Source organism: Chryseobacterium sp. T20, from assembly GCF_047345655.1.
Classification (GTDB): Bacteria; Bacteroidota; Bacteroidia; order Flavobacteriales; family Weeksellaceae; genus Chryseobacterium.
This window is the reverse complement of record NZ_JBLFDU010000020.1, coordinates 1-57,671: the sequence shown is the minus strand read 5'-3', so window position 1 is coordinate 57,671 and position 57,671 is coordinate 1. Positions and strand designations below refer to the sequence as shown.

Sequence of the window (57,671 nt, the reverse complement as noted above, 5' to 3'; positions counted from 1 at the left end):
TGCATATGATACTCCGGATCCTCATCAGTTTTCTGCATTTTTTTCATTTTGTTAACCTGCTGTAGCGCTTCGTTGGTAGCGATTCTGTACAACCAGGTATACAACTGGCTATCATTTTTGAACTGATGAAAATTCTGATATGCTTTAATAAAAGTTTCCTGCAAAGTATCCTGTGCAAGATCTCCGTCCACAATAATTCTTCTTATGTGCCAGTACAATCTGCTTTGATAGGCGTCCATCAAGGCACGAACCCCTTTATCCTGGGTCCGTGGATTCTGCATCAACGAAATAATTTCCGCGTCCTTAATCTTCATAAGATGCCTTCATTGTTTTGGATTACAAAAATAGCTGAAAGTTAAATTAAAAATTCAATTTTCAATGTAAATATTAAAAATAATATGAGACACTTACGCAATAAACGTGCCTATATTGAAGTACAGGATTTCTGAAGTGTTCTTCCTTTCCAGGCTCAGCTTAAAATCTTATATTTGTTATATGCAAATTGTAATCATCGGTTCCGGGAATGTAGCCTATCATATGGCAAAAGCTTTCACTTTGAAAAGTATTCCTCTGGCCCAGATTTTTGGGAGGAACGAAAAAGAATTAGGTAAAATTTCTGAAGAATTAAATATTCCTTACTCTACAGATCATCTGGAAGAAGCAGATCTTTATATTCTTTGTGTAAGTGATCATTCTGTAGAAGAAGTCTCAAAAATTATTACAAAAAAAGACTGCTTGGTGGCCCATACCTCAGGATCTCTTCCAAAAGAAGTGCTGGCTGGTGAGTATAGAAAATCCAGCTTCTACCCTTTACAGACTTTTTCAAAATCCAAAGAACTTGAATATGAAAAAATTCCGTTTTTTATAGAGGCGGAAAATGAAAAAGATCAAAAAATATTATTTGATCTTGCTTCAAAGATTTCGGAAAGAGTGATGGAAAGTAATCATGAAAAAAGAAAATATATTCACCTGACGGCTGTTTTTGCCTGCAATTTTGTGAATCACCTTTTTTCAAGAGCTAAAGAAATTTCAGATTCCCAGGATATTCCGTTTGATTATTTCTTACCTCTCATTGATGAAACGGTTCAGAAAATTCATGAAATTGAACCCAAAATGGCACAAACCGGTCCGGCAGTAAGAAATGATGTAAGGATTTTACAACTGCATGAACAGTTATTAAAAGACGAAAGTCTTGAAATTTATAAAACAATGAATCATTCTATTCAGAAAATGTATGAGTTATAAAGAGAAATTAAAAGATATTAAAGCATTTGTATTTGATGTTGACGGAGTTTTCACTGACGGAAGTGTTTATCTTCTTCCCGGAGGAAATATGTGCAGGGTAATGAATGTTCTGGACGGATATGCGGTAGTAAAAGCTTTAAAAAACAATTATTTAATCGGTGTTATTACCGGAGGAAATGATGAAATGGTAAAGCACAGAATCAATTATCTTGGTATTCAGGATTACTATCCGAAGTCTCACAATAAAATAGATGATTTCGAAGACTTTAAGAAGAAATATAATCTTAAAAATGAAGAAATTCTGACGATGGGTGATGATCTTCCGGATATTCACATTATGGAAAGTTCAGCCATTGCAGCATGTCCTGAAAATGCAGTTCCCGAAGTAAAAGGAATTTCCGATTATATTTCCCCTAAAAAAGGAGGAACGGGTGCAGTACGTGATGTGATTGAACAGGTAATGAAAGTTCAGGGGAACTGGCATGACGATAATACTCAATCTGTATAAGTATCTGTATGAAATTACTTTTAGCATCACAATCCCCAAGGAGAAAAGAACTTCTTTCCAGCCTTGGTTTTGAATTTGAAGTCGTAAAAATAGACTGCGAAGAAATTATTCCGGAAAATATCAAAATAGAAGCAGCAGCAGCTTATCTTTCTGATTTAAAAGCTTCAGCCTTTAGAAACCTGGAAGCGGGTGAAGTACTCCTGACTGCTGATACGGTAGTCGCTATCGATAATCAGATCCTGGGAAAACCTAAAGATGAACAAGACGCCTTTGCCATGCTTCAAAGTCTTTCGGGAAGGACTCATCAGGTCTATACGGGAATTACCATCAAAACAGCCAATAAGTCTTTCACAGAAACAGATGTAGCGGATGTTACTCTCGACAAACTTTCAGAGGAAGAAATAAACTATTATATTCAGAATTATAAGCCTTTTGATAAAGCCGGCAGTTATGGTGTTCAGGAATGGCTGGGAATGGCAAAAATCACAAGCCTTACAGGAAGTTATTATACCATTATGGGACTTCCTACCCATCTTGTTTATAAAATTCTGAAAGAATCTTGTCTTATTTAAAAGATTATCAGGTTCAAAACACTCATTAAAGAAGAAATAAAATACTTCCTGAAGAAATATAAATATTATTCATTATAAAATTTTATTATTTTTACAAAATCATCAAACTGCTGATAATAAAAAGCAGATTAGCGAGTTATATTGAATAATGAAAAAGAATATATTATTCCTTTTAGTCATATGCCTTGTTGCTTCATGTGCTACCAAAACGAAAAAGCCGGAGCAGCGTTCAAGAGTATTGAAAGGATTTTCCACATATTATAACACATTATTTAATGCAAAAGATGCATTAAACAGTGAGTTTACTACCAGAGACAAAGGGCATAAGGATAACTTTTATGCTCCCTATATTCCTATTCTGACTTACGAAGAACAACCTTTGGGAAGTGATCTTGGACAGACTGAGGCTTTTGCTGAGAATTCTATGAAGATGGCTGAAGTAGCCAACAGACCTTCAGGAAGAGGTAATTCAGGAGTTCCGAATATCCCTGGAGGGCCTCCGGGAGGCGGACCTTCAAGACCAGACGGAGAACAGACTAAAGGAGCTACTACGCTGGAAATTGCAGAAGCAAAAGCTTTAAAAGCTATAAATAAGTATTCCGTAACCAGAAATGGTGAAGAGAAAAATAAACAGATTTTTGATGCCTACATGATCCTTGCCCAGGCAAGAATTTATCGGGGTAAATCTCTTGAGGCACTTGATGCTCTGAATTATGTTTTCACCCGTATGAAAGATGACAAAAGGATTCCACTCGCGAGAATCTATCAGGGTCTTGCTTATGATCAAATCAAAGATTATCACAGGGCACATGAAACTTTTGCCAAACTGAAAAGTGAAGATATCAGTAAAAGCTATGCAAAACTTCTGAGTATTTACTATTCTGAATCTTTGCTTGATGCCGGTAAGAAAGAAGAAGCTGCCAAAGAACTTGATAATGCTTTTGAACTGAACAGCAACAGAAAACTGAAGAGCAGAATCGCTTATCTGAGAGGTCAGGTTCTTGAAAATCTTAACCAGAATGATAAAGCAAGAGAAAGCTATGCTTCAGCGTATAAATATGCCAGTGATTTCGAATTTGAAGTAAAATCTCAGGTTGCTATTGCAAAAACTTTTAACGGTAAAGGGGACTATGCCGGAGCAAAAAATTATCTGGAAGGAATCAGTAAAAAGGGAATGTATGGCTCCAGAAAAAATGAATTTTACTATGCTTTGGGATTAATGGCTAATAAAGCAGGTAAAAAGGATGAAGCTCAGCAATTCTTCAGAAAATCCCTTTTTGAAAAGGTTTCTGATCCTCAGATCCGTGGATTGGCTTATTATGAAATAGGAAAAAGTTACCTTGATAAGAATGATTATATCGGAGCTGGAAGTTATTATGATTCTGCTCTTGCTGTAATGACTTATGAACCTTCAAAAATTCTGTTAAAGGATCAATCCGAATACATCAAAAAGATTTCCAAAAACTATTATCTTATTAAAAAGAATGACAGTATTCTTTCTCTGGCAAAAATGAATGATGGTCAGAAAACAGATTATTTCACAAAATATATTGCCAAACTAAAGATTAAAGAAGAGAAAGAGGAACAGGAAAGAAGACGTGCAGAAAGAAGTAAAGGTTTTGATACCGGAGATTATAGTGCCAACTCTATCTTTGCCAACAGTTCCAATTCTTTTGAAGACTTTGGCGTAACCACAAAAGGATTTTACTTCAGCAATTCAGGAACGGTAAGCAAAGGGACCTCTTCATTTAAGCAAATCTGGGGAGACCGTGCTCTTGCTGATAACTGGCGTTCTTCTAAGAAAATGGCCTCTATTGAAGATATGAAAAATGAAGCGTTAGGAGTAACCTCTGCGCCTAATCCAAGACGTTTTGAGCCTGCGTACTATATTGAACAGATTCCTACGGATCAGGGAAAATTATCTCAGTTAAAAAAGGACAGAGATACCGCTTCATTAGGGCTGGGAATTATGTATCAGAATTATTTTACCAATACTCCACTGGCTACGAAAACGCTTTATGACCTTGTAGATGTAAAACCGGAAGAAAAGGTAATGCTGCAGGCACTGTATGAGATTTTTGCTATGAATTATGAGAAAAATCCGCAGGCTTCTGAAAGAGCAAAACAAATTCTCTTAGCTGATTACCCTTATACTTCTTACGCTGAATTTGCCAGAAATCCTAAGAACAAGTCATTTGTAAAATCAACCGAAGAAGTTGAAAACGAATACAAAAAGGCATATGCCCTATTTGAATCAGAAAAATTTGTGGAAAGTAAAGATATTATAGATCAGACGATTCAGAAGTTTCCGAAAGATGCACTGGTTCCTAAACTGTATTTATTAAATGCTTTCAATGCAGGAAAATCAAGTGGAAAAGAAGTTATGATTCTACAGCTGGAACAGATTGCCCTGAATTATTCTAAAACACCTGAAGGGGTAAGAGCTAAAGAAATGCTGAATTATCTGAAAAGTGACCTCAGCTTCCAGGCAACGGACAATAAAGGAAATAATATTCCTCAACAACCATCAGGAGCGCCTGTACAACCTAACACCCAAAATACGGGAGTTCCACAAATGAACAGTGGAAAAGTACAGAAGCTGGATACTATAAATACAGTTCAACAGGCAATTCCGGGTCAACCACAAAATCCTAAAAAACCTAATGAGACAAAATCAGGATCGAAGATCCCGCCAAGACCTCAATAAAATAAAAAAGCGAAGATTTATTCTTCGCTTTTCTTTTTCTTTACTCCATGGAAATCTTTGAGATAAAAAGGCTCAAAATAAGCCATATCTTCAAATTCCTTGTTTTGTATTTTCTCCAGAGTCTTTCTGATGAGATATTGTGCAGAAGGATAAACATCTTCTTTAAAAACAGCATCAGGGAGATTCAGAATCTCTTTTGTTTTTTTAGCACCATCCCCTACAAACAGAACTTTTTTATCTTTAAATTCTTCAAAAGAAGTTTCATCTAAAATTTTCGCTTCGGTCTTGGACAACTCCTCCCCTGTTTTACCGTCATAGACGGCCGTATAAACCTCCATTCTCCTTGCATCGATCAAAGGTATTATAAAATCGTAGTTATCGCCTAAAAAAGGCTCTATCATGCTTTCAAGAGAATTCACAGCTATCAGAGGAACTCTGAGTCCATAACAAAACCCTTTTGCTGAGGCAGCTCCGATTCTTAAGCCGGTATAAGAACCGGGACCTTTTCCTAAAGAAACGGCTTCAATATCTTTAAGCGAAATTCCCGCTCCTTCCAATGCCCATTCTACATAGGTGTGAAGACTTTCGGATTGTTTATAGTTTTCGGAAACTTCTTCGCAAAGGCATAATAGCTTCTCATTGTCTGATATGGCTACTGAACAGTTCTTGGATGATGTTTCCAGATATAGAATTTTCATTTTTTTGTTTTAAGCTAAACAGCAATATTGCAAAAGCAAAATCACATTTAATATTCTGCAAATTTACTCCATTATTTTGGACTATTTTCTATAAATCGTTCTTGGTTCAGCCTGAGCACTTGGATAGATGGTCATATCTGAAATGGTAACGTGTTTCGGTGCGTTCACACAGTAAGCAATAGCATCAGCAATATCTTCCGCCTTCAAAGGTTCATAACCTGCATATACAGTTGAAGCCTTCTCACTGTCACCTTTGAATCTTATCAAAGAGAAATCTGTTTCTACAGCACCCGGCTGGATGTTGGTCACTTTGATTCCAAATTCCGTAAGTTCCAGTCTCATTCCTTCTGAAATAACGTCTACTGCTTTCTTCGTTGCACAGTACACTACTCCATTCGCATAAGTTTGTCTTGCTGCTACAGAACTGATGTTTACTATATGACCTAAATTTTTAGTTTTCATAGTTGGGGTGATCATTTTGGAAACATAGAGTAATCCCTTTACATTTCCGTCAATCATAGAATCCCAGTCATCGGTCTTACCAGCAGAGAGAGGATCTAACCCATGAGCATTCCCTGCGTTATTAATCAGAACATCAATCTCTTTCCAATTTTCAGGAAGGGAATTAATAGCTGTTTCAACTTCTTCAAGATTCCTTACATCAAACATTAAACTAAATACTTCGGTAAATTCAGAAAGTTCTGTTTTTACAGCTTCCAGCACCTCACTTCTCCTTCCACAAATAATAATTCTGTTTCCTTGTTTTGCAAGAAGCTCTGCGGTGGCTTTACCTATACCGGAAGTAGCTCCGGTGATCAATATTGTCTTCATAAAATTAGTTGTTACATGTCTGAATGCACTCCTCTATCAATGTCATGATTCTGTTACATTCAAACATTGTTGTATTGATTTATTAATTTGCATCAAAGGCCTGAAAAGCATCTTTGATATGGTCTATGATTAAGTCTTTATTATCATCGGGAAGAACGGAGATAATATCAAATCTGACTTCCTGATCTTTATTAAATTCTTCCATATAATGATCGGCTGCAGAGACAATAGATTTTATCTTTGTCTTGGTTACCGCCTCCTGAGGAAGCATAAAAGCATCGGTAGATCTTGCTTTTACTTCCACGATAATAATCAGGTTATCTTTTTCAGCAATGATATCAATTTCATTTTGTTTAAAACGAAAGTTTCTGGCCTTAATTTTATAGCCATTTTTCTGAAGATAATCAGCAGCTAGATTCTCTGCTATTTTTCCAAAATCATTATGATGAGCCATAGTATGTATTTAAGAGTTTGGAGATAGGAGAGTAGTACTACTTTAAAAATCTATTTTTACTTTAGCATCCACTTGCATTTTCACGTTGGCACCGATTAAAAGTGGTCTGTTTTCCTTAATGTGTCCATTCGGGAAGGCAAACACTACCGGGAAGTCATACTTTGAAATTCTGTCAGAAATAAGCTTATAAACGAACTCATCAAAACTTTCTTCATAACTTTCATTCTCCTTTTCATCTCCCATATTAGTCATTCCTCCCACAATAAGTCCTTTGATTTTATTGAAGACACCTGCCAGCTCCAGACTCATAATCATACGGTCCAGTGCATAGAAGTTTTCTCCGATATCTTCAATAAACAGAATCTTGTCTTTAAAGTCGAATGAATATTTGGTCCCCAGAAGGGCATAAATAAGGGCTAAATTCCCTCCAACCAATTCTCCCTGAATATTCCCTTTTTTGTTTAAAGGGTGAGATTTTAGGCCGTATTTGGGCTTTTTGCCCTTAAGGATATCAAAGATCAGATCATAGCTTTCTTCTGTAACTCCAAAGCTGGATGTTTTGATGGTTTGCCCATGGATGGAAACAAAACCTTTTTTTAACAGATAACTTTGTATGACTGTGTTGTCTGAATATCCGATATACCATTTCGGGTTTTCTGTAAAGTTTTTCAACTTCAGGTGTTGGATAAGATGCTGGCATCCGTAACCACCTCTTGAAGCCCATACAGCTCTTATTTCTGTATCGTTTAAAGCCCAGTTGATATCTTTTGTTCTTTCCTTTTCTGTTCCGGCGTAATTATATCCGTTTGAAAATTTAGTGTAGAGATGTTCTCCGAGCACGGGTTCAAAACCTCTACTTTTAATCATTTCTATTCCCTTTTCCAGTTGAGTGGCATCTACTGCTCCTGCAGGGGAAATAACAGCTATTTTGTCTCCTTTTTTAAGAGATTTTGGAAAGATCATTTTTTTCATTTTGCTTTTTGATATTTTACTTCTTTCTTTTCTGCTTCCTCCAGTTGTTTTTCAAATTGGTTGAACTTTTTAAAACTCTGCAGGAAAATAAAGAAACTGAAGATAATAAGAATACAGCCAACAACTCTTCTGATCTGGTTGGCCAGTTTTTGTGTTAATTTATCATGAAATTGCTTGGCAAGAAATATCTTGGCAAGATCTATAGACAGGTAAGTGGCCAGTACTATACTGATGTATAAAATAAAACTGCTGGTGTCCGGATATTGATTCCTTACGGAAATTACCGTTACCAGCCAGAAAAGGATGACTCCAACATTCAGAAGATTAAAGAAAAAACCATTAAAAAAGGTCTTAATATAATTTTGACCAATGATCTTTTCTTCTCCGGGCATGTGCATTTTGGTTTTGGTCACCAGCATCACAATTCCGTAGATGAAAATAAGAATGGAAGTGATCCTGTAAAACCCGGGATGCTTATCAATTAATGTTACAATATCTGTACTGGCATAGTACGCCGCTACAATGCATAATAAATCTGCCGTAATAACACCAAGATCCAGTGATAAGGCATGTCTGGGGCCTCTGGAAAAACTGGTTTCAATTAAAAGGAAAAAAATAGGTCCTATGAAAACCAGGCTCAGCATAAATCCTAATATGATGGCAGATAGTACAAGTTCTAGCATTAAGTGGTGTTTTAAAATGAATAAAATTCATTTCGTTTAATACAAAGTTAGACTTTATGATTTAATTATTCAATAAAGTTGTGATATATCAAGTAGATTTTAATCAGACTTTAATGTAAAATTTTTAAGAAATAGGAGAGGAGCGTTTATTATCCGTTTTTTGTTAAAAAAATAAAGAGGTCATTCCATTTAGAAACAACCCCTTTATATTATAATTTTTACTGAATACGTTCAGCAATCTTTTTTTATTTTTCCAAACAGTTTTCATTAAAAACAAATTCGAAATCTTTTCTGATTTTAAGACCAAAAATACCTCTTTCAAAGGTATAAATAACCTGATTTTTAAACAGCATTCTTTTATAATCAATCAAAAAACTTCTTGTCATATAAGAATATTCGTAGGCATTTCCACTCAAATAAACGTAAGTTGTTTTACCTTTCTGATGGCTTCGCACACTCCCAACCTCTGAAACCATACTTTTGAAACAGTATGTTTCTTTTGTAGGATTCATTCCTGTAACATAATTGATTAAAAAAAATGCATTGACTATCTGTGGAAATGTGACTCCAAAAAAGTATTTTTTTCCTTGTTTATCAATATTAATAATATTTCTTTTGATTAAAATATTACATATGCATATAAGGACGATGATAGCGAGTACAAAAAGATAAAAATTGATAACAGTGTTAAAAATAACTGTTATCAATAATATTACGTTTAAAATACTAAATACAATGTATTTATCTATTCTCGTCATTACTTCACAATCTGGAAATCAAGCTGCTTCTGAATAAGATTGGCTTTTACCACTTTGATCTGAACTTCATCTCCCAACTGGTATTTATTTCCATGTCTTATTCCGTATACGGCATGGGTTTTAGCATCATACATATAGGAATCATCCACAAGATCTCTCAGCTTGATAAGACCTTCAGCACCGTTTTCAGGAATCTCAACCCAGAAACCGAATTCTGCTACTCCGGAAATCACTCCTTTGAATGTTTCTCCCAGATGTTTTTCCATGAATTTCACCTGCATGAATTTGATAGAGTCTCTTTCCGCATCTGCTGCCAGTCTTTCCATCGCACTGCAATGTTTTGCCTTTTCTTCAAGATCACCTCTGTTCGGAGATTTTCCTCCATCCAGATAATGCTGAAGAAGACGGTGTGCAAGCAAATCCGGGTAACGACGGATAGGAGAGGTGAAGTGGCTGTAATACTCAAACCCCAGACCATAGTGGCCAATAGGTTCCGTAGAGTATACCGCTTTACTCATACTTCTCATCGCAAGCGTTTCAATCATATTTTCTTCCCCTTTTCCTTTTACATCATGAAGAAGTTTATTCAAAGATGCAGCCACTTTTTTGGTATTGGCCAAATCCATTTTATATCCGAAAGTAGCAACGAAGTCTCTCAACGATTCCAATTTTGCCGGATCCGGATCATCGTGAACCCTGTAAATAAATGTATTATTGGTGATCTCACCTTTTCTTGAAAGCGATACAAATTCTGATACTTTTTTATTGGCTAAAAGCATGAATTCCTCAATCAGGTGATTGGAGTCTTTACTGATTTTAAAGTATACACCAATCGGCTCATTATTTTCATCAAGATTGAATCTTACTTCACTTCTGTCAAAAGTAATGGCTCCTTTTCTGATACGTTCATGACGCATTATTTTCGCCAACTTATCAAGGGTATTGATTTCTTCCGCCAGATCTCCCTGTCCGGTTTCAATACGTTCCTGTGCTTCCTCATAAGTGAATCTTCTGTCTGAATGGATCACCGTTCTTCCAAACCATTGTTTCTGAATCTCAGCATTGTCATTCAGTTCAAAAACAGCTGAGAAGGTATATTTATCTTCGTGTGGACGAAGGGAGCAAACATCATTACTCAAAACTTCCGGCAGCATCGGCACAACCCTGTCAACAAGATATACCGAAGTAGCTCTCTGATACGCTTCATCATCCAGAATTGTTCCCGGCACTACATAATGAGATACGTCTGCAATATGGACTCCGATTTCCCAGTTTCCATTTTCCAGTTTTCTTATGGATAAAGCATCGTCAAAGTCTTTCGCATCTTTAGGGTCAATGGTAAACGTACAGATATTACGCATATCCCAACGTTTTGCAGCCTCTTCATCTGTGATGCTTCTGTCTATTTTATCTGCATCAGCTTCTACTTCCGCTGGAAATTCATAAGGAAGACCATATTCTGCAAGAATAGAGTGGATTTCCGTTTCATGTTCTCCCGGAGCACCCAGCACCTGAATGATTTCACCTTCCGGATTTTTATCACCCGGTCTCCATTCTGTCATTTTTACAATGACCTTATCACCATCTTCAGCTGTGCTGAATTTTCCTTTCGGAATAAAGATATCCGTGTTGATTGATTTTTTATCGCAAACCACAAACCCAAATTCCTTATGAGCAACCTTCTGAAATGTCCCTACAAATTCAGTTCTGGTACGTTCCAAAACTTCCAAAACAGAGCCTTCTAATTTCTTTCCTTTATAATGATAAGTTATAATAAGAACCTTATCTCCCTGCAATGCATCCTTCACATTTTTGGCGTGAACGAAGACATCATCTTCCAAACCTTCCACACTTACGTAAGCATTTCCACTTTGGTTAAAGTCAATAGTTCCGGTAAGTGTTCCTGCGATTTTCAGGTTCACGATGTATTTTCCTTTTTCTACTTCTTTGATCTTTTCAGATCCCTGAAGTTTATGCAGCGCCTGGATCACAAGTTCTCTTTGTCTTGGATTTTTGTAATCTATTCCATCAGCGATCTGCTTATAATTATAAATTTTGGATGAATTTGCATTCATAAAACGGAGGATCATTCTTCCGATCTCCATCATTTTTAAATCATTTTTATGACTTATATATTTTCTTTTTTTTGGCATTTTAATTTTCTTTTAATTGTTTTGGTCTTATCTCCACTAAGACCTTTTTCTAAATCTTCCTTATTCGTTCCTTTGTATAAGGTTATTCAATTTCATCATTAGAATCTTTCCGTAAATCATCAGAAATTATCTTTCAGTTTGCTTACAACGGGAGCTTTAGTTTTGTATAAATTTAATACAATTCTGGAGAAGAAAAGAGAAAAACCTTTTATTAAATATGTTTCAAATATAAGAAAGGCTTTGGAGAATAATAGAGTGTAATTTCTATTGGACACTGCAAATGTACGAATAAAAAATAAATAAGGCTTGTAAAGTGATTTACAAGCCTTATTATCATTAGCAAACTGCAATTTTGTCAACTCTGTTCTGGTGTCTTCCACCTTCGAAGTCTGTTGAAAGAAATTTATCTACAATTTCAATGGCTAGTTCTTTAGATATAAATCTTGCCGGCATTGAAATCATGTTGGCATCATTATGTTGTCTTGCCAGTGTTGCAATCTCCGGCATCCAGCATAATGCGCATCTTATCTTCTGGTGTTTGTTCGCAGTGATCTGAACTCCGTTTCCGCTTCCACAGATCAGAATTCCCAGCTCATTTTCTCCGTTTTCCACAGAGGTTGCCGCAGGATGTACAAAGTCCGGATAATCCACACTGTTTGTGGAAAACGTTCCAAAATCCTGAACTTCAAAACGTTCTGAAAGGTAGTTCTTAACAATCTCCTTATATTCATAGCCTGCATGGTCCGCTGCGATAGCAATTTTTCTTTTCATAATACTCTTATTAAGCTTTATTAGATTCTATTTCCTTACAAAGGTAAGAATAATAACAATTCGTGTTAGTAAACCCTGAGTTAATTGTGAAAAGGTATGTGAATAACTGTGGAAAACTTTTATCAACTTTCTATTTTTAAAGATCAATTTATTTCGTAATAGAAAATCTTTCCTCAAACTTTTACCACAACTTTCCAGATGTTTTCTTCAGCTATCCCCAGATTTTTCCATAATAAAATAACTAATAATGGTTTCATCTCAAAGTTATCAACATTTGTTAATAAGTATGTGAAATAGCGGGTTTACAGAGATTTATATTGTGAGTTAAATATGAGTTGAATAAAAGTTGAATGTTATCAATTTTTAGCCTAAAACTTATCCCCGAAACTAACAACACTCAACAACAACTACATTATTCTTTTTTTTAAAAGAGAAAAAATTGTTGATTAATGGGTGATTGGGTTCGGGGAAAGTTTTTGAAAACTTTTATTTTAATCAAACTGTTGAAAAAGTTTAAAACCTTACATTTGTGAAACAAAAATTCAATGAGATTTATGAAATTGTTCTTGCGAGATTTTACCGAAAGCTAAAACGGATTTTGAGCACGGCGGTTTCATAGGGCTTAGCAAAAAATAAATCTACTTATGAAAACAATCAATGATCTTAATTTTAAAGATAAGAAGGCTCTGGTAAGAGTGGACTTCAATGTTCCACAGGATGATCAACTGAAGGTGACAGACAACACAAGAATTGTGGCTGTGAAACCAACAGTGGAAAAGATCCTTAATGATGGTGGTTCTGTCATCTTAATCACACACCTTGGAAGACCTAAGGGAGAGGTTAAAGATGAATTTTCCCTTAAACATATTGTTGGCGAAGTTTCTGCTGTTTTAGGACAGGAAGTGAAATTTGTTGATGAGTGTATTGGAGAGAAGGCGGAGCAAGCAGCTGCAGATTTAAAACCAGGAGAGATCTTACTATTGGAAAATGTACGTTTTCATAACGAGGAGGAAAAAGGAGATGCTGCATTCGCAGAGAAGCTTTCAAAGTTAGGAGATGCTTATGTAAATGATGCATTTGGTACGGCACACAGAGCTCACGCTTCCACAGCAGTAATCGCTCAATATTTTCCATCAACTAAATATTTCGGTTTACTAATGGCTAAAGAGCTTCAGGCAATCGATAAAGTATTAAAGAGTGGTGAGAAACCAGTTACAGCTATTTTGGGTGGTTCTAAAGTTTCAACTAAAATTACCATTATAGAAAATATTCTTCCTGCAGTAGATAATCTGATCATTGGTGGAGGTATGGCATTTACTTTTATTAAGGCTCTTGGAGGGAAAATCGGTAATTCTCTTGTAGAAGAAGATAAACTTCCTTTAGCCCTTGAGATTTTAGGAAAAGCTAAAGAGCACAAAGTAAAAGTATATCTTCCGTCTGATGCCATTATCGCTGAAAGCTTTAGTAATGATGTGGAGAGAAAAGAAGTTGATATTTATACAATTCCTGAAGGATGGATGGGACTTGATGCAGGTAACAAATCAAGAGACCAGTTCAATGATGTATTATTAAACTCAAGAACAATTCTTTGGAATGGGCCAATTGGTGTTTTTGAAATGTCAAATTTTGCTGGCGGAACAGTTGCATTAGGGGAGAGTATCGCTGAAGCAACAAGATTAGGAGCTTTCTCTTTAGTAGGAGGAGGAGACAGTGTTGCTTTCGTGAAGCAATTCGGATATGCTGATCAGGTAAGCTACGTTTCTACCGGTGGTGGAGCAATGCTTGAAAGTCTTGAAGGACTTGAATTACCAGGAGTAGCAGCAATCAATAATTAATAGAAAATAAAAGATATTTTAAAGCCTGCTAATTATATTAGCAGGCTTTTTTTATTTCTTAAACTTAAAGAAAATCCTTTATTGATCGGAGTTTTAATACTATTTTAGATATAACTTATAGTTATATATGACTGGGTTCAATTCTCTTTCAGAGACTTATGTTTTTAATGAAATTTATGATCAGAATATTCTTGGAAAATTGATGAATTTATGTGATTTTATTTCTGGTTTTATTCTCATTTTACTTTGGTAAATGACCATTATTTTTGCAATACTATTGATGTAAAAAGTGATATTTTTTCTATGAATTATACCCTGTATTTCGAAAAATATAGAAGAAGTAGTTGATATGATTTTAAGAAAATTATTAGAGGATTTGAATTAAGATTGATGATTTCTTCTTTCAATTAAAAAGTGATTCTAATTATTTTTTAAAAATTATTTTGGAGAGATAGGTTTTACTTTATCTGTTTTAGGAAATCGTATTTTAGATTGTTTTAGTATTTAAATTTCTACTAAAAAAGGGTAGATATAAATTTTTGAAAACTTTAAATCTCTAAATTCAATGATTTTTTTATTTCACATAACAGTGATAGTGTTGTATCTTGTTGACTATTAATTATTAAACTTAGTTTTAATCTATTTTATCCTTATTATTTTCATGTGATAATCTTACTAAAACAATAGAAATCCATAGGTAACTATAATAAAATGAATAAGTTAATTACTTTTTGAATTTTTAAGACCTGTTTCCAGGATAAATTTAAGTGAGTTTTAATTTTTTATTTCTTAGACTTAAAAATTTTGCATGAAGTTTAACATTGTTTAGGTGCTTTCAACTTTTAAATTTTTTATTGAGTATTGATTTTTGAAATTCTCTACAATTATTGATTTTCATTTTTTTCCAGTTTTCTTAAAAAGAAGAGCGTGGCAATTTTTTATCAATTTTATTTTTTTGAAGTAGTGAAAAATTATTTTTATTAAAAATGATAGAGTGGAGGAGGGGAGCTTCTTTTTTTATCCTGGAAGAATTACTTTAGGAAGAAATTGGATTTTCTATTTTTTTGTCGTCAGAAATATATTTACCAGATCAGCTTTAATTTTTTCTTTTCAATAAAAATGTCGAAAAACGACCTTCATAAATAGCTTAAAAATCAATTTTCTCTCTTTTTTAGAGTGTTTGTATCTTATTTTATTTTGAAGTTAAATTGAAGCTGTTTTTGTGATAATTCATTTTGTTAAAACTAAATTTCTTCTTTTTTTCGCCGGTTTTTATGGTTTTATTGAAAACTGAATGAGAAAGTTCAATAAAAGCTTTAATACATAAATTACTGAGGAGATGATCTCTATTTTTCTTTATTATTAAAATGGAGTAGGGGAGATATTTTTTTATTGACAGGTAAGGAAGGTAAATTTCTATTTTATTTTTAAGTCTTTGCAAAATAGATGTAGGATTTAAAATATAAATGAATTCTAGAAAAAAGAAAACTCAGGAGAAAAAATCCTGAGTTTTTTATTTTTTAAGCTAAAAATGCCGAAAATTGACCTTCATAAATGGGTCAAAAATCGATTTTCTATCTTTTTTCGATAATATATATCAAACTTGAAAATTCGTTGGAAAACAATGCTTTTACGTTCGAAATTGTTCCGTAAACAACGGCTTTTACCCAAAATAGAGGAGATTTTTTATATTTTTCGCTCAACATGGAGATATAATAAGAATCTAGGACCAAAGGTTTGATCTTTCTCATTTTCCAGTCTGGATTTTTTGAAATTAAATTTTCCATTCCGTTTTTTGAAAAATGGTAGATATGTCTAGGGACATCATACGCAGCCCAATATTCTTTATAATGTTTGGCATCATAAGAAGTAGGGTTGGGAACAGCGATGACAAGAATCCCTTTTTCTTTTAATTTTCCATGAAATGTGCGAAGCATTTCATCCTGGTTTTCGATATGTTCAAATACATGCCAGAGTGTAATAGCATCTAAGGTGTTATCCTCAATTTTATGAATATTATCTAAAATAGAAGCTTTTGTTATTTTTCCCTGTGCTGCTTTTCTGGCATCAGCATCCGGTTCAAAGCCGAAAGTTTCAAAATCATTTTCTATATATTTTACAAACTCTCCGGCACCGCACCCGTAGTCAAGAACTTTTGATCCGTTTTTTATTCTGTCTACCAGTATATTTTTTTTATACTGCAGATTAAAAGACTGAAGAAATTTATAAAGCTTTTCTTTTAAACTTCCGGAATCCTGGTGATGAGAAATATAATCTTCACTTTCATAATATCTGGAAATATTGGAGGGAATAGGAGTGGTTTTGAATACCCCTTTTGTTTCAGTCTCTTTAATTTCAAATATTTCCTGTGAAAGAAAATGATCTTTTATTTTCATTGAAGTAAATATCTTTTATATGATAAAAAAATTAAGATATTCAGAAGTGTTTTACGCTTATAAATACCTTAATTTTTGTTTTTATTTTCTAATGTTTCACGTGAAACATTTTTTTTTAACGCCCTAGATAAACTAATAAAACATTAATATCAGCTGGGGAAACCCCGCTAATTCTTCCAGCCTGTGCAATAGTCTTCGGACGTACGTTAGACATCTTCTGTTTTGCTTCTGCAGAAAGGCTGGAAAGCTTTGTATAATCAAAATCTTCAGGAATTTTAATGTTTTCCAGACGATTTAATTTAGCAACGTTTTCTTTTTCTTTCTCAATATATCCTTTATACTTAATATTGATCTCTGCCTGTTCTCTTACTTCATCATTATATTGAGTGGAAACTTCTTTAATAAAATCAATTTCATCCAGTTTTTCTAATGTCATATTAGGTCTGGTAAGGATTTGAGCTGCTCTGTAAGCCTGATCTACAGGACTGCTTTCAATAGATTCCAAAACTGGATTGATAATACCTGGTTTTAAAGAAGTTTCGCGAAGAAACTCTTCAAGTGACTGGCTTTCAGATATTTTGGTTTCAACTCTTCTTAATCTGTCTTCTTTTGCCAATCCTAATTGGTATGCTTTCTCTGTTAATCTGATATCGGCATTATCCTGTCTTAAAAGAAGTCTGTATTCTGCACGAGAAGTGAACATTCTGTAAGGTTCTTCCGTTCCTTTTGTGATCAGGTCATCAATCAATACTCCAATATAAGCTTCATCTCTGTTTAGGATAAAATCTCCTTTTTCATGAACTTTATTATGTGCATTGATTCCGGCAATTAATCCCTGGCCTGCTGCTTCTTCATATCCGGTAGTTCCATTAATCTGTCCTGCGAAATATAAATTGTCAATTAATTTAGTTTCGAGTGTATGTTTTAATTGGGTAGGAGGGAAGTAGTCGTATTCAATAGCATAACCCGGACGAAAAACTTTTACATTTTCAAATCCTGGAATATGTTTCATAGCTTTGATCTGTACATCCTCAGGAAGAGAAGAGCTGAATCCGTTTACATAGATCTCTACTGTTTTCCATCCTTCCGGTTCTACGAAAAGCTGATGTCTGTTTCTTTCTGCAAAACGATTAATTTTATCTTCAATACTTGGACAGTATCTCGGACCTAAACTTTGGATCGTACCATTGAACATTGGACTTCTGTCAAAACCTTCTCTTAAAATATCGTGTACCGTTTCGTTAGTATATACGATATGACAGCTTAATTGTTTTGTCAGTTTGGGAGTATCAAGATAGCTGAACTTTTGAGGATTTTCATCTCCTTTCTGTTCTTCCATTTTTGAATAATCCAAACTTCTTCCATCTACTCTTGGTGGAGTTCCGGTTTTCATTCTTCCTGCTTCGAATCCTAAAGTGACCAATTGTTCTGTAATTCCAAAAGCTCTTGGTTCACCCATTCTTCCTCCGCCTAATTGTTTATCTCCAACGTGAATTAATCCGTTAAGAAAAGTTCCGTTAGTAAGAACTACAGATTTTGCTTTAATCTCAATTCCTAAAGAAGTAACAACTCCTGCTACTTTATTATTTTCAACAATCAGTTGTTTTACCATATCCTGAAAGAAATCAAGATTGGGAGTATTCTCTAATGCTAAACGCCATTCTTCGGCAAAAAGCATTCTATCATTTTGGGTTCTCGGAGACCACATCGCAGGACCTTTTGAAAGATTCAGCATCTTGAATTGGATGGCAGATTTGTCTGCTACAATTCCGGAATATCCTCCCATTGCATCAATCTCTCTTACGATCTGTCCTTTTGCGATTCCGCCCATTGCCGGGTTGCAACTCATCTGTCCGATGGTCTGCATATTCATTGTAATAAGTAGGGTTTTTGAACCGAGGTTAGCTGCTGCGGCTGCGGCTTCACAACCTGCGTGTCCGGCACCTACTACTATCACATCATATATTTCTGAAATCATTTTTATCTCGCTTGTTTTAAGCTTTAAACCTTATCTTTATAACCAATGTTTCACGTGAAACATTTTTGGAGAATGCACTCTAGGTAAACTTATATTGTTGCTAGAATAGAGTACTTTAGATATGGGACTTTAAGTGATTGTTCAATTCTAAAACTTCAAATCCCTGTATTTATCCAGGTACAGATCTTCCATTCTCCGCATCTCTTTTTCTTCCTCTTCCGTCTTATCTTTATAGCCTGCAAGGTGTAAAATACCGTGGGCTAAAACCCTTCTTAATTCTTCTTCATAATCTCGGGAAAGGGTAGAGGCGTTATCAGAAATGCGCTGCAAAGATACGAAAATCTCAGCGCTTATTGTCTTGCCTTTTACATAATCAAAAGTGATAATATCTGTATAATAATCATGCTGCAAATAATCCTGATTGATCTTAAGAAGATATTCATCATCACAGAAAATGTAATTGATTTCTCCTAGTTTTTTTCCTTCTGAAAGAATAAGATCTTCCAGCCATTTTTTGTAATCTGTACTTACCGACTCTGGTAAGTTTTCGTAAAAGAACTGTATCATTTTTTTAAAACCAGTGTCCTAATATAACACTGAATATACCTTTTTGGTTATTTTTTAGGGAGTGGCTAAAGTTGACTTTTATCTGCCCGAAAGGAGATTTGTAACCTGCCGTAATTCCCAGTGAACTATAATTTACTTTAACTGCATCCTCAAACTTGATATCGTTTGATAAGTTAGCAAAGGTAAAGTTTCCGCTGATAAAATAGTTTTTATTAAACTTAAACTGGACATCATTAGAAGCCAGTATTACATTGTTTGTATAAAGCTGAGCGAAATAGAATCCTCCAAAACTTTTAAAATTCATAAGATTCTGCTCAAAAATTCCTCCTAATCTATATTGGTAATAAGCAGGAAGGTTCTCGCCGAGAGTAACCCCTCCAAATAGATTCAGACGATAACTGAATTGTTTACCAAGTGGAATGTTAAGTTTTAGATCTGCTTTGATCTGAATGATTCTTTTGTCAACTTCAGACTTTAATAGATCTACAACCTTTCCTTCTGCAGCAAAATAAACCCCTTTGGTCGGGAATTCCTTATCATCCTGAGTATCGGTTTTGATAAAGATATAAGGGTTTAAAAAACGGCTGTAACGTCTGTTGTCTCCATTGCTGTTTTCCGCTTTAAAATAGTCATGGCTTATACCACCACCAATGGCAAATTTGTCCTTCCAAATGGACTGTATATAGGCTTCATTTCTGATCCATTCCCAACGGTCTACTACGTAATTGTCTACATTCTTTATATCAAAGCTCATCCCTGATGAATAAAGACCGACTCCAGGAATGTAACCGTTATCTATAAAATAATTCAGGTAATATCTCAGACGATCTCCCACAACAACATCCAGGGAAAGATTGGAATTTTTGAATAAAAGTCTTTTGGCAGAATAATTTAAAAGTAGTCCTGTTTTAAAAACTTCGTCATAATGGAGTCCGAATTTTAAAAAATGGCGGGCATCATCTTCAGTGACGTAAAGCTTCAGATAGTTGGCGTCATTCTCCTGAACGATATCATAATTGATAAATTTATAGTTATTCGTAGCAACCAGTTTATCAATCATTTTATTAATACTTCCATAGGTCTGCAAAGAGGGGAGACGCAATCCCATTTTACCCAGTGTGTAGTTTTTACCATAAATTTTACTTCCTTCAATGGAAATGCTATCGATCTTATAAACGTTCGAATATATTGGATTTACACGCTGTCTAAGACGATCAAATGGTTTCTTTGGAAGCTGGTCCAGTATCTGGGAATATTTTAATCCTTCCACATATCCGCTATCCAGAATTTTCTTTTTATCATCATAGCTTGTTGCAGACATCCCTTTCAGGTTGGGTTTGATATTGATGTCTGTATATTTATATTGTTTTCGGGTGTCTTTTTTAATTCCAAAATCAATAACCTGGTTCAGAATAGCTATAATATTGTTTAAATCCTCTCTTTTTGACAGATCCTGATTAAGGTCTACACCGATGACGATATCAATTCCTTTGTCCTTTAAAGGCTTTGAAGGATAGTTTACCGTCATAGCTCCGTCAATATAAATACTGTCCCCAATTTTTACCGGATCCATTAAAGATGGGAATGCAGAACTCGCCATAATAGACTGTACCAGATCTCCCTTTTCAAAGATCTGCATATTGCCGCTTTCAAGATTGGTAGCGACACAAAGGAATGGGATAGGCATTTTGGAAAAGTCCTCAATATTGGAAACGTTTTTAAAAAGTTCTTTCAGAAGATAAACGTTTCTTTGTCCGGTACTGATAGAGGAGGGAAGTGTGATTTTTCCGTTTTTAAGCGGAATGGATAAAAGATATTTGTCTACAGATTTATTGAAAAAGCTGGCTTCCTGCCGGGACTTTGGATCCATAATGAGAGAATAGAAATCCGTATCCATGACTATTTTTTCTATTTCTTTCCCGGAGTAGCCGGCGGCATACAATCCACCTACAATAGCTCCCATACTGGTTCCGGAAATATAGTCTACTTTCACTCCCAATGAATCCAGTACTTTAAGAACTCCGACATGTGAAAACCCCTTGGCACCACCACCGGCAAGTGATAGCCCTATTTTTGGATTCTTCGGAATTACCAAATCTTTTTTTACCTGAGAATGGATCAATAACAATTGGAATATGGAAAGCAGAATCAGGAGTTTTCTCATAGTTAATCTTTTATATAAATCCGTTTCACCCGGGGCGAAATGGAGGTTAATACTTCATAGGTTATCGTTTTGCAGTATCCTGCGAATTCTTTTAAGCTTGGTTTGGCATTGAAAACAGTTACCGTATCGCCTTCTTTTACGTTGGGAATATGGTCTACATTAATCATCATCATATCCATGCAGATATTTCCGACAATAGGTGCAAGAGTTTTATTTACCCCTACATTTCCTACCTGATTTCCGATCAGTCTTGGAATTCCGTCTGCATATCCCACAGGAATTGTTGCAATTCTTGTAGGATGATCTGCTTTATATCTTCTGCTGTAGCCTACTGATTCACCATTTTCAACGGTTGATATCTGTGAAATTACGGTTTTAAAGCTTACCACAGATCGTAATTGTTTCTGAATTTCAGGATCTGCAGATTCTCCCAGCATACCGATACCGATTCTCACCATGTCGTGCTGATGATCTTTATAGCTGGTAATTCCTGCTGAATTCAGAATATGACTGATAGGAGTGTAGCCTAGTTTTTCAATAAGGTAACTGGAATTTTTTTCGAATACCTCTAGTTGTTGTAAAGTGAATTCTTTTTCTTCAGGCATATCAGAAGAAGATAAATGACTGAACATACTTTGAACCTTTACGTTTTTCTGACTTAAAGTTTCGCTTAACTGATCCAGCTCAAAATCTTTGAAACCAAGACGGTGCATTCCTGTTTCCAGCTTAATATGGATTGGATATTTCTTATCATATCCGGATTTCTGAACGGCTTCATAGAATAGTTCCAATACTCTGAAACTATAAATTTCAGGCTCAAGGTTGTATTCTATAATAGTCTGATAGCTGTGCTGCTCAGGATTCATAACAATAATAGGAGTTGTGATCCCTTTTTTACGAAGTTCTACCCCTTCATCTGCATAGGCTACCCCAAGATAATCTATATGATGATGCTGAAGAAATTCTGACACTTCAAAACTTCCCAGTCCGTAAGCATTGGCTTTTACCATAGCCATCATTTTAGTTCCGGGTTTCAGAAGTGATTTATGATAGTTGATATTATGAAGAATCGCGTTAAGATTCACCTCCAATACCGTGTCATGTTTTCTGAGTTCAAGAATATCTTTCAGTTTTTCGATCTCAAATTTTCTGGCTCCTTTGAGCAGAATAATCTGATTTTCTATATCAGTAAGATGTTTACTTTCAATGAGCTCTTTAGTGTCAATGAAAGTATATGTTTTAGCTTTAAATAATTCACTAAAGTTTGATATTTCATCGCCAATTAAGAATACAGAATCAAAATGCTGCTCATTCACCAGTTCAGAAACTTCTTCATACAATTCTTTGGCATTGGAATTCACTCCTACAATATCTGTTAAGACCAAAGATTTTTTAGATTTGTTGTATTCATTCAAAAACTGCAGGGCAGTCTTCAAAGAGTCGAGGTCAAGATTAAAAGAATCGTTGATGACAATATTGCCCTTAATTCCTTCAATCGCTTCAAGCCTCATTTCAACGGCTTTTAAAAGGTTGATTTTTTCAACGATCTTTTTATTTTCGATATTCAGTTCCTTGAGTACGGAGATAAGCGCCATAGCGTTGGTTAATGTCGCTTCATCTCTCTGGTGAACCGGAAAACTGATTTCTTCACCCAAATATTCAACAATGATGTTTTCATCTTTGGAAATATTGTTTTTGATGAAAACCTGATTCTCTTTTTTAAAACCGTAAGAAATTAATTTTTTATCGGAATAGGAGTTTTTAATTTTTTGATCCACCAAAGAATTATCTCCATTATAAATGATCACTTCAGAATTTTTGAAAAGACTGATTTTTTCATCTATCAGTTCTTCATCGGAGGAAAAATTGGCAGCATGGGCAGTTCCAATGTGGGTAAGCAGTCCGATCTGAGGGTGGAAAATATTTTCAAGTTTTTCCATTTCATGTGGTTTTGAAATCCCTACCTCAAAAATTCCCAGCTGATGGGAACTGTTGATCTGAAGAAGAGACAAGGGAAGACCGATCTGAGAATTAAAACTTTTAGGGCTTTTTACAGTAGGAAACTCGTTCCATAAACATTGATACAACCATTCTTTTAAAATAGTTTTCCCATTACTTCCTGTAATTCCGATAGATTGTAAATGAGAATGTTCGAAATGATACTTTGCTAATTTTTGAAGAAACTCTACGGAATTTTCAACAATAATCCAGGTAATATTTTCAAACTCCGGATAATGATGTTCAGAAATAATGACATTGATACCTCTGTCCATTGCAGATTCAATAAATTTTTCTCCGGAATTTTTCTGAGTATTGATGGCAATAAAGGCTGTATTTTTGGTAGAATAAATAATTCTGCTGTCGTAAGCTATATTTTTGATCAATAAATTTCCGTCTCCAATGATCTGTGCATTGGTGATCTCTGCAATGTGTTGTACTGTATAATTCATTGGTACCCTTTCTGCTTTATTTTGAGCGAAACTGCAAAAAGGTAAAACTGCAAAAGAAATGAAGACCATTTTATCATCTTCTTTCCTTTTTAATATTTTACAATAAAGCTTTTTCGCTTTTCATTTTAATAGTAAGTGAATATATTGTATGGTTTGATGCAAACAGCTGTTTTCTCTGTTTTGCTTTTATCCATTTATTATTTTCTTTTTGAAAGTACTTCGTCAATAAAAACACGGCGGCTTACTGCTTCATAGCTTTCTGTTTCTCCTAATTCTACCAGATTATCTCCCTGAGAAGTTCTCATGGAATAGTTGGCCAGATTACCTGTTCTCTTACAAATAGCATGCACTTTTGTAACATATTCGGCAGTCGCCATCAAATTAGGCATTGGTCCGAACGGACGGCCCAAAAAATCCATATCCAATCCTGCAATAACCACCCTGATACCGCTATTGGCAAGCTGATTGGCAACATCCACAATGCTTTCATCAAAAAACTGAGCTTCATCAATGGCTACTACATCACAATTGGAAGCGAGCAGAAGAATTTCATTAGGGTTTTCTACTGCTGTACTACGGATTTTATTCTGATTATGAGAGACTACATCCTCTTCAGAATACCGTATATCCATTTTAGGTTTAAAAATTTCTACATTCTGTCCTGCCATTTCCGCTCTTCGCAATCTGCGGATAAGTTCCTCGGTTTTACCGGAAAACATAGAGCCACAAATCACTTCCATCCAACCACTTTGTTTGGAATGATTAATTGTATTTTCTAAAAACATTTGTTAAATTAGCCGTATATTTTTAACATCAAAAGTAAGCAATTTTAATAAGAATCTTATTATGCAGAATATCCAAGATTTAAAGGAAAAGATTTTTTTTGAATCCATGAATATCATTGATAATCTGGACAAAATAAGCAATATAGACGAATTACTTTCCAAGCAAGATCTTGTAGATGAGCTTGCTAACAGGATTTCTTTTTTGAAATTGCTGGAAAAAAATATTGAATACTTCGTAGCAGACAATCCGGCGCAGAATCCCGATAATCAGTTTGTGTCTTTTGCTTCAGGAGAAGCAGATCATCATGATACGGGAAACGAAGTGATGGAAGAGGAAGCTATTTTCAATAATGAACTTAACGAAATTGATGAAAATGAAGTTTTTTCAGATGAACCTGAAGAAGAAGCTGTTTTCAACAATCAGTTGAATGAAATTGTCGAAAATGAATTCCATGAAAATATTGTAAGCTTTGTAGAAGAAAACAAGGAAGAAAAATTACCGGAAAATATTCAGGAAGAGAGTCCTGAACATGAAACTCTGGAAGAAGAAGCCGCTTTCAATAATGAGCTGAACGAAATTGATGAAAATGAAATTTCAGAAGAACAGAGAGCTGTTTTGAGTTTTGTGGATGAAGATAAAATCCTTGCAGATTCTACCCCGGATTCGGATGAAGATCTTAATGAAGATCTGTTTTATAATGAAGTCACAGAAGAAGAAGCTATTTTCAATAATCAGCTTAATGAAATAGAAGAGGAGGAAGAGGAAACTTCTGAACCGGACTCTGAAAAAGAAACTGATTTTGCAATCGTAAATGATGCTAAATTGCCGGTAACAGAAACAATTCCGAGCATTTTTGATACGGAAACGCTGGATGATGAAATCCTGATTGAAGAAAACGAAGAACAGTTTGTTGCTTCAAACGTTTCCATAGAGCAGGGAGAAATGGCTACGGAAACTTCTAATGTAGAAAATATCCTGAGTGAGATTAAAAACGACCATTCTGAAGAAGAAACAAAAGAAGAAAGCATTCTTGCTGAAGTCTATGATCGCAGAAAGATTGTTGACATCGATAAACCTGTTCCCGAAGAAACAGATAAACATCGTTCCGATGAAAGCTTCGAAAATTTAGAAGAATATCATCGGGAGAAAAAAATAAAATTAGCCAATATCAAAGGAATGAAGGCTGTTCAGTCACTTTTTGATGACGATCACCTGGAGCTTCCCAAAGAAGAGAAAACTTCTCCGGTTGTAAAAGAAGACCAAGGAAGTATTCTGAAATCCAATATTCCGACCAATTTCATGGAAGCAGACAAGCTGAAACCTGAATTTAAACTGGATCTGAATGACAGACTTGCTTTCACGAAGATGCTTTTTGAAGGCAGCCAGGCAGATCTGAACGATACTGTTTATCAGCTGAATCAATTCAGAACACTGGAAGAAGCCAAAGAATATCTCAGCGATCTGTATTACGACAGAAAATGGAATAAGGTGGATGAATATGCACAGAGACTTTGGATATTGGTGGAAAATAAATTCTTATAATTTTGAGCGGAATCCTATATTTTGTTCCCACACCCGTTGGGAACCTGGAAGACATGACATTCAGGGCGGTAAATGTCCTGAAAGAAGTAGATTATATTTTATGTGAAGACACCAGAACTTCCGGAATACTTTTAAAACATTTTGAGATCTCAAAACCTTTAAAGTCCTATCATTTACACAATGAGCATCAGGCAACAGAGAAAGTGATTGCAGACCTTAAAAGCGGGCAGAATATCGCTATTATTACCGATGCAGGAACACCGGGTATTTCGGATCCCGGATATTTGCTGGCCAAAGCAGGAGCAGATAATAATATTGACATGATTTGCCTTCCCGGAGCAACCGCTCTGATTCCGGCACTTGTGGTTTCGGGACTTCCTAATAATGAATTTCTATTCGCAGGATTTCTGCCACAGAAAAAAGGAAGACAAACCAAACTGAAACAGCTTGCTGAAGAAAAAAAGACGATTGTTTTGTACGAAAGTCCACATAAAATCAATACCACGCTGGAGCAGATTAAAGAATTCTTCGGAGAAGAAACCAAAGTAAGCTTAAGCCGTGAGATCTCTAAAAAATTTGAAGAAACCAAACGCGGAACAATCAATGAATTAATTGAGTTTTCCAAGAGTAAAACTTTAAAAGGGGAGATCGTTCTTATTGTCAATAATTCTATTTAATTTTCTTTGAAGAAATTAGTTTTTGTATTGTGTTCTGTAGTCTGTACGGCACAGACTAACCAATATATGAAGGTAATCCTGTCGAATAAAACAGGGAAAGAAATCAGTTCTTATTCGGAAGGATATGGAACATTCTATGATAGTGGATACAAGAAACAGGGAATAGTAGATTCTTTAGGAACGATTACATTTGAATCTCCTTACAAAGGAGGTATTCTGCATGTCTTCAAAAACCGGTTTATCCTTTATTCTGAGGAAGGAAATAGCCGAAAATCAGCGGTTATTGACGAAAAAGGAACAGAGCTTATACCTCTACATGATCAGGAATTTAATACACCTTGGTGGAGTGAAGATTGTATCATCTCATCCAAACAGAATGCTGAAGCCGTCTATGATTTTAACGGGAAAGAAATCATTCCTTATGCAGAAAAGATCCGTTTTTCAGGGAAGAACAGACTTTTTGTTTTAAAAGATAAAAAATGGTTTCTGTATGACCTTAAAGGCAAGCAGCTCAGCAATCGTGAATTTAAAGAAGACTACAGCTTTGAAGAGGGTAGAGCACTGATCATCAATGAAGACAATGAAAAAGAAATCATTGGAAATAACGGACAGACTCTGCACAAATTTTCAAAACAAGTGGTAGATATCAATGCCTATCCTTATCTGGTTACCCAAAATAAGGCTACAGGAAAATATGGCTTGATTGATGCTGACGGAAATACAATTGCTGAAGAAATCTATAATGATATCGCTCCGGAATACTTTGGTAAAAAAGAGTATATCTACCTTACAAAAAACGGAAAAACAACAGTTTTCAGCAAAAAAGACAAGAAGTTGTATGCACAGACTTTTAAATATTTAAATCCTTTATTGAATAATTATTTCGGTGTCTACAATGATAAAGTAAAGAAATCAGGAATTATAGACCTGGAAGGAAATGTTATTCTTCCACTCGAATATGATTTCATCAGAAGTTTTACCATTTCAGGAAAAGACTTTATTTACCTTAAAAAAGGAAATGAAGAGAAGTTTCTCGATAAAGATCTTAAAAATATTGTGGGTGACGGGGTTCAGATTTTAGGTTTTTATCCTGATAATCTTATTATTGGAAAAGATAATCGCTACTACAGATTTTCAGTGAAAGATCAGTCATTATCTGAGTTGAAAAATATCAGCCAGATCAAAAAAGAAGATGTTGAATATTTTAATCCTCTGAATCAGTATTCAAAACCTCTGGTCTGCAGAAATACAGGCAATTTATATGGGATTCTTGATGGGAAAGGAACAGAAATTGTACCGTTTGTTTACGAAGATATTATCACATTCGGGAATGCTGAAAACGAAATTGTCGTTAAAAAAGAAGGAAAATTCGGGGTTTCCAATTTTCAGAATGAGCCTTTGAAAGAAATTATTTATGATAAATATTTTTGGCAGAAAGAAGTATTAAGACTGGATAAGAGTAAAAAAACAGACTTTATTTATTTCACCAGATTTAAAAATAATTCGGTTCAACTTTAATGAAAATCCTGATAATCATCAAAAAAATAGTAGTATTTTGACAATTTAAATGGGTTGAATAACATTTTATAATATCTTTGCAAACCGTTTAATTCCGGAAAGGAATTGTAGAAACATGAAGAGGCAGCTGTCACAAGCTGAACGAGTTATAAAAGAAAATAATTGTCAATAGATATGAAAATATTAGAAGGAAAAGTAGCACTAATTACCGGAGCTACAAGAGGAATCGGTAAAGGTATCGCTGAAATGTTTGCTCAGCAAGGAGCAAAAGTAGCATTTACCTACGCTGGCTCTGTAGACAAAGCAAAAGAATTAGAAGCAGCTTTAAGTTCTGTAACCCAAATTAAGGGATATCAGTCTGACGCATCAGATTATGATGCTGCTCAGAAATTGGTGGAAGATGTGATGGCAGAGTTCGGGCAGATTGATATTTTGGTAAACAATGCAGGGATTACAAAAGATAACCTGTTATTGAGAATGTCCAAAGAAGATTGGGATAAAGTAATCAAAGTAAACTTAGATTCAGTTTTCAACCTTACAAAAGCGGTTATCAAGCCGATGATGAAGGCAAGATCAGGATCTATCATCAATATGACTTCTGTAGTAGGTGTGAAAGGTAATGCCGGACAAGCCAACTATGCAGCTTCTAAAGCTGGGGTGATCGGATTTACAAAATCTGTGGCACTGGAGTTAGGATCAAGAAATATCAGATGTAATGCGATTGCACCTGGATTTATTGAAACTGAAATGACTGCTGTTCTGGATGAAAAAACAGTTCAGGGATGGAGAGAAGAAATTCCAATGAAGAGAGGAGGACAGCCTGCAGATATTGCGAATGCATGTATATTCTTAGGCAGCGAAATGTCTGCATACATTACCGGACAGACGTTAAACGTTGACGGCGGAATGTTAACTTAGAAAATGAAAAAAGTACAGAATATAGTATTATTCTTGTCCGTTTTATTAATCATCGGTCTGACATACATTAGTTTCTTTAATGTATATCAGACCGATGATTATTTTTGTTCCTATGCCACCAGAAAACTTGGACTGTTACAATGTTTTATAGATACCTATACAACATGGGGCGGAAGGTATTTCGGATATTCTATGAATATGTTTAATCCTGTCTTTTATGACAGTAAAAATATTGTTCCGAAAATATATCCTGTCTTTTTGATGCTTTCCTTTATTGGAGTTTCCGCATTAAACTTTAAAGAATATTTCAACTATTCTTTCAAAGAGTCCATTAAAAAAGGCTTCCTTTTGTTTTTCTTTTATACGATGCTTCTGGTAAGCCTGCCTGAGCATTACTTCTGGATCACAGGTTCCAATATCTACTTCGTTCCTGCAATTTTAGCGGGTATTTTACTCTATTTTATTAAAAAAAATAAAGATACGGGAGAGAATATCTGGTTTTATCTTTCCCTACTACTTATTATACTGCTGATGGGTTCCAATGAAATTCTGGCATTGATTGTATGGGGAATTCTGTTGGTGTCTTATTATCAGAAACGCAATAAGAAAAACCTGACTTTGGTATTGACTGCAAGCGTCTTTTTATTGGTAAGTTTTCTTGCACCTGGGAACTTCAACAGAATGGGGGAAACCGAACAAGGAATTATAAAATGGGTGAAAAGAATAGGTCTTTTTGGAGCCAATACGCTCTATGTTGCTGCCAAAGTTCTCTTAATACTCCCATTATTTATGATGGTTTTTGAAGAAGAACTCAAAAAAATAATGAGCCGGATAACCTTTAAAAAAGCTGTTTTATTCTGGTTGGTTTCATTGATTCCTTTGTTATTTACAGGGTATATTCTAACCTCCATTGCAAGACAGTTTGAAAGTATTATCTTCTATTTTCTAATCACTTTATCACTAATCTTCTTTTTTAAATTTGAAAAAATTAAAAAGCTCTGGTGGATTTCCCTTTTCATTATTTTCCTTCCTGAGCTCAAAGTTTTCCCGGAGAAATATTCTTATTTTAATATTGATCTTAATGGTGAAAATATAGTCATGGAGCTTCTGACTACAGATCTCAAGAAATATGAAAGAGAGATGAATGAAAGAGTTGAGATAATTAAAAACTCTTCTCAGGATTCTGTGGTGGTAGATAAAATAAAAGAAGTTCCGAGAATTTTATATATGGATGAAATGGCTTCTGTAAAAGAGGAAAAAACCTATGTAAATGATCAGCTTGAAAAATATTTCAATAAAAAATACATCAGAACAAAAGAATAAATAAAGGCTTTAGATTGAGTATCTAAAGCCTTTTGTTGTATTTCTAGTCCTTAAAAACCTGGTTTTCCTGTTCCTGAACTCTGATAAAAGTTGTTCTTTTGGACAGTTCCTTAAGCTGCGAAGCTCCTACATAAGTACAGGTGGATCTCACGCCTCCTAAAATATCCTTTACGGTGTCTGAAATCGGCCCTTTATACGCTACTTTCACAGTTTTTCCTTCAGAAGCACGATATTCTGCTACGCCTCCGGAATGCTTGTCCATAGCTGTTTTGGAACTCATTCCATAGAAAGAACGATATTTTTTACCGTTTTCTTCAATCATTTCTCCGCCACTTTCATCATGTCCGGCAAACATTCCTCCCAGCATGACGAAATCTGCACCGCCGCCAAAGGCTTTTGCTACATCACCGGGAACTTTACATCCGCCATCAGCGATGATATGCCCGCCTAGTCCATGAGCGGCATCAGCACATTCTATAATTGCAGAAAGCTGAGGATATCCTACTCCGGTTTTTACTCTTGTAGTACACACTGATCCTGGGCCAATACCTACTTTGATGATGTCTGCCCCTACCAATAGAAGCTCTTCTACCATTTCTCCGGTAACCACATTTCCGGCCATAATAATTTTATCCGGGAAATTGGCCCTTGCTTTCTTCACAAATTCAACGAAATGCTCAGAATAACCATTGGCTACATCTATACAGAGAAACTCAATTTTTGGGTGCTTTTCGAGAATCTGCTTTATTTTCTCTTCATCCGCTTTTCCTGTTCCGGTACTCAAAGCAATATACTGATGAATACTTTCAGGCTGACTGTCCAGAAACTGACTCCATTCATCAGGAGTATAATGTTTATGAACAGCAGTAATAATTTTCTCTTTTGCCAGTTCCACGGCCATTTCAAAAGTTCCTACTGTATCCATATTGGCGGCAATCACAGGAACTCCTGTCCATTTTTTCTTGGTATGCTTAAAGGTAAATTCTCTTTGTAAATCAACTTCCGAACGGGATTTTAAAGTAGAACGTTTAGGGCGGAACATTACATCCTTAAACCCCAGTTTTATGTCATATTCTATACGCATTTTGTAATTATTTGTCAGAATAAAGGTAGTAAATAATCTTGAACAGGCACTTGATCAGGGAATGCTTTTTCCGGTTTATGGAACAAAAAAACAGGGTTTGAAAAACTTATTTCAAACCCTGTTTTATTTATTTCAATACTTCAACTCAGCGTTAGGCTGAATAGAATTTTCTGATATTTCCAGAATTATTTTGCCTCTTTTACATTTTCAAAAGTCATCACTTCTTCCAATGTTTTCATGTATTCATAAGCTGTCAGGTCAAACTTTACCGGAACAATAGAAATATATCCGTTAGCCAATGCTGTTTCATCAGCATCTTCAGAATCATCCATATTGTTGAAATAACCGGTTAACCAGTAATATTTTTTACCGTGCGGATTGATTCTTTCATCAAAGCTTTCTTCCCATTTGGCATTGGCCTGTTTACAGACTTTTACTCCCTTAATCTCTTCTGCCGGAAGTTTAGGAATATTTACGTTCAGAACAACTCCTTTGGGCATTGGGTTTTCCAACGTTCTTCTAACGATATTCTGAATAAATTCCTTAGCTTGGGTAAAATCTGCTTCCCAGCTGAAATCCAGTAATGAGAATCCAATAGCAGGAATTCCTTCAACACCAGCTTCTACTGCAGCCGACATGGTCCCTGAATAGATTACATTGATAGAAGAATTCGCCCCGTGATTGATCCCTGAAACTACAATATCAGGTCTTCTGGTCAGAATTTTATCAAGAGCCATTTTTACACAGTCTACAGGAGTTCCGCTGCAGGAAAAATCTGTCTGCGGACCATCCAGGGTAACTTCTTCGTAACTTAGGGTAGAATTGATAGTAATAGCGTGGCCTTTTCCACTTTGAGGAGAGTTGGGTGCTACAACCACTACTTCTCCGATTTCATTCATAAAACTGATAAGATTTCTGATACCAGGAGCTGTAATTCCGTCATCATTAGTCACCAGAATAAGTGGTCTTTCCATAAATTATCTTTAATTTTTTATTTAAATAGAGTGAGTTTGTTCATTTTCAGAATTGAACAAATAGATTTTCAACACATCAAATGTAGGTAAAAATCAGACGCAATAAAATACCGGATTGGGATTGGCTGTACTGAAAAGAGAAATAAAATTCTCATACTTTGACTGATAGAATGAAGAACAAAGCATAGATAAGGAAAAACGCCTAGCGCAGAAAATAAAACTGAAATGAAGGAAATCTAATATGAACTTCATTTCAGTTTTAATGTAAGTGGTTGTACAAAATAATAAACTAGTCGAGAGGCTTTCTGCCGGAAATGATATTATAAAGAATAACAATAATGGCAATGACCAGTAAAACGTGAATTAAATAACCTGTGCTCATTCCGGGAACTACTCCTAGCATTCCCAATAACCAAACAACGATGCAGATGACTGCGACTAACCATAATAAACTTTTCATGACTTAATATTTTGAATTTGTATGGTTAATTCTCTGCATATTTTATGCCTTTATGGCTAAAAAATGGTTTTTGTGGTATGTGTTTTCTGTTTTTTGGTTAAAAAATAAAAATTTAGTGATGCCTAGAAAAAATAATGATGAGTACCATTTTATAATGAAACTGTCTGATAATAGGAAATGATTCATACTGTCTTGATTATTTGCAAATCTCTTTAAATAAAAATGATCAAAACTGTCGATATTTGTAAATAAGGTATTAAATTTGATCATTTGTAACAGTACCAAACTTACTGCTACTAATTATTATACTTATTTTAAAAAAATTAATAAATAAAGACAGTTTATGTGGAAAAATTTCAAACTGAATAAATTTTTACTCCTGATTCCATTAACCAGTCTAATGTTTTGTTTCAACTCGCCACAGAATGACGATGAAAAGATGCAGACGATAATGGTGAGCGTAAAAAACACACTTTCTTATCTGCATTATAGCCCGAAATCTATCAATGATGCCTATTCGAAGGACGTTTATAAGCATTATTTCGAATTGGTAGATCCAGCGAAAAGATATTTTCTGCAATCTGATATGGATGAATTCAGCAAGCATGAAACCAAGCTTGATGACTATATCGGACAAGGTGATCTTACATTCTATAAGCTGACCATTGACAGACTCTACCAAAGAGTGGATGAGATTGATAAAATCACACAGGATATCTTCAGCAAGCCCATCAATCTTCAGGAAGATGAAACGCTTACTCTTGAGCCCAAACTAAAAAAAGTACCTGCCAACAAACAGGAACAGTATAACGAGTGGAAAAAATTCATCAAATACAACATCCTTCAGGAAGTTGAGTCGATGAACAGCAAAGAAGAGGCTCAGAAAGAAAAGAAAGACTCTGTTCAGAAATACAAACTGAAAGATACGATCAAGTTTAAGCCACTTACTCAGGACGAGAAGATCAAAAAAGCGACTGATGAAGTAAAAGACCTTGTAAAAGATACTTTCACAAGATTCAAAAAGAGAAAGAAAATGGATTGGTTTACCGTGTATATGAATGCGTATACAGAAGTATTCGATCCGCATACCAACTATTATTCTCCAAAAGATAAAGAAGATTTTGATACTCAGTTTACCGGAAAAGTAATTGGTATCGGAGCTCTGATTCAGGAGAAAAAAGGAAACCTTTACTTAGGAGCACTTACCATTGGTGCACCGGCATGGAAATCCAAGCAGCTTTCAGAAGGAGATAAAATCCTGAAAGTAAGATCAAAACCGAAAGAAGATGCTGTAAATGTGGTAGGAATGCTTTCTGATGAAGCAGTAAGATTAATCAGAGGTGAAAAGGGAACTCCGGTAACCTTAACGGTTCAGAAAAAAGACGGTACCATTAAAGATGTAACCATGATCCGTGAAGAGGTTGCTATTGAAGATACTTTTGCAAGAAGTATTGTAGTGAACACTCCAAATGGAAAAAAATACGGTTTCATCAACCTTCCAAGTTTTAATGCTGATTTTGAAAATGCCAAAGGAAGAAACGCTTCTGATGACATCAAAAATGAAATCATTAAGCTTAAAGAACAGAATATTCAGGGAATTATTCTTGACCTTAGAAATAATGGAGGAGGTTCTTTAACTGAAGTAGGAGATATCATGGGACTTTTCATGGAAGCTGGTCCTTACGTTCAGGTGAAAGACGGAAACGGAAAAATACAGACGCTTAAGAACAAAAATGAAACTCCAATCTGGACAGGTCCGTTGGTTATCATGCAAAATGAACTTTCGGCTTCAGCTTCAGAAATCCTTGCAGGAGTAATGCATGATTATGGTAGAGCGATGATTATCGGATCTCCACAGTCATTCGGAAAAGGTACCGTTCAGACTTTTGTTGATCTGAACAGATTCCTGAACACTGAAGATGATTTCGGATCTCTAAAACTGACAATTCAGAAGTTCTACAGAATTACCGGAGAATCTACACAGAGAAAAGGAATCGTGTCTGATATCCAGATGAAAGACTTCTTTACGTATGCTGAAGTAGGAGAGCGATATGATGATTATGCATTGGCTTGGGATAAAATTCCACCTACAAAATTCCAGAAACTGAATTATTTCAATATCCAGGCACTGGAAAAGGCAAGTGCAGACAGAATGGCTAAAAACAGCAATTACCAGTTGCTATTAGAATCTGCTCAGTGGAGAGAAAAACTGGATAAAGAAGAAAATATCACTTTGAATATTACCAAGTTCAATGAGCTGATGAAGAACAGAAAATCTCAGATTGAAAAGTTCAAAGCTTTGACAAAATTCGAGAACGGTCTTCAGTTCATGATGTATCCAAGTGAAATTGAAAGAGAGAAAAAAGACGAAGCTTTCAAGAAAAAATCTGAAATGTGGATCAAGAATCTGAAAAAAGATCTTTACCTGCAGGAAGCAATGAATATTGTATCAGACATGGGAGCTAAATCCTAAACATAAAAAAGCCGCTAATGAAAATTAGCGGCTTTTTTATTGAATAAAGTAGATTACTCAATTTCTACACATCCCACTCTTCCTCCTGCATTTCCGGTAGGCTGGGTATGGAAATCATCTGCTGCAGAGTGTACAATAAGACCTTTTCCAATGATGTTTTTAGACTCATCCGTACAACCCAGGCACCATTTGTCTGTCTTGAAAGTCAATGTCGCTGTTCCGCTCTGATCAGCAACCAGGTTTCCTATATCTCCCATATGGAAATGTTCAGCACCCCATTTACCATGATCATTCTTCGAAGGATTCCAGTGACCTCCTGTAGAAGTTCCGTCTGCTGCAGAGCAGTCTCCTTTTTCATGAATGTGTACTGCATGGATTCCGGGAGTAAGGTTGGTAATATCCAGCTTCATTGTTACTTCATTTCCATTTTGAGTAAACTTCGCTGTTCCTCCTGTCTGTGTTCCGCTTTTGGCATTTACCGAGTATGTTTTTGTTGTTCCGCATGAAACGGCAAAAACTGCAAATCCCGCCAATAATGCTAATGTTTGTACTTTCATTTGTTAAATGATTTATAGTGATTTTACGATAAATTTAAAAAAGATTTTCCAAAGGGCTTTATGATCTCACTCTTTTTTGAAAAACTTAGTTGGAATGATTGCTTTAATACAACCTGTTTTAACCTTAAATTCTGAAACTTAGCTCTGGAGTAAAGCGAGGTGAAAAAAAGCTTATTTTAGTGGGTAGAAAGCCATTTATAAATCAAATCCCGAAGGCAGCAAAGAAATAGAAAATGATTATTCTGTATACATTCATCAGCGAAGCAAAACATCAGCCTCTTCTTGATAGGTATCTACCTTTTTTTTCTATGAAAATTAGACAGGATATCCTGAGGTACAGCAGATGGCAGGATGCACAGCTTTCTTTATTGGGAAAAGTTCTTTTACAATATGGTTTAAAGACTTATTATAACATTGCTGAAGCAGAAATAGGTATTCTTCCCAACAAAAAGCCTTATTTAAAGGGACTTGATCTTCATTTTAATATCTCGCATTCTAAAGATCTTGTGGTATGTGCCATTGCAGAATATCCCTTGGGAATTGATCTAGAATTCAATAGTCCTGAAGTCAGTTATCTGGATTTTGAATTCCAGATGACGGCAAATGAGTTCAAGGAAATTCATAATTCTGAGGATAAAACAAAAAGTTTCTTTACGTATTGGACGAGAAAAGAAGCGGTAATAAAAGTCCATGGAGCAGGAATGATGCTACCTCTGGATTCTTTTGAAATTTTGCATAATGAGTGTATTATTGAAGATGAAAAATTCTTTACCAAAGAGATTTTTATTCATGAGGATTATCCCGCTTGTATCGCCTCTTCAGATCAAAAAATTAAGGATGTGAACCCTCTTATTAAATACTTTGAAGAGGACGTTTGAATGTAAAAATAAAATGATATTCTCATAATAGCAATAAAAGACAACATAATTCCGGTCCGGACAAATATCTTTGTGAATTAACAACCTTGAAGTGGAAGAATATAAAAAACGGATAGTAAAAACAATTCAATATATTGATCACCATATTGATGCGGAGCTGTCTCTGGAAAAAGTTTCAGAGGTAAGTGCCTATTCACCTTTTCATTTTCACAGAATCTTTAAGCTGGTTACAGGGGAAACCCTTCAGAATTATATTATCAGAAAGAAAATAGAGAAAAGTGCCCTTCATCTGGCGGTTCACAAAAACATGGAGATCAAGGAGATCTATTGGGAGCTTGGTTTCTCCAATCATTCTGTTTTCTGCAAAACATTCAAAAAATATTACGGTCTCGCCCCAACAGAATTTCGCAGATCAGCTCCGGAGAAATTTCACAAGATTTTACAAATACAAAGCAAGAACGGACAAGTTGATACGGTTTTCAGCCAATACATTTGCAACATTGAAAATCTGTTAAATTGGACTAAAATGAATTTAAAAATCGAAGTAAAAGAAATGCCGGAAATGAATCTGGCATCCGTTATGAGCCTTGGAATGGCGAATGTAGAACCATCTTTCAATATCTTAATAGACTGGGCAAAGAAGAAAAACCTGTTTCCTCGGGAGAATCTTAAGATGATTTCTGTTTATCACGACAGCTGCAAAATAACGCCTCTTGATAAGGTCAGAATTCATGCCTGTATGCTTTTGGATGAGAAACTGACTCAGCAGGAAGGAGAAGTGTTTGCAGAAACTTTAGAAGGCGGAAAATACATTGTGGGAAGCGGTGAAGTTACCCTTAACGACTTTGAGCAATGCTGGGTTTCTTTGTTTCTGTGGATGAATGAGAACAATTATTCTACAAGAAGAACATTTCCCTATGAGATCTATCACACCAATTTTAAGGAACATCCGGAAGGGAAGATGATCGTGGATTTTTGCATTCCGATTCATTAATTACCATTCGGTAGCAAAAGAATGCCTTTCAGTAATAATTTTTTTACAGAAAGGCATTTCTCGTACTATTTTTGACCCAGAAAACAATAAAAATGAAAACACAAGGACAAAACATCCTGTTTCTGATTCTCCTTCTCACTTCCATCATGGGATATTCCCAGGTGAAAATATCAGGAAAAGTATCCTTTAAAAACAAAGGAGTAGCTGAAGTAAACGTGACCCTGAAAGATACCTATGACGGAACTACAACAGATGCTCAGGGTAATTTTACCTTCGAAACTTCAGAAAAAGGAAGTCACACTATTACTTTTACTCATCCGAAATATGAAGATGTAGAAAGAACCGTTTCTATTGAAAATCAGGATATATCTTTGAATATTGACCTTAAAGAACAGATCAGTGAGATTGATGCAGTAGTCGTTTCTGCAGGATCTATTGAAGCCAGCGATAAGAAAAGAGCAACGGCACTGCTTACTCCCATTGATATTTATACTACAGCAGGAGCAGACGGACAGATTTCTTCAGCATTGACTTATCTTCCGGGAGTACAGAAAGTAGGAGGAACAGAAGGGTTATTCATCCGTGGAGGTACAGGAACAGAATCTAAAATCTTTATGGACGGAAGTCTTATCAACAATTATTTTTCTAATTCTGTTCCGGGGATTGCAGGAAGAGATCAGTTCAATACTTCTCTTTTTAAAGGAAATATCTTTTCAAGCGGAGGTTATTCTGCGCTGTACGGGCAGGCTCTTTCCGGAGCACTGATGTTGGAAAGTGTAGATCTTCCGGATGAAACTTCTTATAACTTTGGGGTTTCACCTATTTTTCTGAGTGCAGGATTTCAGAAGTTAGGAGATAATAAAAACTATTCCTATGGTGCTACAGCAGGATATTCTCTTTTAAGTCTGATGCAGAAGGTCTTTAATTTTAATACCGATTTTGTAGAAGCTCCACAGGGACTTAACGGAGATCTGAATTTCAGATTTAAAACAAAATCAGGAGGCTTTTTCAAATATTACGGAATGTTTAACTCCAATAAAATGGGCGTAAGATCAGAAAGTCTTGAACCCGGATATGATTTCAGCCTGGTAAAACTTAACGGAAAAAATACATTTCATAACCTTTCTTTTAAACAAAAATTCGGAAAATATCTTTTGAGTGTAGGTGGTTCTTATTCTTACAACAGATCGGATCTTCATTTTTCAACAGAAACCAATGATGTTGAATCCAACAGAAGCCAGCTTCTGACTGATGGAAATTATCTGAATTTCAAAGCTGTTCTTGAAAGAAAAATCAACAGAATCAGTGCGGTAAGAGGAGGAATTGAACTGAATAATACTGATGAAAACCTGAATTTTGAAGCAGTACAGAAACATTATAAAGATTTGATCTCCTCTGCTTTCGTGGAAACTGATCTGGGTTTCAGCAATGCATTGTCAGCGAAAATAGGAGTGAGAGCAGAACATTCTTCATTTTTAGGGAAGGATAATATTGCACCTCGTTTTGCTATTGCCTATCGTCTTGCAAAAGACTGGACAACTTCGTTAGCATACGGACTTTTTTATCAGAATCCGGAAAGTAAATACATCAATGGACCGGCTAATCTTGGTTTCCAGAAATCCCAGCATTATATTTTCCAGGTTCAGAGAGCTTCAGAAGGTAGAACCTTACGTTTTGAGGCGTTTTATAAAAAATATGACCAGCTGATTAAAACATTCAATATTACTCAGGACAAAGAGCAAAATCAGCAGATCCAGACTGCTTTAAATAATGATGGATACGGATATGCAAAAGGACTGGAATTCTTCTGGAGAGATAATAAAAAGACCTTTGAAAATATCGACTATTGGATCAGCTACTCCTATCTGGATTCCAAAAGAGATTTCCTGAATTATCCGGTAAGCCTGCAGCCGAGTTTTGCAGCAGAACATACCCTTTCAGCTGTAGCAAAAAGATTTATTCCGGAATGGAAACTTGGAGTCAACCTATCCTACACTTATGCAAAAGGGCGTCCTTATTATGATATTGCTTCTACCTTTGAGAATGGAAAAGCCATCAATTATACCCGAAATGAAGGGAGATTAAAAGATTACAATGCATTAAACTTCAGTATTAATTATCTTCCGAATATCGGTAAAAAAGATGCGAAAGCTTTTCCGGTATTTGTATTGAGCATCAGTAATATTTTAGGATCAAAGAATATTTATGGTTATAATTTTTCAGCCAACGGTTCAAGAAGTTCTGCCATTGTTCCGCCAGTCAATACTTTTGTTTTCATAGGAGCATTTATAAGCTTCGGAGTAGATAAAACAGATGATGCCATCAATAATAATTTATAAAAAACATATCTTAGAACAAACAAACATAACTCACTTTTAAAATTTGATATCATGAAAAAATACCTTTTAAGTTTTGCTTTAGCTTTTGTGAGCTTAACGGCTTTTGCACAGGCAGATTATGACAAAATAATGTCTGAAAAAATAGCCAGAATAGAAACCTGCAAAACCTCAGAAGATTTCCAGACTCTGGCAAATGATTTCCAGAGAATAGGGAGTAAAGAAAGTACAAAATGGCTTCCGGCTTACTATGCGGCATTTTCTTATATCCAAAAAGGAAGAACCCTGATGAGAGATGGAAAAATGCAGGAGTTGGATGGTATCGCAGACCAGGCTGAAAAACATCTTTCAATGGCTCAGAATCTTGCAGGAACTGATAATGCAGAAATTCACCTGTTGAGAAAAATGTCTTATTCTCTGAGAATGATGGTGAATCCGGCACAGCGTTATATGACAGACGGGGCAAGAGCTACTGAGGAAATGAATATTGCAGAAAAATTAGATTCTTCAAATCCGAGAATTGCATTGATCAAAGCGGAAGATGTATATTTTACTCCTGAACAGTACGGAGGAAGCAAAACCAAAGGATTGGAGATGTTTAAAGATGCTCAGGCAAAGTTTAAAACCTACAAACCCAAAACAGCTTTAGATCCTAACTGGGGAAGAGGAGAAGCCGATTACTTCCTGAGCTTACCGGCAGAAAAAGCAAAATAGTTTTCTCTATATTTAATACCCATCAACCTTCATTCGTGAAGGTTTTTTTATACCATTCGGAAAGAAAAATCAGCCCTTCGGTAACAATTAATTTTTGATACCTTTAATAAAAACTAATTTTGAGTCAAGAAAACAGATCATGAAACGGAAAAACTTTATCGTACTATTCTGGGTATCACTTGCAGTCTCCATGTTTTTCTTTTTTGTCTTTACAGAAGAAAAGAATCTTGAAAACTTTTTATATACCCTGCTTATCTCTTTTATTTATTCTTTTGTATTAGGAGGAGGAAACGGAATGCTTAACAGTTTTCTGAATAAAAAAATCCCATGGTCGGAGGCTACAACCAAAAGAGCAGTTATCAGTATAATTTCAATTATTGTCGCCAATTTTGTGCTGGTCTATTTTTGCAATTATGTCAATTTTGTACTGATTCAAAAAGCGGCTACTACAGAAGAGTTTTTTCTTGGAAAATATAATTTTCTCAATTGGTTTACCATCAATATCGCGTTGTTGATATCTGCTTTCCTTCATGCCAGAAGCTTCATGGAAGAGCTGAAGAAAACTTCCAGAAAAGAAGTGGTGGAACAGAAGCTTATCGCCAAATCTGCAAATGCCCAGTTTGAAAGTTTAAAGAATCAGCTGGATCCACATTTCCTTTTCAATTCTTTAAATGTTTTAAGCTCGCTGATTGATGAAAACCCAAGACAGGCACAAAAGTTTACTGCTTCAATGTCAAAGATTTACCGATATGTACTTGAACAAAAAGATAAAGAACTGGTAACAGTGGAAGATGAGATAGAATTTGCAAAAACCTATTGTGAACTTTTAAAAACGAGATTTGAAGACAGTGTGGATTTTACCTTTGATGTTGCTAAAGAGGACTATCAGAAATTTGTAGTTCCATTGGCTTTACAGCTATTACTGGAGAACTGTATCAAGCATAATTTTGCCACATCATCAAAACCTTTAATCATCAGAATTTTTTCAGACGGAAATACCCTCTGCATTGAAAATAATCTTCAGGTAAGAGAACAGATCAAAGAAAGCTCGGGAATTGGTCTTGCTAATATTGTACAGCGTTATTCCCTTCTTACAGAGCGAAATGTATTCATAGAAAAATCCGAAGATCATTTTAAAGTAAAACTTCCTATGCTGATGGCTAAACCACAAGTTTCCACCTCGAAACCTGAAGATGATTCTGCGGCCTACCAACGGGCACAAAAGAGAGTAAAGGAGATTAAGAGTTTTTATATGAACCTTATTTCTTACTGTACCGTAAGTGCCTTTTTAATCTTTATTAATCTTTTTACGAGCAGCAGAAATCACTGGTTCTGGTTTCCTGTACTGGGATGGGGAATAGGCGTTGCTTCTCATGCCTTTCAGGTGTTTGGGGTAGGAGAATCCTGGCAGGAAAAGAAGATTCGTGAAATTATGAACAAACAAAAAAAATAGAACCATGGGAACATTTGACGAAAACAATATTGAATATCAACGGGCAAGAAGGCAGGTAGAAAGATTAAGAGGTTTTTACGGACATTTATTCGCTTATATCGCAGTGAATGCTCTGATTGTTGTCTATAATTGTATGCACCTGAAACCTGGTGAAAGTTATTTTCAATTCAAAAACTTTTTCACAGCAACTTTCTGGGGAATAGGACTTGCAGCACATGCGGTTACCGTTTTTCTGCCCCGTGTTAATTTTATCAAAAAATGGGAAGATAAGAAGATCAAGGAACTGATGGATAAACAGAAAGATCACTAAAAAGGAAATTTTAATCTAAAAAAATTCTTTACAATGAATACCTTATCAACGCTATTCTACATTTCCATGGCCGCTTGGTTTCTCACGGAATTCCTTTACAAGAACATGCTGAAGTCCGGTAAAGAAGACCAAAAAAACAAGGATAAATCTACGCTGAATATTTTATGGCTGGCCATTCCTTTTTCCATTGTAAGCGCAATATTCATGTCTTATAGCTTTCATTTTCCGATAGCTGATGGTGTCTGGATTCTTTATCTGGGTGAACTTTTTATTCTTATTGGGGTTATTGTCAGGTATTTGATTATCAGATCTTTGGGGAAATATTTTACAGTAGATGTTACCATCAGACAGGATCATAAAATCAAAAAAGAAGGGTTTTATAAATACCTGAGACATCCTTCCTATGCTTTTTCCCTGCTGACTTCTCTTGGTCTTGGTTTGTATTTAAATAACTGGTTGTCATTGATTTTTGCTTTTGTACCTCCGTTTTTAGCCTTTGCCTATAGGATTAAAATTGAAGAACAGGCCTTGATAGAACAATTTGGGGATGAGTATATTGAATATAGAAAAAGCACAAAGAAATTAATCCCGTTTATCTATTAATGACAGGTTTTTACAGTTCAGATAGCATAATCTACCATTCGGTAATATAAAATTGATTGAAGGGTGTTTTCTGATCTACCTTTGACTCAAGAAAAAACAAATTAACCTTTAAAAACAAAACATTATGGAAATTTTACCGGACAAAGAAACAATTGCTTACAAAAAAGCTTCAAAAAGAGTGAAAGACCTGAAAGAATTTTATGGAAATCTTACCTCTTACTGTATCATTATTCCTTTTTTAGCAATACTTAACATTATAACTGCTCCCGGATATTTATGGTTTTTATGGCCTGCACTGGGATGGGGAGTAGGAATTGCATTTCATGCCATCAGTGTATTTGGAATTGGTAAAAGCTGGGAAGAAAGAAAAATAAAAGAACTGATGGAGAAGGATGAAAAACAGAAAATAAAAACACTATAAACGATAACTTAAAAACTTAGAACATCATGAATTACGAAACTGCCCACACAAGAACCAACAGCATCAGAAAATTCTATAAAAGCCTTTTTATATTTGCCCTATTTGCCGTTCTAATCATTCCTGATGATATTTTTGGTGAAAAGATGATGAGCTTTCATTGGTTTGACAGATATACCATCCTTGGAATTTGGGCATTTATCATTCTTGTAAAAGCTGCAAAACTGTTTCTTTTTGATTCCGAATGGGAAAGAGATATGATTGAAAAAGAACTTAAAAAAGAGAAAAAGCGAATAGATTATTAAAATTTGTTAGCTTTTATCTAACTTTATTTCCCGATAATCTGAAAACTAAAATTAAAGATCAATGATCAAAACTGTCATCATAGAAGACGAAAAACCTGCTTCAAGGAAATTAGAAAGAATGTTGAATAACTTTCCTGAAATAGAGATAGTTGCCAAAATAGAATCAGTGGAAGAAGGTGTTGCCTGGTTTTCTGAAAACGAACATCCGCAGCTGATCTTCTCAGATATTGTTTTGGGTGACGGATTGTCTTTTGATATTTTTGAAAAAGCACCTACCAAAGGTTTCATTATTTATACGACAGCCTTTGATCAGTACACCCTGAAAGCTTTTAAGCTGAACAGCATTGATTATCTTTTAAAACCTATTCTGGATGAAGACCTGGAAGGAGCAGTAGAGAAATTTAAATCCTTTATTCCTGCCAATGACACCAATGGTTCTCAGGATATTAAACAGCTGATCCGAAAAGAAAAATCTACCCTTTCCAGAGTGCTGGTAAAAATAGGCTACAACCTTAAGATTATTCAGACCCACGAAATAAGCTGCTTTTTCAGTGAGAATAAAATCGTTTATCTTCAGACAGAAGACCGTACTTATCCATCAGATTTTACGCTTGATGAGCTGGAAGATGTTCTGGATACAAAAAAGTTTTTCCGGGTGAACAGACAGTTTATTATCAGTTCAGATTATATCAAAAACATCCATACTTCACCCTACTACAAAGTGGACCTTGAGTTTCAGCCTGAAGAGGAAATAACGGTCAGCAGAGATCGTGTGAAGGATTTTAAAGACTGGCTGGTCAGTTGATAAAGATTAACTTAAAAAAACAAACACCATGGATCTTATATTATTATTCTTTAAACTATTCCTGACCCTATTTTATCCCTGAAAAATCCATCATCAGGAATTATAGAAATTACTGGCGGATTGTATAAACTCGTGAAAAGCTTTTGTGACTTCTTTTGAATGCTTAAGGGTAAGCGGAAATGGCACCATATGAGAATATTCAAATGGGAAATCTTTGATTTCAATGCCTACATTGATATTCCTGTAGCCGCCCTGCAGTGTATTTAATGCTTCTATCGGAGGCGCAACACTGTCTTTTTCCAAAACATAAGCTTTGATCTGAGATTGGATTTCCTGAATTCTTTCCTCTCTTTCCTTCTGAAAATAATTGTAGCGGAGCATTTTCTTGAACCAACTTTCCTGTGGATGCAATGCTTCATTCTGATAATGTTTCAGACGTGGATCCGATTTAAAATCCGAGCTTAATAATTCCGTAAAAACAGACTGCATTTTCACAGTGGCCTGAGTATCCATGATATATTTGGATATAGGAAACATCCTGTCGATCGTCATTCCACCACAAAAACAAAATATTTTTGATCGGGTAAAATAATGATGGGGATCAGCCATCTTGATAATTAAAGCAAGAAATGATCCTATAGAATACCCAAATAAATCCAGATTTGCTTCTGGAGAAATACTCTTGATTTTACCCTTTTTAATGTCCTTTACCACTTCTGTGATATCAGAATAGGTTTGGAGGCCGGACCAGAAAATTCTTTGAGGATGCGCTTCCAGTCTGGAACTTATGGCAGCATTCACATAAGAGTAATTCATGTTTTCCGGATACTTTTTCTTCCTGAAGTTGACAACTTCCATCATGTGATGGCGGTCACTCCAGATAGGTTCTGCACGATCCATATGAAATGCAATAGGGAACAAAATGATAGCTTTTTGTGTTCTTTGAGCCAATTCATAGGCCCATGGCAGATATTTATCCCATTTCTTTTCATTCAGTCCATGAAAGAAAAACAAAGCTCCTTCGGCTGTTTCTATATCTGCCCGCTTCAGGATATGATATTCAAATCTTTTATTACATTCAATATCAGAATCTTTGATGTCTACAGCGGGTTGGTCGTACAAGAGATAACCATTTTTGTTGATTTCAAGTGTTTGCTGATGTTTGTTGCAATGTTGATTTTCTGAGCCATAAAGCAGGTCACAAACCTTAGATTCAAAAGGAATTGATTCAAAGGTTACATTCAATTCTTTAATTTCAACCCTGTCTTTTCCGGAATCAAAATGATTTTTCAAAACTTCATACAATTCATAATATTCCATAGCAAGACGATTGAAGGGTTCATATTTAGAACCATCAAGTTAGAGAATTATTGCGGTAATGAATTGATTTTTAAGGGTTAAATATATTCCTGGCATAAGAGAAATACATAAACCCCGAAACAGTCTTATTCCGGGGCTGTGATATAGAGATTGATGATGATGTTTATTGTTGAATTGTTTTTTTTATCTGATAATTAACTATCTGTAATCTATTCTGTTAGATTCGGTGTCTTCAAGTTGTTTAACAATTGATTCAGGTATTTCGTCACTGTCTATGGGAAAACTGATTGAATCAGAAATAAAGGTTTTTCTGTCCGCTTTTCTGAAGATTTCAAACAAAGCAATCGGCTCCTGATTGAAGCTAATGCAGGTGCTTATGAAGTGGATTTCGTGGAGCTTATAGTCCGGGTTCTTAAGTTTTTCTTTAATATCCTTTATCCTTGAAATGAAATGTCTCTGACGGATAAAAGTATTGCTGTTCATGATGATGAAAACATAATCAGAATAAGCGGTTACTTTTCCATAATATTTGTGATGATCACCACCGCTTCTTTCAATAAAATATTCTCCTGTGGTTTCAGACTTATAAATTTCCATCGCAGAGCGCCATATGCGGTCTTCTTTTGCCATCAAAGGATTGTCGGGTAGATTTCTGTTATAAGAATACCAGCAACCTACTAAACGGTCTAAAAGTGCGGTATTCAGATTCACATTATTCATATCAATCCTCAGATCATTAAAATTGAAAGCTTCCGTATTTGAATTTATGAAATCTATGTAATTGGAATACCCCAAAACTTTGACAATTAAACTCAGTTTGGCAAGGTTAGGTCTGCTTAAAATAGCATTTTCATTCTGTCTGAATTTTTTCAGTTTATTGATGATCAGGTGCTCATACAGATAATTCATTCCCAGAATATCGGGTTCTTTTTTGATCTGTTTTTCAGAATGGTCACTGATAATCAGATCGTTCAGTTCTGCACTTATATAAGACCATTCAGTTTTGGTGACATCTTCCCAATGGTTTTTCTTTAAAAATTGCCGGCTTAAGAAATTCATCAGTTTCTCAAGATGCAGAATATCTTCCTTTTTCATGGTGTTTATTTATAAGACTAATTTAAGATTTTTATCAAACCAAAAAAGACTTTTGAAAGACTTTTATATTGTATAATCCATTGATATTTGAATAGAAAAACAAAATTTAAAACAATGGAAACAAAAATGCTATTAAAAGATGAGTCCCTTTGGAGCCGGATACAGACATTCTCGCTGGATGCTCCGGGAGTTGATTTCCCTTTTTCAAAAAAGCTGGCGAAAGAAGAACGCTGGAGTCTTGATTTTGCCAAAAAAGCAATTGAAGAGTACAAAAAGTTTGTGTATCTCTGCTGTATTCTTCCCCATGGAGCTTCTCCAAGTAACATCGTTGACAAGGTTTGGCATATGCATCTGATTTATACGCAGAATTATTGGGAGGAATTCTGTCCGCATATTTTAAAAAGACCGCTTCATCATCATCCATCCAAAGGTGGTTATGCGGAAAAAGAAAAACATCAGAACTGGTTTGAAGATACTTTAACAAGTTATCGGCAGATTTTCCAGCAAGAAGCACCTGAAGAAATCTGGAGAGAGAGTAGGAAAAAATCAAAAGTACAATCCTGGCTGAGAAAAATGGCCTTCTTTGCTCCCATATTTGTGTTACTGCTTTTATTTTCGTGTACAGAAGGAGATAACTTTTCAGGGTTAATGGTTACTGGAGTAGTATTTGGGATTATTTTCATTCTGGGAAGTATCGTTTCAATCATAGGAGATCAGGAGGTTTCTGACCCCAACAGAAAAGATAAGCAAAACAATGACGGAGGAAGTTGTGGCGGATCAAGCTGCAGCGGTGGGGGCGGTTGTGGAGGCGGCTGCGGAGGTTGTGGGGGCTGCGGAGGCTGTGGCGGATAATAAAATGAATCATTATGAAAAAACTCATCACTCATTCACTGCCAATAGTGATAAGCCTTATATGGCTTATGGCAGTCCATCAGACATTTAATCCGATTATTCTTAAAGGTCCGGACTTTCTGAGATTCTATCTCATCCTGGTTCTGGGATTTTATGCTTCGATTTTCATGCTAAATTCTTTGAAAGAAACCATTTCGGGAACGACATTTTATTTCGCAGGGTTTATTTTCTTGTTGGGAATAATAAAACTGGTCAGAGGAATTATGTTGGGAAAACCAATAGGCTTTTTGATCATGATTTTAATTGTGGAAAGTATTGTAATATTGGTTTTTAGTCTTAATCATATCAATAAAAAGATGAATACATAAACCTGTATAAAAAACAAACCCGAAACAAAATGTTCCGGGCTTTATCATGTGTTGTTGATATTAAATATCTTTCTTTTTTTCTTTTACGGGCTGATAGCCATATTTTCGAACCATAACGGAAGTCAGAACGACTAAAATAAGACTGATCGCGATATTGGAATTTTCCGGATGTACAATGGCCTGATAAAGATTATAACCGAAAATAGAGGATACAACAGCAATCAGAATATTGTTTACATAAGCGTACTGGTTTTTTGTAGATGTTTTCATAGTAGTATTTTTTATTGTTATTTACTCAGTAAGTATGACAACTTAAAAAACGTTACAGAAAAATTTCAAAAAAAATATTTTCTTTAAAAAAACAATCTCAACTACCCGAACCCCGAATCTCAAAAACTCTTAAGAAATCACACCGCTGCCGATCAGCTCCTCATCAATATACCATGAAGCAAACTGTCCCTCAGCAATAGCAGACTGAAGCTCATCAAATTCAATATAAAAAGCATTTTCAAACTGATATAACGTTGCTTTCTGCAAAGGCTGTCTGTATCTGAATCTGGCCATTACTTCCATAGATCCTCCGTTCTGAAGTCTCAAATCCTCACGCACCCAGTGCAGCTCAGAATTATCAATTTTCAGCGCTTTTTTATGAAGTCCCGGGAAATGGCTTCCTTCTCCTACGAAAAGGATGTTGTTTTCCATATCTCTGGAGATGATAAAACAGCTTTCTTTGTGACCGCCTATACCAAGTCCTTTACTTTGTCCGATCGTGAAAAACTGGGCTCCCTGATGTTTCCCGATTACTTTTCCGTCAGATTTTTTATAATGGATTTTTCTGGATAAAAACTCAAGTTCCTCTTCTTTGGAAGAGAATTCAGGTTTTTCTTCCGAAAATAAAGGAGAATCTTTGAAAATTTCTACAATTTCCCCTTCATTAGGTTTCAATTGCTGCTGTAAAAACTGTGGAAGGCTTACTTTTCCGATAAAACATAACCCCTGAGAATCTTTTTTATCTGCCGTTACCAGTCCGATTTCTTTCGCAATTTCTCTTACCTGAGGTTTTGTAAGTTCTCCGATAGGAAATAAAGCTTTTGAAAGCTGATCCTGGCTTAGCTGGCAAAGGAAGTAAGACTGATCCTTATTATTATCTTTTCCGGCCAGAAGATGGAAAATTTCTTTACCGTTTTCATCAAAAGTAGAATTTACCCTTGCATAATGTCCTGTCGCTACTTTATCAGCTCCCAAAGACATGGCAGTCTTCATAAAAACATCGAATTTTACTTCTCTGTTACACAATACATCAGGGTTGGGAGTTCTGCCTTTTTCATATTCGGCAAACATATAGTCAACGATACGTTCCTTGTAAAGTTCACTCATGTCTATCACCTGGAAAGGAATTCCAAGCTTTTGTGCCACCATAAGGGCATCATTACTGTCCTCAATCCAGGGACATTCATCTTCAAGTGTTACGGAAGCATCGTTCCAGTTTCTCATGAATAAAGCCACTACCTCATGGCCTTGCTGTTGCAGCAAATACGCTGTAACACTAGAATCTACACCTCCGGAGAGGCCTACTACTATTTTCATTGTATTTCAATTTTACGAAACTCTTAACGGGAGTTCTTAGTTTGATGCGGCAAAAATACAACTAAATAAATTCGTAAAAAAACCATAATTTTAAACATTGATAAAAACGATAGAGCTTTATGCTGTCTTTTTATCAACCTCTCTGCAGACGGAAACAGATGAGAATATAATTGTAAGACCAAAAATATAACATATGAAAAAGTTTATTATTTCTATGATGCTGATATCTTCAGGACCAGTTTTTTCCCAAATTTCAGTAGGAGCACCCGTACAGGAAAACAGCAAGTGGACTTTTGGAGGAGGCATTGGATTAGGATTTGGAAGTAACAGCGCCTTTAATCTGTCTGCATCTCCAAGAGTAGGATACAGATTTACAAATGATTTTGAAGGCGGAGTAATAGGAAGTGTTTCGTGGCAGACTTCTGATTATTATAAATCTACCATGTTTGGAGTAGGGCCTTTTGTGAATTATTATTTTGCCAGATCGTTTTACGTGGGAGCCAACTACCAGCATTATTTTGTTGATTACAAGGATAAATATTACGACTATAAATATAATACAGAAGAAAATACTCTGTATCTTGGAGGAGGTTATATGCAGCGAATCGGGAATAATTCTTTTATGCAGCTGGGTTTAATGTATAATGTGCTTTGGAAACAGAATTCCAGTGTATTTTCAAGCGGTCTGATCCCGAATATTGGTTTTGTGGTAGGACTTTAATATTTAATTTATCAATAGAAAGGGGCTTTTGCCCAAACGTATAAAAACAAAAATCCCCGGGAAGTTTCCCGGGGATTTTTTATTTGAAATTAAATTATTTATTTAATTAAGATTGAGAAGACTTTTCAGCTGATTTCTTAGCTTTCTGTGTTTTCCCGATCAGTCCGTCTTTTGCCTCATTAAGGTCAAGAACTACGGTTTCTCCTTCGTTCAATTGCTTGTTTACCAGCATTTCTGCCAATAAATCTTCAATATACTTCTGGATCGCACGTTTCAATGGTCTTGCTCCGAAATCTTTATCCCATCCTTTTTCAGAAATAAAGTCTTTTGCTTCTTCAGTAAGATCTACTTTATATCCTAATTTTTCAAGTCTGCCATAAAGTTTGTTCAGTTCAATATCAATGATTTTCTTGATATCATCCTGTACAAGAGAGTTGAAGATCACAATGTCATCAATTCTGTTTAAGAATTCCGGTGCAAATGCTTTCTTAAGTGCATTTTCAATGGTACTTCTTGCTCTAGAGTCTGAAGTGGTTTTCTTCGCAGAAGTTCCGAATCCTACACCATCTCCAAAGTCTTTAAGATCTCTTGTTCCGATGTTTGAAGTAAGAATAATGATGGTATTTCTAAAATCAATTTTTCTTCCTAAGCTGTCTGTAACGTGTCCTTCATCCAAAATCTGCAACAGAATATTGAATACATCCGGGTGAGCTTTTTCAATCTCATCCAAAAGAACCACTGCATAAGGCTTTCTTCTTACTGCTTCTGTCAGCTGACCACCTTCTTCGTATCCTACGTATCCCGGAGGCGCACCTACTAGTCTTGAAACCGCAAATTTCTCCATGTATTCACTCATGTCAATTCTGATCAGAGATTCATCGGATTCGAAAAGTTCTCTTGCCATTACCTTCGCCAATTCGGTTTTACCAACCCCGGTTGTTCCAAGGAAAATAAAGGTACCAATTGGACGGTTAGGATCTTTAAGACCAGCTCTGTTTCTTTGAATAGCTTTAACAACTTTCTTCACAGCATCTTCCTGACCGATTACTTTTCCGTTCAGTTTCTCATCCATCTGGGCCAGTTTGTCAAGCTCGTTCTTACCAACTTTCGTTACCGGAACACCACTCATCATAGAAACCACTTCCGCTACATTTTCTTCCGTTACGGTTTCTTTTTTCTCTTTTACATCTTTGTCCCATTTTTCCTGAGCAGCATTCAGTTCCATCTGAAGACGTTCTTCTTCATCTTTCAGCTTTCTTGCTTCAAGGTAGTCCTGAGCTTTTACAGCCTTCTGTTTCAGTTCTTTGATATCTTCAATTTTCTTTTCAAAATCAATGATTTCTGTAGGAACTTTCATGTTTTTGATATAAACACGGGATCCGGCTTCGTCCATTGCATCGATTGCTTTGTCCGGTAAGAAACGGTCTGTAATATATCTCGATGTCAAATTGACACAAGCCAGAATCGCTTCCGGAGTATAGATTACATTATGATGTTCCTCATATTTATCTTTGATCTGATTCAAGATCTGAACAGTTTCATCAATAGAAGTAGGTTCCACCATTACTTTCTGGAATCTTCTTTCTAAAGCTCCGTCTTTTTCAATATACTGACGGTATTCATCCAGGGTCGTTGCCCCGATGCATTGAATTTCACCTCTTGCCAAAGCCGGTTTGAACATATTGGAAGCATCTAAACTTCCCGTAGAACTTCCTGCTCCTACAATCGTATGAAGCTCATCAATAAATAGGATGACATCTCTGTTTTTCTCCAGCTCTGTCATAATCGCCTTCATTCTTTCCTCAAACTGACCACGGTACTTAGTTCCGGCAACTAAACTTGCCAGGTCTAAAGTGATCACACGTTTTCCGTAAAGAACTCTCGACACTTTTTTCTGTTGAATTCTTAGTGCTAACCCTTCAGCAATGGCAGATTTACCAACTCCAGGCTCCCCGATAAGAAGCGGGTTGTTTTTCTTTCTACGTGATAAGATCTGAGAAACTCTCTCAATTTCTTTTTCACGACCGATTACTGGGTCTAGTTTTCCATCCCTTGCCAAAGAAGTAAGGTCTCTACCAAAGTTATCCAATGTAGGCGTTTTACTTTTTGCAGAACCTAGATTTCCTGTAGGCTTTCTCATTTGCTCAAATTCTTCTCTCTCATCATCATCATCGTAAGCACTCATCTGAGGAGACTGCCCTGAATTTTTAAGCATAGTCTGGTATTCTCTTGAAACTCCTTCGTAGTCGATGTCATAAGCTCCCAGAATATTTGAAGTAGGATCTTCATATTTATAAAGAATACCTAAAAGCAGGTGAACGGTATTAATTTCATTGCTTTTATATTGACGGCATTCTAACTCTGCACGTTTAATGGCATGGTCTGCCATCTTAGTGAAAGAAATATTGGTAACCTCTTCAGAAATAGGATTAAGACTTGCTGTATTTAAAGTTTCAATTTTTCTTCTGATTTGTGTTAAATCCGCATTAAGGTTTTGAAGGATTTCTTTTGCAGAGTTTTCCGTTTTTATAATACCTAAAAGTAGATGTTCTGTATTAAGAAATTCACTTTTCAGCCTTTTAGCTTCGCTTTTGCTTTGTTTGAACACCTGGCTCAAACCTTGTGAAAACTTATAATCCATAATATATCTCATTAGAACAAAGGCAACATTACCTTTTATTCATTATCTAAATTACAAATATTTTACCAAAAATCAATTAATGACTTTATGGCAGAAAAAAATTTATTATCTTATTGAAAATGATTAAGTTTGTAACCTTAAATTTTCCCCATGAATCCTGAACTTACCACATACATCGGCTATTCTGCTTCTCTTTTTATCGTATTGAGTTTCATACTGAAAGATGTAAGAAAAATTAGAATTGTCAATATGATTGGCTGTATCTGTTTTGTCATTTATGGCTTTTTTAGCGGACCGCTTTGGCCGGTAATTATTCCAAACGGATTAATCTGCTTCATTCAGATCTATCATTTAATACTAGGTAAGAAGAGTTGATGAGGAAAAAAATAATTACTTCTGCTTTTAGTAATCTGTATACTGACCAACGGATAGAAAAGGTGTGCAAAACCCTTTTTGATAACGGATATTCCATAGAATTGATCGGTAACGACTGGGAAGGGAATGAAAAAATGGAGCGCCCTTATCCCTTTTCCAGAATAGGATTACAATCTAAAAGTTTAAAAACTGCTTATTTTGAGTTCAATTGGAAATTATACAAAGAACTGAAGAAAAAAGCGGACAAAGATACTATCCTTCATGCCAATGACATCGATGCACTTCTGCCAAATTATCTCATTGCCAGAAAACTGAACATTCCTTTAGTCTTTGACAGTCATGAAATTTTCACCGAAATGCCATCGGTTCAAAACAGGTTTTCCCAGAAATTCTGGAGAGTGCTTGAAAGAAAGTTGGTTCCTCACATGGAACTGATGATGACAGAAAGTGAAAGCTATGCTGAGTGGTTTCATAAGCAATATAATGTGAATCCGGTAGTGGTAAGAAATATTCCGAGAAAAATTCTTTCTGCACCGGAAATTCCTGAAAATCATCCTAAAATTATTCTGTATCAGGGAGCGATCAATCAATCCAGAGGAATAGAAAAGATGATTGTCGCCATGCATCATATTAAAGATGCTATCCTGAAAATAGCTGGTGACGGGCCGAAGAAAAAGGAATATGAAGAGCTTGTTATTCAGGAAAAGCTTAAGGATAAAGTCTTTTTCCTGGGTAAACTGAAACCGGAAAACCTCAGGGAAATAACCAAAACGGCAGATGCAGGATTCAGTCTTGAAGAAAACAATGGGGTAAGCTACTATTATTCGCTTCCTAATAAAGTTTGTGACTATATTCAGTCCAGAGTACCGCTTGTGATGATTAATTTTCCGGAGATGCAAAGGATAAAAAATCAATTTGATGTAGGAGAAATAATTCCGGATCACCAGCCTGAAACCATTGAGAAAGCAATAAATCTTGTTCTTCAAAAAGGAAGACAGCATTATCAGAACGAATTAAATAAGGCAGCAGATGTTTTTTGCTGGGAAAATGAAGAAACAAAAATCCTTCAACTTTTTGAAAAAGCATCACGTAAATAATTTTTACAAAATTGGTTATCTTTGCAAAAGAAATTTGATTTAAAATGACCATTAAAGAAAAACAGCAGGAAATAATAGATGAGTTCGCTTTTCTTGACGATTGGGAGCAAAAGTATGAATACATCATTGATCTTGGAAAAGAACTGAAAGGCTTGGCTGAAGATAAGAAAACAGAAGAAAATCTGATTAAAGGCTGCCAGAGCAAAGTTTGGATTGATGCTGAATTTAAAGACGGGAAACTTTTCTTTAATGCAGATTCTGATGGTATTCTACCAAAAGGGATCGTTTCTCTTTTAGTAAGTATTTACAGTGGACATTCCACTCAGGAAATTCTGGATTCTGATTTTGATTTTATTGCAGAAATAGGACTACAGGAATTCCTTTCACCTTCCAGAGCGAACGGACTGATGGCGATGACAAAACAGATCAAGTTTTATGCAGTTGCTTACCAACTGAAATCATAACCGTGACCAGAATTTTAGCATATCGTTTTTCCGCATTCGGAGATGTTGCGATGACAGTACCTGTTTTCAGAGAATTTCTGGAGCAGAACCCCAGCGTGGAAATTATTATGGTTTCCAGAAAAAATTTTGAGGCTCTGTTTGCAGGAATTCCCAACGTTACTTTTAAAGGAATTGACCTTGATGATTACAAAGGTTTTTTTGGATTGAGGAAGCTCAGCAATGAACTGATCCGTGAATTTAATCCGGACTGTGTTGCCAATCTTCATGATGTAATCCGGACTAAGATTTTAGACAGGATATACAGACGGAAAGGACTTAAAGTTTTCAAAATTAATAAAGGTAAAGAGGAGAAAGAACATCTTACGGATGTCTGGAACCTGGAAAAAGTACAGCTGAAGAAAACTGTGGAACGTTACGCTGATGTTTTCCGTGAAATGGGATTCAAAGTTGAACTTTCTCATCAGTTAAGACCGGTTTCGGAACAGAAATCAGGAATTGGGTTTGCTCCTTTTGCCCAGCATAAAGGAAAAATGCTTCCTTTGGAAAAATCCTATGAACTGGTAAGAATTCTGGCTCAGAAGCATACGGTATATTTCTTTGGAGGAGGGAAAAAAGAAACGGAAACTCTTGAAAAATGGGCAGAAGAGATTCCTAATACAAAAAACCTTGCCGGAACATTAAATCTTACTGAAGAACTCAATTATATTGCCGGGCTTGAATTGATGATATCCATGGATTCTGCCAATATGCACCTTGCAAGTCTTGTAGGAACGCGATGTGTTTCTATTTGGGGAGCCACTCATCCTTATGCCGGATTTTTAGGATTCGGACAGAGTGAAGAAGATGTTGTTCAGGTGAAAGACCTGAGCTGCAGACCATGTTCGGTTTTTGGAGATAAAGAATGTTACAGAGGCGACTGGGCTTGCCTTGAAGAATTTAATATTCAAGGTGTTGTAGATAGGGTTAATTTTAAAAAATAATCTTGATCATTTCCTCTGCTTTGGCTTTATCAGAGTGGGTGTTTTCTAAAATATTCTTTCTTTTTTCAGTGTCATTGTAATCTTTCTCAGCTGAGGTGATAATTTGTTGGCGGATTTCATTCATATGAGATCCAAACAGACATAAATCCGTCAAAGCAGGGTCATCTGTAATATTTTCGTTGATAATGACAAAACGGCTGTTATAAAGCGTATTAAACAGCTTCACCTTTGTTCCTGAATTCTGGTAAGAAATCAAAATATTGCCATGAGCATCTTCCAGAAGACGGTAAAGATTTCCTGTGGTTTGAATAGGAGCGAGGCTGATGTTTTCAACTTCTGAAATTTTCCTTTTAATGTCTTCACTGGCGCGATCGGATGCGACAACTAATTTGTACTGTGGAAGGGTTTTAAATAAATCAATGACATCATTCAATGCTCTTTTGTTGTCTGCCGTGGTAAGATCTCCATGAAAAAGAAAATACTTTCCTTTTGTATCCAATTCCTTTACCGATGTATTACCGTGAAAGATATGAATCAGATGCGCATTTTTCGAATAAGTTTCTACTTCATTATATTCCTTTTCAGACAGGCAGAATACAGCTTCAAATTTCTTTAAAAGTTTTTTCTGATATCCGGAATACTTTAAAGATTCAATTTTGTAGATGATCTTTTTGAATATGTTTTTCTCAGACACAGATAGACCTTTATAATACTCTGATTCGTTATTGTGATAACGGAGGTAGAGTTTGTGTCTGTTATCCTTCAAAAACCGTATAATATGGGTTGTTTGCAGGCCTTCGAATAAGATGGGAGCTTCATTCTCTTCCAGATTTTTAAGTAAGGATTCAGAATTTCTGATAGCTGCTGCGAAAGGTGTTCCTGAAAAATAGAGGAGTGGGTTCTTTTTCTTTTGATAAAAAAACACATTTTCCGTGATCTCTTTGACTTCCGGATCAATCTTATGAGGGATTTGATCTACAAAACAGTGAAGGTGAATCTTTATTCCCAGATCAGATAAGGCTTTAATCTTATAATATACATCAATAATCCCACCATAAGAAGGAGGGTAGGGATAATTAAATGATATGAGATGGAGTTCATTCACGGCAAGCGAAATTCAAATGCAGGCAAAGGTAGATAAATATAAGGAAAAGTGGAGGAGAAGCTTTATAAATTGCTTAGGGATAAAAATAAAAAAATCTCCCAGAAATCTGAGAGATTTTTTGTGGGTCCTGAGGGATTCGAACCCCCGACCCTCTGGGTGTAAACCAGATGCTCTGAACCAACTGAGCTAAGAACCC

At 35.6% G+C, this 57,671-nt stretch carries 53 protein-coding genes and 1 tRNA gene (1 of these 54 running past the window's edge); 28 read left to right on the top strand and 26 right to left on the bottom strand.

Annotated elements, in window-relative coordinates; all coding sequences use genetic code 11:
- Positions 1 to 314: the 5' portion of an RNA polymerase sigma factor gene (locus ACMA47_RS24805; protein ID WP_034694015.1), read on the bottom strand. 238 nt of this gene lie to the left of the window's left edge; only the first 314 of its 552 coding nucleotides appear in the window; its start codon is at positions 312 to 314; its stop codon lies beyond the left edge, outside the window.
- A gap of 181 nt (positions 315 to 495) precedes the next feature.
- On the opposite strand from ACMA47_RS24805, the gene ACMA47_RS24800 reads away from it, so the two are divergent.
- From ACMA47_RS24800 to ACMA47_RS24785, 4 genes are all read left to right on the top strand, one after another.
- Positions 496 to 1,245, top strand: coding sequence for a Rossmann-like and DUF2520 domain-containing protein (locus ACMA47_RS24800; protein ID WP_413931945.1), 750 nt, complete (start codon positions 496 to 498; stop codon positions 1,243 to 1,245).
- Positions 1,235 to 1,753: a KdsC family phosphatase gene (locus ACMA47_RS24795; protein ID WP_034694018.1), complete on the top strand. Its 519-nt coding sequence runs from the start codon at positions 1,235 to 1,237 to the stop codon at positions 1,751 to 1,753. Before ACMA47_RS24800 ends, ACMA47_RS24795 begins: the two co-directional genes overlap by 11 nt.
- Positions 1,754 to 1,761: 8 nt before the next feature.
- A complete protein-coding gene (locus ACMA47_RS24790) occupies positions 1,762 to 2,325 on the top strand; it encodes a Maf family protein (RefSeq protein WP_413931944.1) in 564 nt (187 codons plus the stop codon).
- Positions 2,326 to 2,473: 148 nt separating this feature from the next.
- A complete protein-coding gene (locus ACMA47_RS24785) occupies positions 2,474 to 5,032 on the top strand; it encodes a tetratricopeptide repeat protein (protein ID WP_413931943.1) in 2,559 nt (852 codons plus the stop codon).
- Positions 5,033 to 5,049: 17 nt separating this feature from the next.
- Here the strand turns inward: ACMA47_RS24785 and tsaB are convergent, their stop codons facing one another.
- The 8 genes from tsaB to rpiB all read right to left on the bottom strand — a co-directional run bounded on the left by tsaB (position 5,050) and on the right by rpiB (position 12,352).
- Positions 5,050 to 5,730 carry a tRNA (adenosine(37)-N6)-threonylcarbamoyltransferase complex dimerization subunit type 1 TsaB gene (gene tsaB, locus ACMA47_RS24780; RefSeq protein ID WP_413931942.1) on the bottom strand — a complete coding sequence of 227 codons (681 nt, stop codon included), beginning with the start codon at positions 5,728 to 5,730 and terminating at the stop codon, positions 5,050 to 5,052.
- Positions 5,731 to 5,811: 81 nt separating this feature from the next.
- Complete coding sequence (locus tag ACMA47_RS24775) at positions 5,812 to 6,561, bottom strand: SDR family NAD(P)-dependent oxidoreductase (protein WP_413931941.1); 750 nt, start codon at positions 6,559 to 6,561, stop codon at positions 5,812 to 5,814.
- 82 nt (positions 6,562 to 6,643) lie between these two features.
- A complete protein-coding gene (locus ACMA47_RS24770) occupies positions 6,644 to 7,015 on the bottom strand; it encodes a YraN family protein (RefSeq protein WP_413931940.1) in 372 nt (123 codons plus the stop codon).
- A 42-nt stretch (positions 7,016 to 7,057) separates the two neighbouring features.
- Positions 7,058 to 7,987 carry a S66 peptidase family protein gene (locus ACMA47_RS24765; RefSeq protein WP_413931939.1) on the bottom strand — a complete coding sequence of 310 codons (930 nt, stop codon included), beginning with the start codon at positions 7,985 to 7,987 and terminating at the stop codon, positions 7,058 to 7,060.
- Complete coding sequence (locus ACMA47_RS24760; protein WP_413931938.1) at positions 7,984 to 8,670, bottom strand: LysE family translocator; 687 nt, start codon at positions 8,668 to 8,670, stop codon at positions 7,984 to 7,986. The genes ACMA47_RS24765 and ACMA47_RS24760 overlap by 4 nt, the downstream gene beginning before the upstream one ends.
- 245 nt (positions 8,671 to 8,915) lie before the next feature.
- Positions 8,916 to 9,182 (bottom strand): hypothetical protein, encoded by a 267-nt coding sequence (locus ACMA47_RS24755; protein WP_413931937.1) that lies wholly within the window; start codon positions 9,180 to 9,182, stop codon positions 8,916 to 8,918.
- A 245-nt stretch (positions 9,183 to 9,427) separates the two neighbouring features.
- Positions 9,428 to 11,581: a ribonuclease R gene (gene rnr / locus ACMA47_RS24750; RefSeq protein WP_413931936.1), complete on the bottom strand. Its 2,154-nt coding sequence runs from the start codon at positions 11,579 to 11,581 to the stop codon at positions 9,428 to 9,430.
- Positions 11,582 to 11,917: 336 nt separating this feature from the next.
- Positions 11,918 to 12,352 (bottom strand): ribose 5-phosphate isomerase B, encoded by a 435-nt coding sequence (rpiB, locus tag ACMA47_RS24745; protein ID WP_027372149.1) that lies wholly within the window; start codon positions 12,350 to 12,352, stop codon positions 11,918 to 11,920.
- A 644-nt stretch (positions 12,353 to 12,996) separates the two neighbouring features.
- Between rpiB and ACMA47_RS24740 the strand changes: the two genes are divergently transcribed.
- A complete protein-coding gene (locus ACMA47_RS24740) occupies positions 12,997 to 14,187 on the top strand; it encodes a phosphoglycerate kinase (protein WP_413931935.1) in 1,191 nt (396 codons plus the stop codon).
- 1,574 nt (positions 14,188 to 15,761) lie between these two features.
- Here ACMA47_RS24740 and ACMA47_RS24735 read toward each other — a convergent pair.
- The 6 genes from ACMA47_RS24735 to ACMA47_RS24710 form a co-directional block, all read right to left on the bottom strand.
- Complete coding sequence (locus ACMA47_RS24735; protein ID WP_413931934.1) at positions 15,762 to 16,583, bottom strand: class I SAM-dependent methyltransferase; 822 nt, start codon at positions 16,581 to 16,583, stop codon at positions 15,762 to 15,764.
- A 115-nt stretch (positions 16,584 to 16,698) separates the two neighbouring features.
- Positions 16,699 to 18,561: a tRNA uridine-5-carboxymethylaminomethyl(34) synthesis enzyme MnmG gene (gene mnmG / locus ACMA47_RS24730; RefSeq protein ID WP_142018202.1), complete on the bottom strand. Its 1,863-nt coding sequence runs from the start codon at positions 18,559 to 18,561 to the stop codon at positions 16,699 to 16,701.
- A gap of 147 nt (positions 18,562 to 18,708) precedes the next feature.
- On the bottom strand, positions 18,709 to 19,128 hold the full coding sequence (gene ybeY / locus ACMA47_RS24725) for an rRNA maturation RNase YbeY (RefSeq protein ID WP_034694045.1): 420 nt from the start codon (positions 19,126 to 19,128) through the stop codon (positions 18,709 to 18,711).
- A 4-nt stretch (positions 19,129 to 19,132) separates the two neighbouring features.
- Entirely contained in the window at positions 19,133 to 21,292 is a 2,160-nt protein-coding gene (locus ACMA47_RS24720) for a patatin-like phospholipase family protein (protein ID WP_413931933.1), read from the bottom strand.
- A gap of 2 nt (positions 21,293 to 21,294) precedes the next feature.
- Complete coding sequence (locus ACMA47_RS24715; protein WP_413931932.1) at positions 21,295 to 23,742, bottom strand: bifunctional UDP-N-acetylmuramoyl-tripeptide:D-alanyl-D-alanine ligase/alanine racemase; 2,448 nt, start codon at positions 23,740 to 23,742, stop codon at positions 21,295 to 21,297.
- 197 nt (positions 23,743 to 23,939) lie between these two features.
- Positions 23,940 to 24,527 carry a thymidine kinase gene (locus tag ACMA47_RS24710; protein WP_034694049.1) on the bottom strand — a complete coding sequence of 196 codons (588 nt, stop codon included), beginning with the start codon at positions 24,525 to 24,527 and terminating at the stop codon, positions 23,940 to 23,942.
- Between the two features lie 61 nt (positions 24,528 to 24,588).
- On the opposite strand from ACMA47_RS24710, the gene ACMA47_RS24705 reads away from it, so the two are divergent.
- The 5 genes from ACMA47_RS24705 (at position 24,589) to ACMA47_RS24685 (ending at position 30,506) form a co-directional block, all read left to right on the top strand.
- Positions 24,589 to 26,070 carry a hypothetical protein gene (locus tag ACMA47_RS24705; RefSeq protein WP_413931931.1) on the top strand — a complete coding sequence of 494 codons (1,482 nt, stop codon included), beginning with the start codon at positions 24,589 to 24,591 and terminating at the stop codon, positions 26,068 to 26,070.
- Between the two features lie 2 nt (positions 26,071 to 26,072).
- Entirely contained in the window at positions 26,073 to 26,747 is a 675-nt protein-coding gene (gene rsmI / locus ACMA47_RS24700) for a 16S rRNA (cytidine(1402)-2'-O)-methyltransferase (RefSeq protein WP_318847655.1), read from the top strand.
- Between the two features lie 6 nt (positions 26,748 to 26,753).
- Complete coding sequence (locus ACMA47_RS24695) at positions 26,754 to 28,265, top strand: WG repeat-containing protein (protein WP_413931930.1); 1,512 nt, start codon at positions 26,754 to 26,756, stop codon at positions 28,263 to 28,265.
- 174 nt (positions 28,266 to 28,439) lie between these two features.
- Positions 28,440 to 29,183, top strand: a complete 744-nt coding sequence (fabG, locus tag ACMA47_RS24690; RefSeq protein ID WP_413931929.1) for a 3-oxoacyl-[acyl-carrier-protein] reductase — start codon at positions 28,440 to 28,442, stop codon at positions 29,181 to 29,183.
- A gap of 3 nt (positions 29,184 to 29,186) precedes the next feature.
- Positions 29,187 to 30,506, top strand: coding sequence for a DUF6056 family protein (locus tag ACMA47_RS24685; protein ID WP_413931928.1), 1,320 nt, complete (start codon positions 29,187 to 29,189; stop codon positions 30,504 to 30,506).
- Between the two features lie 43 nt (positions 30,507 to 30,549).
- On the opposite strand, the gene ACMA47_RS24680 is transcribed toward ACMA47_RS24685, so the two are convergent.
- The 3 genes from ACMA47_RS24680 to ACMA47_RS24670 form a co-directional block, all read right to left on the bottom strand.
- A complete protein-coding gene (locus ACMA47_RS24680; RefSeq protein WP_413931927.1) occupies positions 30,550 to 31,590 on the bottom strand; it encodes a GMP reductase in 1,041 nt (346 codons plus the stop codon).
- A 185-nt stretch (positions 31,591 to 31,775) separates the two neighbouring features.
- Positions 31,776 to 32,564 (bottom strand): 5'/3'-nucleotidase SurE, encoded by a 789-nt coding sequence (gene surE / locus ACMA47_RS24675; RefSeq protein ID WP_034694061.1) that lies wholly within the window; start codon positions 32,562 to 32,564, stop codon positions 31,776 to 31,778.
- 289 nt (positions 32,565 to 32,853) lie between these two features.
- Complete coding sequence (locus ACMA47_RS24670) at positions 32,854 to 33,024, bottom strand: lmo0937 family membrane protein (RefSeq protein ID WP_110008970.1); 171 nt, start codon at positions 33,022 to 33,024, stop codon at positions 32,854 to 32,856.
- A gap of 343 nt (positions 33,025 to 33,367) precedes the next feature.
- Between ACMA47_RS24670 and ACMA47_RS24665 the strand changes: the two genes are divergently transcribed.
- Positions 33,368 to 35,497, top strand: a complete 2,130-nt coding sequence (locus tag ACMA47_RS24665) for a carboxy terminal-processing peptidase (protein WP_413931926.1) — start codon at positions 33,368 to 33,370, stop codon at positions 35,495 to 35,497.
- A 53-nt stretch (positions 35,498 to 35,550) separates the two neighbouring features.
- Here the strand turns inward: ACMA47_RS24665 and ACMA47_RS24660 are convergent, their stop codons facing one another.
- The gene (locus ACMA47_RS24660; RefSeq protein ID WP_413931925.1) at positions 35,551 to 36,054 is read right to left on the bottom strand and encodes a superoxide dismutase family protein; all 504 of its coding nucleotides are present in this window, start codon (positions 36,052 to 36,054) and stop codon (positions 35,551 to 35,553) included.
- 308 nt (positions 36,055 to 36,362) lie between these two features.
- On the opposite strand from ACMA47_RS24660, the gene ACMA47_RS24655 reads away from it, so the two are divergent.
- The 10 genes from ACMA47_RS24655 to ACMA47_RS24610 all read left to right on the top strand — a co-directional run bounded on the left by ACMA47_RS24655 (position 36,363) and on the right by ACMA47_RS24610 (position 44,870).
- Positions 36,363 to 36,932, top strand: coding sequence for a 4'-phosphopantetheinyl transferase family protein (locus tag ACMA47_RS24655; RefSeq protein ID WP_413931924.1), 570 nt, complete (start codon positions 36,363 to 36,365; stop codon positions 36,930 to 36,932).
- A gap of 91 nt (positions 36,933 to 37,023) precedes the next feature.
- On the top strand, positions 37,024 to 37,926 hold the full coding sequence (locus tag ACMA47_RS24650; protein WP_413931923.1) for an AraC family transcriptional regulator: 903 nt from the start codon (positions 37,024 to 37,026) through the stop codon (positions 37,924 to 37,926).
- Between the two features lie 92 nt (positions 37,927 to 38,018).
- Complete coding sequence (locus tag ACMA47_RS24645) at positions 38,019 to 40,265, top strand: TonB-dependent receptor (protein ID WP_413931922.1); 2,247 nt, start codon at positions 38,019 to 38,021, stop codon at positions 40,263 to 40,265.
- A gap of 51 nt (positions 40,266 to 40,316) precedes the next feature.
- A complete protein-coding gene (locus ACMA47_RS24640) occupies positions 40,317 to 40,976 on the top strand; it encodes a hypothetical protein (RefSeq protein ID WP_413931921.1) in 660 nt (219 codons plus the stop codon).
- A gap of 139 nt (positions 40,977 to 41,115) precedes the next feature.
- A complete protein-coding gene (locus ACMA47_RS24635) occupies positions 41,116 to 42,429 on the top strand; it encodes a 2TM domain-containing protein (protein ID WP_413931920.1) in 1,314 nt (437 codons plus the stop codon).
- Between the two features lie 4 nt (positions 42,430 to 42,433).
- Positions 42,434 to 42,739 carry a 2TM domain-containing protein gene (locus ACMA47_RS24630; protein WP_413931919.1) on the top strand — a complete coding sequence of 102 codons (306 nt, stop codon included), beginning with the start codon at positions 42,434 to 42,436 and terminating at the stop codon, positions 42,737 to 42,739.
- A gap of 33 nt (positions 42,740 to 42,772) precedes the next feature.
- Positions 42,773 to 43,342, top strand: coding sequence for a methyltransferase family protein (locus ACMA47_RS24625; RefSeq protein ID WP_413931918.1), 570 nt, complete (start codon positions 42,773 to 42,775; stop codon positions 43,340 to 43,342).
- 124 nt (positions 43,343 to 43,466) lie between these two features.
- The gene (locus ACMA47_RS24620; RefSeq protein ID WP_413931917.1) at positions 43,467 to 43,763 is read left to right on the top strand and encodes a 2TM domain-containing protein; all 297 of its coding nucleotides are present in this window, start codon (positions 43,467 to 43,469) and stop codon (positions 43,761 to 43,763) included.
- 26 nt (positions 43,764 to 43,789) lie between these two features.
- The gene (locus ACMA47_RS24615) at positions 43,790 to 44,065 is read left to right on the top strand and encodes a 2TM domain-containing protein (RefSeq protein ID WP_413931916.1); all 276 of its coding nucleotides are present in this window, start codon (positions 43,790 to 43,792) and stop codon (positions 44,063 to 44,065) included.
- Positions 44,066 to 44,126: 61 nt separating this feature from the next.
- Positions 44,127 to 44,870, top strand: a complete 744-nt coding sequence (locus ACMA47_RS24610; RefSeq protein ID WP_081906405.1) for a LytR/AlgR family response regulator transcription factor — start codon at positions 44,127 to 44,129, stop codon at positions 44,868 to 44,870.
- 93 nt (positions 44,871 to 44,963) lie between these two features.
- Here the strand turns inward: ACMA47_RS24610 and ACMA47_RS24605 are convergent, their stop codons facing one another.
- Together ACMA47_RS24605 and ACMA47_RS24600 are read right to left on the bottom strand one after the other, a co-directional pair.
- Positions 44,964 to 46,190, bottom strand: coding sequence for a DUF6051 family protein (locus ACMA47_RS24605; RefSeq protein WP_413931915.1), 1,227 nt, complete (start codon positions 46,188 to 46,190; stop codon positions 44,964 to 44,966).
- A 198-nt stretch (positions 46,191 to 46,388) separates the two neighbouring features.
- The gene (locus ACMA47_RS24600) at positions 46,389 to 47,285 is read right to left on the bottom strand and encodes a hypothetical protein (RefSeq protein ID WP_413931914.1); all 897 of its coding nucleotides are present in this window, start codon (positions 47,283 to 47,285) and stop codon (positions 46,389 to 46,391) included.
- 114 nt (positions 47,286 to 47,399) lie between these two features.
- Here ACMA47_RS24600 and ACMA47_RS24595 point away from each other — a divergent pair, with 114 nt between their 5' ends.
- Positions 47,400 to 48,137, top strand: coding sequence for a glycine-rich domain-containing protein (locus ACMA47_RS24595; protein WP_413931913.1), 738 nt, complete (start codon positions 47,400 to 47,402; stop codon positions 48,135 to 48,137).
- 14 nt (positions 48,138 to 48,151) lie between these two features.
- Positions 48,152 to 48,505, top strand: a complete 354-nt coding sequence (locus ACMA47_RS24590) for a hypothetical protein (protein WP_413931912.1) — start codon at positions 48,152 to 48,154, stop codon at positions 48,503 to 48,505.
- Positions 48,506 to 48,565: 60 nt separating this feature from the next.
- Here the strand turns inward: ACMA47_RS24590 and ACMA47_RS24585 are convergent, their stop codons facing one another.
- Together ACMA47_RS24585 and mnmA are read right to left on the bottom strand one after the other, a co-directional pair.
- Entirely contained in the window at positions 48,566 to 48,775 is a 210-nt protein-coding gene (locus ACMA47_RS24585) for a hypothetical protein (RefSeq protein WP_079243716.1), read from the bottom strand.
- Positions 48,776 to 48,904: 129 nt separating this feature from the next.
- The gene (mnmA, locus tag ACMA47_RS24580; protein WP_413931911.1) at positions 48,905 to 50,092 is read right to left on the bottom strand and encodes a tRNA 2-thiouridine(34) synthase MnmA; all 1,188 of its coding nucleotides are present in this window, start codon (positions 50,090 to 50,092) and stop codon (positions 48,905 to 48,907) included.
- Between the two features lie 193 nt (positions 50,093 to 50,285).
- Here mnmA and ACMA47_RS24575 point away from each other — a divergent pair, with 193 nt between their 5' ends.
- Positions 50,286 to 50,813, top strand: a complete 528-nt coding sequence (locus ACMA47_RS24575; RefSeq protein ID WP_413931910.1) for a hypothetical protein — start codon at positions 50,286 to 50,288, stop codon at positions 50,811 to 50,813.
- Positions 50,814 to 50,919: 106 nt separating this feature from the next.
- Here the strand turns inward: ACMA47_RS24575 and ACMA47_RS24570 are convergent, their stop codons facing one another.
- Positions 50,920 to 53,454 carry an ATP-dependent Clp protease ATP-binding subunit gene (locus tag ACMA47_RS24570; RefSeq protein WP_034694227.1) on the bottom strand — a complete coding sequence of 845 codons (2,535 nt, stop codon included), beginning with the start codon at positions 53,452 to 53,454 and terminating at the stop codon, positions 50,920 to 50,922.
- A 150-nt stretch (positions 53,455 to 53,604) separates the two neighbouring features.
- Here ACMA47_RS24570 and ACMA47_RS24565 point away from each other — a divergent pair, with 150 nt between their 5' ends.
- From ACMA47_RS24565 to ACMA47_RS24550, 4 genes are read left to right on the top strand one after another with little or no spacing between them, the layout of a single operon-like run.
- Positions 53,605 to 53,829, top strand: coding sequence for a uroporphyrinogen decarboxylase (locus tag ACMA47_RS24565; protein WP_079243719.1), 225 nt, complete (start codon positions 53,605 to 53,607; stop codon positions 53,827 to 53,829).
- The gene (locus tag ACMA47_RS24560) at positions 53,829 to 54,926 is read left to right on the top strand and encodes a glycosyltransferase (protein WP_413931909.1); all 1,098 of its coding nucleotides are present in this window, start codon (positions 53,829 to 53,831) and stop codon (positions 54,924 to 54,926) included. Before ACMA47_RS24565 ends, ACMA47_RS24560 begins: the two co-directional genes overlap by 1 nt.
- A 44-nt stretch (positions 54,927 to 54,970) precedes the next feature.
- Entirely contained in the window at positions 54,971 to 55,390 is a 420-nt protein-coding gene (locus ACMA47_RS24555) for a SufE family protein (RefSeq protein WP_079243721.1), read from the top strand.
- A 50-nt stretch (positions 55,391 to 55,440) separates the two neighbouring features.
- Positions 55,441 to 56,370 carry a glycosyltransferase family 9 protein gene (locus tag ACMA47_RS24550; RefSeq protein WP_413931954.1) on the top strand — a complete coding sequence of 310 codons (930 nt, stop codon included), beginning with the start codon at positions 55,441 to 55,443 and terminating at the stop codon, positions 56,368 to 56,370.
- Here ACMA47_RS24550 and ACMA47_RS24545 read toward each other — a convergent pair.
- Both ACMA47_RS24545 and ACMA47_RS24540 read right to left on the bottom strand, forming a co-directional pair.
- Complete coding sequence (locus ACMA47_RS24545; protein WP_413931908.1) at positions 56,360 to 57,475, bottom strand: hypothetical protein; 1,116 nt, start codon at positions 57,473 to 57,475, stop codon at positions 56,360 to 56,362. The genes ACMA47_RS24550 and ACMA47_RS24545 overlap by 11 nt on opposite strands.
- A gap of 121 nt (positions 57,476 to 57,596) precedes the next feature.
- Positions 57,597 to 57,671 (bottom strand) — tRNA-Val (locus ACMA47_RS24540).

What these genes read in the sequence shown, in the direction of transcription:
- ACMA47_RS24800 (WP_413931945.1), top strand. Translation starts at nt 496, where the DNA reads ATGCAAATTGTAATCATCGGTTCCGGGAATGTAGCCTATCATATGGCA.
- ACMA47_RS24795 (WP_034694018.1), top strand. Translation starts at nt 1,235, where the DNA reads ATGAGTTATAAAGAGAAATTAAAAGATATTAAAGCATTTGTATTTGAT.
- ACMA47_RS24790 (WP_413931944.1), top strand. Translation starts at nt 1,762, where the DNA reads ATGAAATTACTTTTAGCATCACAATCCCCAAGGAGAAAAGAACTTCTT.
- ACMA47_RS24785 (WP_413931943.1), top strand. Translation starts at nt 2,474, where the DNA reads ATGAAAAAGAATATATTATTCCTTTTAGTCATATGCCTTGTTGCTTCA.
- tsaB (WP_413931942.1), bottom strand. Translation starts at nt 5,730, where the DNA reads ATGAAAATTCTATATCTGGAAACATCATCCAAGAACTGTTCAGTAGCC.
- ACMA47_RS24775 (WP_413931941.1), bottom strand. Translation starts at nt 6,561, where the DNA reads ATGAAGACAATATTGATCACCGGAGCTACTTCCGGTATAGGTAAAGCC.
- ACMA47_RS24770 (WP_413931940.1), bottom strand. Translation starts at nt 7,015, where the DNA reads ATGGCTCATCATAATGATTTTGGAAAAATAGCAGAGAATCTAGCTGCT.
- ACMA47_RS24765 (WP_413931939.1), bottom strand. Translation starts at nt 7,987, where the DNA reads ATGAAAAAAATGATCTTTCCAAAATCTCTTAAAAAAGGAGACAAAATA.
- ACMA47_RS24760 (WP_413931938.1), bottom strand. Translation starts at nt 8,670, where the DNA reads ATGCTAGAACTTGTACTATCTGCCATCATATTAGGATTTATGCTGAGC.
- ACMA47_RS24755 (WP_413931937.1), bottom strand. Translation starts at nt 9,182, where the DNA reads ATGAATCCTACAAAAGAAACATACTGTTTCAAAAGTATGGTTTCAGAG.
- rnr (WP_413931936.1), bottom strand. Translation starts at nt 11,581, where the DNA reads ATGCCAAAAAAAAGAAAATATATAAGTCATAAAAATGATTTAAAAATG.
- rpiB (WP_027372149.1), bottom strand. Translation starts at nt 12,352, where the DNA reads ATGAAAAGAAAAATTGCTATCGCAGCGGACCATGCAGGCTATGAATAT.
- ACMA47_RS24740 (WP_413931935.1), top strand. Translation starts at nt 12,997, where the DNA reads ATGAAAACAATCAATGATCTTAATTTTAAAGATAAGAAGGCTCTGGTA.
- ACMA47_RS24735 (WP_413931934.1), bottom strand. Translation starts at nt 16,583, where the DNA reads ATGAAAATAAAAGATCATTTTCTTTCACAGGAAATATTTGAAATTAAA.
- mnmG (WP_142018202.1), bottom strand. Translation starts at nt 18,561, where the DNA reads ATGATTTCAGAAATATATGATGTGATAGTAGTAGGTGCCGGACACGCA.
- ybeY (WP_034694045.1), bottom strand. Translation starts at nt 19,128, where the DNA reads ATGATACAGTTCTTTTACGAAAACTTACCAGAGTCGGTAAGTACAGAT.
- ACMA47_RS24720 (WP_413931933.1), bottom strand. Translation starts at nt 21,292, where the DNA reads ATGAGAAAACTCCTGATTCTGCTTTCCATATTCCAATTGTTATTGATC.
- ACMA47_RS24715 (WP_413931932.1), bottom strand. Translation starts at nt 23,742, where the DNA reads ATGAATTATACAGTACAACACATTGCAGAGATCACCAATGCACAGATC.
- ACMA47_RS24710 (WP_034694049.1), bottom strand. Translation starts at nt 24,527, where the DNA reads ATGTTTTTAGAAAATACAATTAATCATTCCAAACAAAGTGGTTGGATG.
- ACMA47_RS24705 (WP_413931931.1), top strand. Translation starts at nt 24,589, where the DNA reads ATGCAGAATATCCAAGATTTAAAGGAAAAGATTTTTTTTGAATCCATG.
- fabG (WP_413931929.1), top strand. Translation starts at nt 28,440, where the DNA reads ATGAAAATATTAGAAGGAAAAGTAGCACTAATTACCGGAGCTACAAGA.
- ACMA47_RS24685 (WP_413931928.1), top strand. Translation starts at nt 29,187, where the DNA reads ATGAAAAAAGTACAGAATATAGTATTATTCTTGTCCGTTTTATTAATC.
- ACMA47_RS24680 (WP_413931927.1), bottom strand. Translation starts at nt 31,590, where the DNA reads ATGCGTATAGAATATGACATAAAACTGGGGTTTAAGGATGTAATGTTC.
- surE (WP_034694061.1), bottom strand. Translation starts at nt 32,564, where the DNA reads ATGGAAAGACCACTTATTCTGGTGACTAATGATGACGGAATTACAGCT.
- ACMA47_RS24670 (WP_110008970.1), bottom strand. Translation starts at nt 33,024, where the DNA reads ATGAAAAGTTTATTATGGTTAGTCGCAGTCATCTGCATCGTTGTTTGG.
- ACMA47_RS24665 (WP_413931926.1), top strand. Translation starts at nt 33,368, where the DNA reads ATGTGGAAAAATTTCAAACTGAATAAATTTTTACTCCTGATTCCATTA.
- ACMA47_RS24660 (WP_413931925.1), bottom strand. Translation starts at nt 36,054, where the DNA reads ATGAAAGTACAAACATTAGCATTATTGGCGGGATTTGCAGTTTTTGCC.
- ACMA47_RS24655 (WP_413931924.1), top strand. Translation starts at nt 36,363, where the DNA reads ATGAAAATTAGACAGGATATCCTGAGGTACAGCAGATGGCAGGATGCA.
- ACMA47_RS24645 (WP_413931922.1), top strand. Translation starts at nt 38,019, where the DNA reads ATGAAAACACAAGGACAAAACATCCTGTTTCTGATTCTCCTTCTCACT.
- ACMA47_RS24640 (WP_413931921.1), top strand. Translation starts at nt 40,317, where the DNA reads ATGAAAAAATACCTTTTAAGTTTTGCTTTAGCTTTTGTGAGCTTAACG.
- ACMA47_RS24635 (WP_413931920.1), top strand. Translation starts at nt 41,116, where the DNA reads ATGAAACGGAAAAACTTTATCGTACTATTCTGGGTATCACTTGCAGTC.
- ACMA47_RS24630 (WP_413931919.1), top strand. Translation starts at nt 42,434, where the DNA reads ATGGGAACATTTGACGAAAACAATATTGAATATCAACGGGCAAGAAGG.
- ACMA47_RS24625 (WP_413931918.1), top strand. Translation starts at nt 42,773, where the DNA reads ATGAATACCTTATCAACGCTATTCTACATTTCCATGGCCGCTTGGTTT.
- ACMA47_RS24620 (WP_413931917.1), top strand. Translation starts at nt 43,467, where the DNA reads ATGGAAATTTTACCGGACAAAGAAACAATTGCTTACAAAAAAGCTTCA.
- ACMA47_RS24615 (WP_413931916.1), top strand. Translation starts at nt 43,790, where the DNA reads ATGAATTACGAAACTGCCCACACAAGAACCAACAGCATCAGAAAATTC.
- ACMA47_RS24610 (WP_081906405.1), top strand. Translation starts at nt 44,127, where the DNA reads ATGATCAAAACTGTCATCATAGAAGACGAAAAACCTGCTTCAAGGAAA.
- ACMA47_RS24605 (WP_413931915.1), bottom strand. Translation starts at nt 46,190, where the DNA reads ATGGAATATTATGAATTGTATGAAGTTTTGAAAAATCATTTTGATTCC.
- ACMA47_RS24600 (WP_413931914.1), bottom strand. Translation starts at nt 47,285, where the DNA reads ATGAAAAAGGAAGATATTCTGCATCTTGAGAAACTGATGAATTTCTTA.
- ACMA47_RS24595 (WP_413931913.1), top strand. Translation starts at nt 47,400, where the DNA reads ATGGAAACAAAAATGCTATTAAAAGATGAGTCCCTTTGGAGCCGGATA.
- ACMA47_RS24590 (WP_413931912.1), top strand. Translation starts at nt 48,152, where the DNA reads ATGAAAAAACTCATCACTCATTCACTGCCAATAGTGATAAGCCTTATA.
- ACMA47_RS24585 (WP_079243716.1), bottom strand. Translation starts at nt 48,775, where the DNA reads ATGAAAACATCTACAAAAAACCAGTACGCTTATGTAAACAATATTCTG.
- mnmA (WP_413931911.1), bottom strand. Translation starts at nt 50,092, where the DNA reads ATGAAAATAGTAGTAGGCCTCTCCGGAGGTGTAGATTCTAGTGTTACA.
- ACMA47_RS24575 (WP_413931910.1), top strand. Translation starts at nt 50,286, where the DNA reads ATGAAAAAGTTTATTATTTCTATGATGCTGATATCTTCAGGACCAGTT.
- ACMA47_RS24570 (WP_034694227.1), bottom strand. Translation starts at nt 53,454, where the DNA reads ATGGATTATAAGTTTTCACAAGGTTTGAGCCAGGTGTTCAAACAAAGC.
- ACMA47_RS24565 (WP_079243719.1), top strand. Translation starts at nt 53,605, where the DNA reads ATGAATCCTGAACTTACCACATACATCGGCTATTCTGCTTCTCTTTTT.
- ACMA47_RS24560 (WP_413931909.1), top strand. Translation starts at nt 53,829, where the DNA reads ATGAGGAAAAAAATAATTACTTCTGCTTTTAGTAATCTGTATACTGAC.
- ACMA47_RS24555 (WP_079243721.1), top strand. Translation starts at nt 54,971, where the DNA reads ATGACCATTAAAGAAAAACAGCAGGAAATAATAGATGAGTTCGCTTTT.
- ACMA47_RS24550 (WP_413931954.1), top strand. Translation starts at nt 55,441, where the DNA reads ATGACAGTACCTGTTTTCAGAGAATTTCTGGAGCAGAACCCCAGCGTG.